This is a genomic window from Methylotenera sp., assembly GCF_029946165.1.
In the GTDB taxonomy this organism is placed as follows: Bacteria; Pseudomonadota; Gammaproteobacteria; order Burkholderiales; family Methylophilaceae; genus Methylotenera.
Map to the genome: position 1 here is coordinate 115,343 of NZ_JAQSDZ010000016.1, position 57,671 is coordinate 173,013.

Annotated in this window: 55 protein-coding genes and 1 pseudogene (2 of these 56 running past the window's edge); 20 read left to right on the forward strand and 36 right to left on the reverse strand. The window is 42.0% G+C overall.

Annotated features, from left to right (window positions below):
* Together PSV17_RS09135 and PSV17_RS09140 are read left to right on the forward strand one after the other, a co-directional pair.
* Window positions 1-138, forward strand: the end of a protein-coding gene (locus PSV17_RS09135; RefSeq protein ID WP_300481790.1) for a hypothetical protein. The gene continues 948 nt to the left of window position 1, outside the view; the window shows 138 of its 1,086 coding nt (coding positions 949-1,086); the start codon falls outside the window, past its left edge; the stop codon is at window positions 136-138.
* Window positions 139-146: 8 nt separating this feature from the next.
* Complete coding sequence (locus PSV17_RS09140; RefSeq protein WP_300481793.1) at window positions 147-3,278, forward strand: efflux RND transporter permease subunit; 3,132 nt, start codon at window positions 147-149, stop codon at window positions 3,276-3,278.
* Between the two features lie 63 nt (window positions 3,279-3,341).
* Here the strand turns inward: PSV17_RS09140 and gor are convergent, their stop codons facing one another.
* Together gor and PSV17_RS09150 are read right to left on the reverse strand one after the other, a co-directional pair.
* Entirely contained in the window at window positions 3,342-4,697 is a 1,356-nt protein-coding gene (gene gor, locus PSV17_RS09145; RefSeq protein WP_300481796.1) for a glutathione-disulfide reductase, read from the reverse strand.
* A gap of 84 nt (window positions 4,698-4,781) precedes the next feature.
* A complete protein-coding gene (locus PSV17_RS09150; RefSeq protein ID WP_300481798.1) occupies window positions 4,782-5,306 on the reverse strand; it encodes a peroxiredoxin in 525 nt (174 codons plus the stop codon).
* A 296-nt stretch (window positions 5,307-5,602) separates the two neighbouring features.
* Between PSV17_RS09150 and PSV17_RS09155 the strand changes: the two genes are divergently transcribed.
* On the forward strand, window positions 5,603-6,148 hold the full coding sequence (locus PSV17_RS09155; protein ID WP_300481800.1) for a hypothetical protein: 546 nt from the start codon (window positions 5,603-5,605) through the stop codon (window positions 6,146-6,148).
* Window positions 6,149-6,295: 147 nt separating this feature from the next.
* On the opposite strand, the gene PSV17_RS09160 is transcribed toward PSV17_RS09155, so the two are convergent.
* From PSV17_RS09160 to PSV17_RS09180, 5 genes are read right to left on the reverse strand one after another with little or no spacing between them, the layout of a single operon-like run.
* A complete protein-coding gene (locus PSV17_RS09160) occupies window positions 6,296-6,667 on the reverse strand; it encodes a 4a-hydroxytetrahydrobiopterin dehydratase (protein WP_300481803.1) in 372 nt (123 codons plus the stop codon).
* 18 nt (window positions 6,668-6,685) lie between these two features.
* Window positions 6,686-7,315 carry a uridylate kinase gene (locus PSV17_RS09165; protein ID WP_300481806.1) on the reverse strand — a complete coding sequence of 210 codons (630 nt, stop codon included), beginning with the start codon at window positions 7,313-7,315 and terminating at the stop codon, window positions 6,686-6,688.
* A 20-nt stretch (window positions 7,316-7,335) separates the two neighbouring features.
* Window positions 7,336-8,742: an aminodeoxychorismate synthase component I gene (gene pabB, locus PSV17_RS09170; RefSeq protein ID WP_300481809.1), complete on the reverse strand. Its 1,407-nt coding sequence runs from the start codon at window positions 8,740-8,742 to the stop codon at window positions 7,336-7,338.
* 8 nt (window positions 8,743-8,750) lie between these two features.
* On the reverse strand, window positions 8,751-9,821 hold the full coding sequence (locus PSV17_RS09175) for a hydantoinase/oxoprolinase family protein (RefSeq protein WP_300481811.1): 1,071 nt from the start codon (window positions 9,819-9,821) through the stop codon (window positions 8,751-8,753).
* Window positions 9,818-10,864, reverse strand: coding sequence for an ATP-grasp domain-containing protein (locus tag PSV17_RS09180; protein ID WP_300481814.1), 1,047 nt, complete (start codon window positions 10,862-10,864; stop codon window positions 9,818-9,820). Before PSV17_RS09180 ends, PSV17_RS09175 begins: the two co-directional genes overlap by 4 nt.
* Between PSV17_RS09180 and PSV17_RS09185 the strand changes: the two genes are divergently transcribed.
* Window positions 10,864-11,571: a HisA/HisF-related TIM barrel protein gene (locus PSV17_RS09185; RefSeq protein ID WP_300481816.1), complete on the forward strand. Its 708-nt coding sequence runs from the start codon at window positions 10,864-10,866 to the stop codon at window positions 11,569-11,571. The genes PSV17_RS09180 and PSV17_RS09185 overlap by 1 nt on opposite strands.
* A 93-nt stretch (window positions 11,572-11,664) precedes the next feature.
* On the opposite strand, the gene hxlB is transcribed toward PSV17_RS09185, so the two are convergent.
* The 9 genes from hxlB to PSV17_RS09230 all read right to left on the reverse strand — a co-directional run bounded on the left by hxlB (window position 11,665) and on the right by PSV17_RS09230 (window position 20,420).
* The gene (hxlB, locus tag PSV17_RS09190) at window positions 11,665-12,204 is read right to left on the reverse strand and encodes a 6-phospho-3-hexuloisomerase (protein WP_300481817.1); all 540 of its coding nucleotides are present in this window, start codon (window positions 12,202-12,204) and stop codon (window positions 11,665-11,667) included.
* A gap of 189 nt (window positions 12,205-12,393) precedes the next feature.
* Window positions 12,394-13,026: a 3-hexulose-6-phosphate synthase gene (gene hxlA, locus PSV17_RS09195; protein WP_013148239.1), complete on the reverse strand. Its 633-nt coding sequence runs from the start codon at window positions 13,024-13,026 to the stop codon at window positions 12,394-12,396.
* Between the two features lie 220 nt (window positions 13,027-13,246).
* Entirely contained in the window at window positions 13,247-14,200 is a 954-nt protein-coding gene (gene tal, locus PSV17_RS09200; protein WP_300481820.1) for a transaldolase, read from the reverse strand.
* Between the two features lie 210 nt (window positions 14,201-14,410).
* Complete coding sequence (locus PSV17_RS09205; RefSeq protein ID WP_300481822.1) at window positions 14,411-15,262, reverse strand: triphosphoribosyl-dephospho-CoA synthase; 852 nt, start codon at window positions 15,260-15,262, stop codon at window positions 14,411-14,413.
* Window positions 15,256-16,155, reverse strand: coding sequence for a RimK family alpha-L-glutamate ligase (locus tag PSV17_RS09210; protein ID WP_300481824.1), 900 nt, complete (start codon window positions 16,153-16,155; stop codon window positions 15,256-15,258). The genes PSV17_RS09205 and PSV17_RS09210 overlap by 7 nt, the downstream gene beginning before the upstream one ends.
* A gap of 167 nt (window positions 16,156-16,322) precedes the next feature.
* Window positions 16,323-17,306, reverse strand: a complete 984-nt coding sequence (gene mch, locus PSV17_RS09215) for a methenyltetrahydromethanopterin cyclohydrolase (protein ID WP_300481826.1) — start codon at window positions 17,304-17,306, stop codon at window positions 16,323-16,325.
* Complete coding sequence (locus PSV17_RS09220) at window positions 17,293-18,402, reverse strand: ATP-grasp domain-containing protein (protein WP_300481828.1); 1,110 nt, start codon at window positions 18,400-18,402, stop codon at window positions 17,293-17,295. Before PSV17_RS09220 ends, mch begins: the two co-directional genes overlap by 14 nt.
* A gap of 38 nt (window positions 18,403-18,440) precedes the next feature.
* Entirely contained in the window at window positions 18,441-19,349 is a 909-nt protein-coding gene (locus tag PSV17_RS09225) for a methylenetetrahydromethanopterin dehydrogenase (RefSeq protein WP_300481830.1), read from the reverse strand.
* Between the two features lie 54 nt (window positions 19,350-19,403).
* On the reverse strand, window positions 19,404-20,420 hold the full coding sequence (locus PSV17_RS09230) for a beta-ribofuranosylaminobenzene 5'-phosphate synthase family protein (protein ID WP_300481833.1): 1,017 nt from the start codon (window positions 20,418-20,420) through the stop codon (window positions 19,404-19,406).
* 239 nt (window positions 20,421-20,659) lie between these two features.
* Between PSV17_RS09230 and ppsA the strand changes: the two genes are divergently transcribed.
* Both ppsA and PSV17_RS09240 read left to right on the forward strand, forming a co-directional pair.
* Window positions 20,660-23,032, forward strand: coding sequence for a phosphoenolpyruvate synthase (gene ppsA, locus PSV17_RS09235; RefSeq protein WP_300481836.1), 2,373 nt, complete (start codon window positions 20,660-20,662; stop codon window positions 23,030-23,032).
* A 27-nt stretch (window positions 23,033-23,059) separates the two neighbouring features.
* Window positions 23,060-23,866: a pyruvate, water dikinase regulatory protein gene (locus PSV17_RS09240; RefSeq protein ID WP_300481837.1), complete on the forward strand. Its 807-nt coding sequence runs from the start codon at window positions 23,060-23,062 to the stop codon at window positions 23,864-23,866.
* 66 nt (window positions 23,867-23,932) lie between these two features.
* On the opposite strand, the gene PSV17_RS09245 is transcribed toward PSV17_RS09240, so the two are convergent.
* Together PSV17_RS09245 and chrA are read right to left on the reverse strand one after the other, a co-directional pair.
* A complete protein-coding gene (locus PSV17_RS09245; RefSeq protein WP_300481838.1) occupies window positions 23,933-24,463 on the reverse strand; it encodes a glutathione peroxidase in 531 nt (176 codons plus the stop codon).
* An 84-nt stretch (window positions 24,464-24,547) separates the two neighbouring features.
* A complete protein-coding gene (gene chrA, locus PSV17_RS09250; protein WP_300481839.1) occupies window positions 24,548-25,921 on the reverse strand; it encodes a chromate efflux transporter in 1,374 nt (457 codons plus the stop codon).
* Window positions 25,922-26,052: 131 nt separating this feature from the next.
* Between chrA and PSV17_RS09255 the strand changes: the two genes are divergently transcribed.
* The 6 genes from PSV17_RS09255 (at window position 26,053) to mltF (ending at window position 30,951) form a co-directional block, all read left to right on the forward strand.
* Window positions 26,053-26,430, forward strand: a complete 378-nt coding sequence (locus PSV17_RS09255) for a hypothetical protein (protein ID WP_300481841.1) — start codon at window positions 26,053-26,055, stop codon at window positions 26,428-26,430.
* Between the two features lie 3 nt (window positions 26,431-26,433).
* Complete coding sequence (gene greB / locus PSV17_RS09260; RefSeq protein ID WP_300481843.1) at window positions 26,434-26,940, forward strand: transcription elongation factor GreB; 507 nt, start codon at window positions 26,434-26,436, stop codon at window positions 26,938-26,940.
* A gap of 11 nt (window positions 26,941-26,951) precedes the next feature.
* Window positions 26,952-28,043 (forward strand): elongation factor P maturation arginine rhamnosyltransferase EarP, encoded by a 1,092-nt coding sequence (earP, locus tag PSV17_RS09265; RefSeq protein ID WP_300481846.1) that lies wholly within the window; start codon window positions 26,952-26,954, stop codon window positions 28,041-28,043.
* 57 nt (window positions 28,044-28,100) lie between these two features.
* Entirely contained in the window at window positions 28,101-28,661 is a 561-nt protein-coding gene (gene efp / locus PSV17_RS09270; RefSeq protein WP_300481849.1) for an elongation factor P, read from the forward strand.
* Window positions 28,662-28,804: 143 nt separating this feature from the next.
* A complete protein-coding gene (gene rpiA, locus PSV17_RS09275; protein ID WP_300481852.1) occupies window positions 28,805-29,482 on the forward strand; it encodes a ribose-5-phosphate isomerase RpiA in 678 nt (225 codons plus the stop codon).
* 8 nt (window positions 29,483-29,490) lie between these two features.
* On the forward strand, window positions 29,491-30,951 hold the full coding sequence (gene mltF, locus PSV17_RS09280; RefSeq protein WP_300481854.1) for a membrane-bound lytic murein transglycosylase MltF: 1,461 nt from the start codon (window positions 29,491-29,493) through the stop codon (window positions 30,949-30,951).
* A 2-nt stretch (window positions 30,952-30,953) separates the two neighbouring features.
* Here the strand turns inward: mltF and serS are convergent, their stop codons facing one another.
* The 4 genes from serS to PSV17_RS09300 form a co-directional block, all read right to left on the reverse strand.
* Entirely contained in the window at window positions 30,954-32,234 is a 1,281-nt protein-coding gene (gene serS / locus PSV17_RS09285; RefSeq protein WP_300481856.1) for a serine--tRNA ligase, read from the reverse strand.
* Between the two features lie 99 nt (window positions 32,235-32,333).
* Complete coding sequence (locus PSV17_RS09290) at window positions 32,334-33,686, reverse strand: replication-associated recombination protein A (protein ID WP_300481859.1); 1,353 nt, start codon at window positions 33,684-33,686, stop codon at window positions 32,334-32,336.
* Between the two features lie 30 nt (window positions 33,687-33,716).
* Window positions 33,717-34,334: an outer membrane lipoprotein chaperone LolA gene (gene lolA / locus PSV17_RS09295; protein ID WP_300481862.1), complete on the reverse strand. Its 618-nt coding sequence runs from the start codon at window positions 34,332-34,334 to the stop codon at window positions 33,717-33,719.
* Window positions 34,335-34,358: 24 nt separating this feature from the next.
* Window positions 34,359-36,674 (reverse strand): DNA translocase FtsK, encoded by a 2,316-nt coding sequence (locus PSV17_RS09300; RefSeq protein WP_300481864.1) that lies wholly within the window; start codon window positions 36,672-36,674, stop codon window positions 34,359-34,361.
* A gap of 129 nt (window positions 36,675-36,803) precedes the next feature.
* Here PSV17_RS09300 and PSV17_RS09305 point away from each other — a divergent pair, with 129 nt between their 5' ends.
* From PSV17_RS09305 to PSV17_RS09325, 5 genes are all read left to right on the forward strand, one after another.
* A complete protein-coding gene (locus PSV17_RS09305) occupies window positions 36,804-37,268 on the forward strand; it encodes a Dps family protein (RefSeq protein WP_300481866.1) in 465 nt (154 codons plus the stop codon).
* A gap of 52 nt (window positions 37,269-37,320) precedes the next feature.
* On the forward strand, window positions 37,321-38,265 hold the full coding sequence (trxB, locus tag PSV17_RS09310) for a thioredoxin-disulfide reductase (RefSeq protein ID WP_300481869.1): 945 nt from the start codon (window positions 37,321-37,323) through the stop codon (window positions 38,263-38,265).
* Complete coding sequence (locus tag PSV17_RS09315) at window positions 38,240-38,887, forward strand: Smr/MutS family protein (protein ID WP_300481871.1); 648 nt, start codon at window positions 38,240-38,242, stop codon at window positions 38,885-38,887. Before trxB ends, PSV17_RS09315 begins: the two co-directional genes overlap by 26 nt.
* Window positions 38,888-38,899: 12 nt before the next feature.
* A complete protein-coding gene (locus PSV17_RS09320; RefSeq protein WP_300481873.1) occupies window positions 38,900-39,103 on the forward strand; it encodes a (2Fe-2S)-binding protein in 204 nt (67 codons plus the stop codon).
* A gap of 177 nt (window positions 39,104-39,280) precedes the next feature.
* Entirely contained in the window at window positions 39,281-40,183 is a 903-nt protein-coding gene (locus tag PSV17_RS09325; RefSeq protein WP_300481876.1) for an HNH endonuclease, read from the forward strand.
* Between the two features lie 65 nt (window positions 40,184-40,248).
* Here the strand turns inward: PSV17_RS09325 and PSV17_RS09330 are convergent, their stop codons facing one another.
* The 8 genes from PSV17_RS09330 to PSV17_RS09365 all read right to left on the reverse strand — a co-directional run bounded on the left by PSV17_RS09330 (window position 40,249) and on the right by PSV17_RS09365 (window position 50,237).
* Window positions 40,249-40,728: a nuclear transport factor 2 family protein gene (locus PSV17_RS09330; protein WP_300481879.1), complete on the reverse strand. Its 480-nt coding sequence runs from the start codon at window positions 40,726-40,728 to the stop codon at window positions 40,249-40,251.
* 181 nt (window positions 40,729-40,909) lie between these two features.
* On the reverse strand, window positions 40,910-42,733 hold the full coding sequence (locus tag PSV17_RS09335; protein ID WP_300481882.1) for an ABC transporter ATP-binding protein: 1,824 nt from the start codon (window positions 42,731-42,733) through the stop codon (window positions 40,910-40,912).
* Window positions 42,734-42,830: 97 nt separating this feature from the next.
* A complete protein-coding gene (ispF, locus tag PSV17_RS09340; RefSeq protein WP_300481884.1) occupies window positions 42,831-43,310 on the reverse strand; it encodes a 2-C-methyl-D-erythritol 2,4-cyclodiphosphate synthase in 480 nt (159 codons plus the stop codon).
* A gap of 19 nt (window positions 43,311-43,329) precedes the next feature.
* Window positions 43,330-44,016, reverse strand: coding sequence for a 2-C-methyl-D-erythritol 4-phosphate cytidylyltransferase (ispD, locus tag PSV17_RS09345; RefSeq protein WP_300481886.1), 687 nt, complete (start codon window positions 44,014-44,016; stop codon window positions 43,330-43,332).
* Window positions 44,017-44,399: 383 nt separating this feature from the next.
* A complete protein-coding gene (locus PSV17_RS09350) occupies window positions 44,400-45,260 on the reverse strand; it encodes an alpha/beta hydrolase (protein ID WP_300481888.1) in 861 nt (286 codons plus the stop codon).
* Between the two features lie 126 nt (window positions 45,261-45,386).
* Window positions 45,387-48,443 (reverse strand): efflux RND transporter permease subunit, encoded by a 3,057-nt coding sequence (locus tag PSV17_RS09355; RefSeq protein ID WP_300481891.1) that lies wholly within the window; start codon window positions 48,441-48,443, stop codon window positions 45,387-45,389.
* Window positions 48,440-49,525, reverse strand: coding sequence for an efflux RND transporter periplasmic adaptor subunit (locus PSV17_RS09360; protein ID WP_300481893.1), 1,086 nt, complete (start codon window positions 49,523-49,525; stop codon window positions 48,440-48,442). Before PSV17_RS09360 ends, PSV17_RS09355 begins: the two co-directional genes overlap by 4 nt.
* 79 nt (window positions 49,526-49,604) lie before the next feature.
* Window positions 49,605-50,237: a TetR/AcrR family transcriptional regulator gene (locus PSV17_RS09365; RefSeq protein WP_300481896.1), complete on the reverse strand. Its 633-nt coding sequence runs from the start codon at window positions 50,235-50,237 to the stop codon at window positions 49,605-49,607.
* 114 nt (window positions 50,238-50,351) lie between these two features.
* Between PSV17_RS09365 and PSV17_RS09370 the strand changes: the two genes are divergently transcribed.
* Both PSV17_RS09370 and PSV17_RS09375 read left to right on the forward strand, forming a co-directional pair.
* Entirely contained in the window at window positions 50,352-51,803 is a 1,452-nt protein-coding gene (locus PSV17_RS09370; RefSeq protein WP_300481898.1) for a TolC family protein, read from the forward strand.
* Window positions 51,804-51,828: 25 nt separating this feature from the next.
* Window positions 51,829-52,227: a hypothetical protein gene (locus PSV17_RS09375; protein WP_300481900.1), complete on the forward strand. Its 399-nt coding sequence runs from the start codon at window positions 51,829-51,831 to the stop codon at window positions 52,225-52,227.
* A gap of 79 nt (window positions 52,228-52,306) precedes the next feature.
* Here the strand turns inward: PSV17_RS09375 and PSV17_RS09380 are convergent.
* The 6 genes and pseudogenes from PSV17_RS09380 to ccoG form a co-directional block, all read right to left on the reverse strand.
* Window positions 52,307-52,651: pseudogene (locus tag PSV17_RS09380) on the reverse strand (DUF202 domain-containing protein); the annotation flags it as partial.
* Between the two features lie 68 nt (window positions 52,652-52,719).
* The gene (gene cydX, locus PSV17_RS09385) at window positions 52,720-52,821 is read right to left on the reverse strand and encodes a cytochrome bd-I oxidase subunit CydX (RefSeq protein WP_300481902.1); all 102 of its coding nucleotides are present in this window, start codon (window positions 52,819-52,821) and stop codon (window positions 52,720-52,722) included.
* Window positions 52,822-52,844: 23 nt separating this feature from the next.
* Complete coding sequence (gene cydB / locus PSV17_RS09390; protein ID WP_300481904.1) at window positions 52,845-53,990, reverse strand: cytochrome d ubiquinol oxidase subunit II; 1,146 nt, start codon at window positions 53,988-53,990, stop codon at window positions 52,845-52,847.
* A gap of 9 nt (window positions 53,991-53,999) precedes the next feature.
* On the reverse strand, window positions 54,000-55,574 hold the full coding sequence (locus tag PSV17_RS09395) for a cytochrome ubiquinol oxidase subunit I (protein WP_300481906.1): 1,575 nt from the start codon (window positions 55,572-55,574) through the stop codon (window positions 54,000-54,002).
* A gap of 12 nt (window positions 55,575-55,586) precedes the next feature.
* A complete protein-coding gene (gene cydP / locus PSV17_RS09400; RefSeq protein ID WP_300481908.1) occupies window positions 55,587-55,787 on the reverse strand; it encodes a cytochrome oxidase putative small subunit CydP in 201 nt (66 codons plus the stop codon).
* Between the two features lie 132 nt (window positions 55,788-55,919).
* Window positions 55,920-57,509, reverse strand: coding sequence for a cytochrome c oxidase accessory protein CcoG (gene ccoG, locus PSV17_RS09405; protein WP_300481910.1), 1,590 nt, complete (start codon window positions 57,507-57,509; stop codon window positions 55,920-55,922).
* 106 nt (window positions 57,510-57,615) lie between these two features.
* Between ccoG and PSV17_RS09410 the strand changes: the two genes are divergently transcribed.
* Window positions 57,616-57,671 carry the 5' end (the start) of a sigma-54-dependent Fis family transcriptional regulator gene (locus PSV17_RS09410; protein ID WP_300481911.1) on the forward strand. It continues 1,237 nt past the right edge of the window, so the window shows 56 of its 1,293 coding nt (coding positions 1-56); it begins with the start codon at window positions 57,616-57,618; its stop codon lies beyond the right edge, outside the window.

Consider the following 57,671-nt stretch of genomic DNA (forward strand, 5'->3'; position numbering starts at 1 on the left):
GAAATTGAAAGTGAAGCGATTAGTGGTTGGTATAACACTTCGGGTTTGGCGGTGAATAATGAGCTAGTCAATAGCGGTGCACAGTTGCTGTTATCTGAAGAGTTGAAATACCAAATTAAAAATGAGAACGAGGACTAAGCTACAGCATGATGTCCGCCCTCGTTCGCTTTTCCATTCGTTTTCATGGTGTCATTATTGGCTTGGCTTGCCTACTCATTGTGTATGGCTTATATGGTCTTAGCCGCACCAATTTAGATGTTTTTCCAGAATTTTCACCCACGCAAGTGGTCATTCAAACAGAGTCTCCAGGTTTATCCTCTAGCCTGGTCGAGCAGTTAGTCACACAGCCTATAGAAACTACGCTGTCGGGCACAGTGGGTATTGAGTCCATGCGCTCTCAATCCATCCCAGGCTTGTCTATAATCACCATTATTTTTGACGAAAACACTGATATCTATCGCAATAGACAAGTGGTCGCTGAACGATTGGCCACACTTAACAATCAATTACCAAAGAACATCGTACCTACTATCACGCCATTAGCTTCGAGCGCCAGCACGGTTTTAGGGATGGGTCTTACCTCCGATAAACGCAGCTTAATGGAGCTGCGAACATTGGTCGATTGGACAATACGCCCACACATTATGGCTGTACCTGGCGTGGCAGATGTGAACGTATTGGGCGGCGATGTAAGACAATTTCAAATTCTGGTGGATCCTAGCAAACTCATACGCTACAACTTATCAATTCAAGAAGTGTTAACGGCAACGGCACGTGTTACAGGCGTGCGCGGAGCTGGTTATATTGAAAATAATAATCAACGTATTTTAATTAATACTGAAGGCCAAGCTAAAAATGTAAGGCAACTTGGACAAATGCCCATTATGCATCGCAATGGGCAAACCGTGCGCCTGAGCGACTTAGGCCAAGTGGTAGAAGGTGCGGCACCAGCAATTAGTGCGGCAGCCATTAACGGTAAGGAAGGTGTGTATTTTTCGGTACAAGGTCAACTTGGGGCGAATACTAAAGCCGTGACCGAAGCGGTTGAAAAAGCCATGCAGGAATTGGCACCCGAACTTAAAGCGCAGAATATCACATTTTATCCTGCATTGTTCCGCCCTGCTAATTTTATTGAAACTGCTATTGATGGCGTTAAAACTGATATTTTAATTGGCTCAACACTGGTCATCGCCGTGTTATTTTTATTTTTGTTTAATGTACGGACCGCGTTTATTTCCGCCACTGCTATCCCACTTTCATTACTCGCAGCCACCATTGTATTGGGCTACTTTGGCACTGGCTTGAATATTATGGTGCTAGGCGGTTTAGCTATTGCATTAGGCGAAGTGGTCGATGACGCGATTATTGATACTGAAAATATTTTTAGGCGCTTACGTGAAAATCGACTGCTTAGCAATCCGCTTCCTGCACATCAAGTCGTATTTAATGCCTCTATGGAAGTGCGCAGTTCAGTTGTATATGCCACGATTATTGTGGTGCTGGTATTTTTACCGCTACTAACTTTATCAGGTGTTGCTGGAAAACTGTTCGCACCATTAGGCTATGCTTATATCAGCGCGATTGTCGCCTCTTTAGTGGTCGCACTCACCTTAACCCCTGCTCTTTGCTACCTATTGTTCTCGCGTGGAAAGCTTGATAGTAATGACCCGCCACTTATCGCGTGGATGAAGAAAGGCTACGTGCGCTTATTGAAACGCATCGAGCGCAACTACGTGATGGTGATAAGCCTAACAACCATCTTTATTGCGCTAGGGCTGGGTATTTTACCGTTATTCAAAAGTCAGTTTATTCCAAATCTACATGAAGGTCATTACATCATGCACATGACTGCCGTGCCTGGGACGTCTGCACGAGAATCTTTACGTATCGGTGAAAAAGTGTCAAAAGTTGTGGGTAACATCAAAGGCGTTACATCCGTAACGCAATGGGTTGGTCGCGCACCTAATGCTGCGGATACATTTGGCACACATTACAGCGAATTTGAAATTGAGTTAGATAACTTGTCAGGACCTGAACAAAACCGCGTACTCAACAATATACGGGAGGAGTTAGCGGGAGAAACTGTAGATGACGACAATGATGGAAAGGCTGAAATTGGTTTTATAGGGGTGACTTTTGCCATCAATACTTTTTTAACCGAACGTATTGAAGAGACCATTTCAGGCTTTACTGCTGCCATGGTGATTAATATTCATGGGCAAGATTTAGATGCTTTAGACCGAGATGCACGCGAAGTAGCCGATTTACTTAGCAACATTTCAGGCGCGTCAGAAGTACAAATTCAATCGCCTCCAGGCACTCCAGAGCTCACCATACGCTTACGCCCAGAGCGACTTGCATTATATGGCTTACAATCGCTAGACGTTCTGGAGAACATACAAGCGGCCTACGAAGGAGTACAAGCGACACAAATCTATCAAGGCAATCAAGTGACCAGCGTGAATGTGATGTTCAGCCGCTCAGTGCGCGATGATTTGCGTGAAATTGGCTCGTTACCGCTTAAAAATCCTGACGGTAAGATTGTGTACCTCAAAGATATAGCAGATATTAGTCAAGAAAATGGTCGCTCAAAAATATTACACGCTGGGGCTAAACGTATCCAAACAGTGACTTGCAATATTCATAACCGTGACATTGCGAGCTTTTCAAGTGAATTGAAAAAGCGCATGAATATTGATGTTAAGCTCTCAAACGGAAACTTTGTGACTTACACAGGCGAAGCTGAAGCGAATGCAAAATCTCGTGAAGATTTAATTGTGCATTCATTGCTTGCAGCCGTGGGTATCTTTCTGATGCTCTATATTGCCTTCGGCAGATTACGCAACCTGTTGCTTACTTTCGCTAACCTACCCTTTGCACTCATTGGTGGTGTAATTGCTGCGATGTTTACTGGCGGCTGGATTTCACTAGGTTCATTGGTGGGCTTTGTCACACTATTTGGCATCACCCTTAGAAACTCAATCATGATGGTGTCGCATTACCAACACCTCGTCGACGAAGAAAATTGCGTTTGGGGATTAGAAACCTGCATACGTGGTGCATCTGAACGGCTACCATCAATATTAATGACAGCTCTGGTCACTGCGCTGGGCTTGCTACCGCTTGCCCTCGGTAGCGGTCAGCCAGGGCGAGAAATCGAAGGCCCAATGGCAACGATTATTGTTGGAGGTTTAGTAACCTCTACGATTCTAAATTTATTAATCTTACCTACTATCATGTTGCACTTTGGGCAATTTAAAAAAGAGACCTTTTCTTAAATATTGCGTATTAGCCTAAATTTTTGCCTTTCATTTCGGAAGTAATTATTTAGACGGCGTAAGTTAGCGGACAGGCTTACGCATCGTCACAAACTCCTCAGCCGCAGTCGGGTGTATGCCGATGGTACTATCGAATATTGCCTTGGTAACGCCTGCACGCATAGCTATTGCCATACCTTGAATAATCTCCCCTGCATCGGTGCCAACCATGTGAATACCCACCACGCAATCAGTACTTTTGACCACAATCATTTTCATGAAGGTGCGCTCGCTACTGCCAGAAATAGTATTTTTCATTGGCTTAAAATTGGCAATATAAATATCAATATCTGCACCATACTTTTGCTTCGCTTGCTTCTCAGTTAAACCAACAGTGGCTATATTCGGCTGACTAAAAACCGCTGTAGGTATGAGGTCATAATCTACTATTGCGCTCTTGTCTGCATATAGTTTATTTACAAGTACTGAACCTTCAGCCGTTGCTAGTGGGGTAAGTTTAACGTGATTGGTAACGTCACCAAGTGCATAAATTGAAGGGATGTTTGTTTGGTAATCTGAATTTACAATAACTGCGCCTACTGGGTCTAACTTAACACCAATTTTTTCTAAGCCGAGACCTTTAGTATTTGGCACACGACCTGTAGCGTACATTACCAAATCCGTGGAAATATAATTGCCGACGTCAGTATGGGCAATTAAGCCATCTTGTACTTTTTCTATATGTTGAATGATGCTATTAAATCTGAAATTAATGCCTTTTTTGGTCATTTCTTCAACCAAGAAATCGCGCACATCTTCATCAAAGCCATTTAGCAATTTTGCATTGCGCTCACATACGGTCACTTCAACTCCAAGACCATGCATAATGCCAGCAAATTCAGCTGAGATATAACCACCGCCTACAATGAGCAAACGCTTAGGCAACTCTTTGAGAAAAAACATTTCGTTAGAGGTAACAATGAATTCTTTACCTGGAACATCAGGGATATAAGGCCAACCGCCAGTTGCTATAAGAATACGCTCAGCGGTATAGGTTCTACCGCCAACACTCACGGTATGAGCATCAATTAAATGTGCGCGGGCTTCAATAATTTCAACACCGCTTTCTTTCAATAATCGCTCATAAACCCCCTGCAATCGCTCGATTTCCTTATTTTTACTCTTTAATAAGGTTGTCCAATCAAAAGAAGATGCTTGTAATTGCCAGCCATATCCCTTAGCAGCCGCAAAATTCTCGCTAAATTGTGAGGCGTATACAAATAGTTTCTTTGGTACACAGCCCACATTTACACAAGTGCCGCCGAAATACTTTTCTTCCGCAATAGCTACACGTACACCCATCCCAGCGGCTGTGCGTGCTGCGCGCACACCGCCTGAACCTGCACCAATGACAAACAAATCAACATCATATTTAAACAATTAACTTTCTCATTTCAATGACTATAAAAAACTGGGCGATACATGATATGCATCGCCCATATTAAATAAATCCCATTTAACCAATTACTTGTTTTTCAAGTAATTCAGCATAGTATCTACATCACTCACTGTAAATGAATCATCGCCACAGTTATCGCATATGCCTGGCTCTTGTAATAGTTTCACAATTTTTTTGTTATCCACAAACATTGAGTAGCGCCAAGAGCGCTCGCCAAATCCTAGGTTTTCTTTTTTCACAAGCATACCCATCATACGAGTAAAGTCAGCATTGCCATCTGGTAGCATTTTTACATGGGTAACACCTAGATTTTTAGCCCATTGAAACATAGTAAAAGCATCATTAACGCTGATGCAGTAAATCTCATCGATACCTAGGCTTTTAAATTCAGAGAATTTAGCATCAAAACCAGGTAAGTGCTTGCTGGAGCAAGTTGGCGTAAAAGCGCCTGGAAGTGCAACAATTACAATTTTTTTTCCAGTAAAAATTTCATCTGTACTTACATCTTGCCAGCGAAATGGATTCTCACTTGCAACACTTTCATCACGAACACGCGTTTTGAAAACTACATTAGGCACAATATCTGTCATGACCATTTCCTTTTACTGATTAAAAAATTTAAATGATTAGTCTAAAACATGAAGGCAATATTAAATGAATTTTAAAGATGTGGTTAAATTATTGATTATATTGGTTTTCAAAAATTAAAATTATAACCAGAGAAGATATTATTGAGCTTATATAACCATAGTTTTTAAACCTCTAGACTCACATTAAACTTTAGACATTTTTTTGTGGAAATATCTTGTATAACCAAACGCCGAGTAGTTTAGAATCAATACTCTTGTGATACCTTGCTAGCAAAGAAATGCTGATCCTATAAATCATGAAAACCAACACTTTATCACCACATCAACTTGAACTGCGTGTTTGTGACTTTGCACAAATGTTTAACTCAATGGATCCAAGCCCCTTTCTCGTCAAAGATCTTGATAAAGAGGCCGAGACATTTATAGAAACTTGGGCGCTGGGACTTTCTCCAAAAAGCAAATTACAAATCATTATTCATATTGAGCATATGCCAACTGATGGCGACCCTAGCTCACTCTTGACGGAAGCAATTCATAATCATTTCAACTTCAAGGCGGAACTAGTACGCCGAGAATTCAAACAGCTCTTAAGACGGGGCCGTACTAGCTTAATAATTGGTATGGTCTTTGTTTCATTATGTTTAGTAGCGGCAGACATTATTGGGCAATTCGGATCCAGCACCGCTTTGACTATTGCGCGCGAAAGCTTAACAATCATTGGCTGGGTTGCCATGTGGCGACCACTACAAATCTTTCTTTATGATTGGTGGCCTTTTGTTCATCGCATTCGTATTTATAAAATGCTTGGTCATGCGCATATTAGAGCCTTGCAAGGTAAGTAAATAGCCTGAAACTGCTTCAGGCTAAACTATTAATTACTTCTAATTTAAGATTGGTGACTTGGGATTAAGTCCAGCATCCGTCCCGTAACTTCAATTTTATGTATTCACCTCGATTATTTTCTCTTTTACACTTAAACTCAGATGAGTTTAATCATACTTAATATACTTAAAACGTGCGTCTTCATTAGGGGTTCCTTTTAACGCACCTCCTTCTAATGCAGGTTGCCAAGCAATCACAGATTCAATTTTTGCTGCCAACTCAAAATCTTTATCGGTGATGCCTTTAGCGTCATGCGTGCATAACTTCACAATGACAAAAGCATATGAAACCGTTAAATCAGGATGATGCCATGCCGCTTCAGCCAAATGCCCTACCGTATTTACCACCATCAATGTTGCTTTCCAGCCGCTAGTTCTATACTTGCGACGTATCCAACCATTTTCTAAGAACCAATGTGGGAGGTCTGCTTTTAATTTATCCTCAACCTCTTGATCTGAATACACTTTACTTGTTGTCATAGCTTCACCTTTAACTGATTATTTATTGAGCTGCAAGCCTTTTTCTTGCAGCTTCTGCACACTAAAACCTTGCTCAAAAATAGTATAGTCTGCCTTATTCAATGCCCATGCTTGAAAACTCTTATCCGTAGAAAAGTGAACAAATTGACTATCAATCAGTTCATCCTCCACTAGATGTTGCAACTTGCTTGGCGCTTCTTTTTGATAGGTAATTAAAGACTTAGACTTGACTAATATCAAATGCTCCGCACCTAATTTATTGGCAAGCCAAGCACTCAAGCTATCGGATGTCACGTCCCAATTTTGCGGAATACTAGAGTCAGCCAAAACCATTTTGCTGGGTAACCAAATAATTCCGCGATGCTGCCAGCCGCGCTCGGCAATCTCTAACTCACTACTAGCAGTCACCAAGTCAGTATTCAAACCAGCAAGTAATAAACCAAATTGATCCATTGCCAAAAGTGCCAACTGATGGGCAACTTCATCGCTAGTATTTGAAATTTGCTGCGCCTCGCGCACAGCGTTTGCGAACAAGCCACCACCGGGCACAATGACTACTTTACCATCGCCAAATTTCACTACCAGCGCTAGCCAGTGTAACAATTCTGGTGCGCCTAATAAACTACCGCCTAACTTGATTATCAACATGTGATTTCCTCAAAGGCTAGCTAATCCGCAGGTGTAAAAAACCGCATAGTCTTCATCATACTTGAAGCTTTATCCAAAGTTTCATCGAACTCTTTTTCCAAAACAGAATCGGCCACAATGCCGCCGCCAGCATAGAAATTGATTTCGCCAGCGCCATTCTCATCTGTTGAATAGACAGCGGTTCGAATCGCAATATTGGTATCCATATTGCCATCAAAACCAATATAACCAATAGCGCCACAATAAACACCACGTCTGTTGGGCTCTAATTCCTCAATAATTTGCATAGATCTTAATTTTGGCGCTCCAGTAATGGAGCCGCCTGGAAAACAACCACGGAGTAAATCAATCACAGATTTACCTGGTTTTAATATGCCTGTGACAATGCTCACCAGATGATGCACATTAGCAAAACTTTGTAGTACAAACAATTTATCAGCTTTTACAGAGCCGATCTCACAATTTTTGCTAATATCGTTGCGCAATAAATCAACAATCATCAAATTTTCAGCACGGTCTTTAATACTTGCTTGCAAATCATCCGCATATTGCTGGTCTTGTTTCGCATCTTCAGAACGCGGCCGAGTGCCTTTAATTGGCCGCGTCTCTACATGATTAGCCACCACTTGCAAAAATCGCTCTGGCGAGCCTGAAAGTACCTGCAAATGACCAAAGTTCATATAAGCCATAAATGGTGCGGGGCTAATCTCTCTCAATTTATTGTAAGCAATCCAAGCATTTCCATGCGCTTTAGCTGAAAAACATTGCGCTAAATTCACTTGATAACAATCGCCTTCAGTAATATAACGTTTAATCGCGGTAAACGCTTTGGCATACTGGTTAAAATCCATATTGCTGGTGACAGCAGTTGTTAATTCAAAAGTGTCTTTATGTTCTTGATTAACAGGCGCATCAAATAAGGCACACAAATCCGCCCAACCATCACGTGTAGACTGCTGAAAACCATTTGAAACCAAGCAAGCTGTTTTCTCACGATGATCAACCACCACTGCCCAATCGTAAATACCCACCATCATGTGCGGAATAGTCGGATTGGGTAAACTCAAGTTGGGCAAAGTTTCAACTTGCCGCGCTAAATCATAAGCGAAATAGCCAACCGCACCACCGCAAAATGGCAAAGCGCCTTGTGCGGCTTTGTAGGGTGCCAACAATCTATTCAGAATCTCAAATGGATCTTCAGTACTCACTTCTACCTGACCTTGCCGATTAATTTCCGTCTTGGTATGAGTGCCAATTTCAGTGGTAGATACAGTGATGAATGGGTCTGCAACAATAATGTCATAGCGCCCATATTGGCTTTGAGGCTGACCGCTATCAAGTAATATCGCCCATGGTTGATGACTTAAGCGTGCAAATAACTGCGCTGTATTCACTTGATATTTTAAATTGTGTTTAAGCAAATTCATGTCCGCTTCTAATTATTATGGAATGCTAAATAAGCTACAGCATAGGCAGGCAAACAAACTGTTGCCCAATGGTTTAACTCACGCTCGTTAAGCGTTTGTGAGTTAATAATAAAATCTGAGACATTTAGATATGGTAAGTTCATATGCTTAGCAATTTCTCGTGCCAAAAAACTCCCAGCACCAGCCCCTACTATACTTAACTTAGCAGCACTGTTAACGCGCAAACTATGTTTAGTTGCGACCTCTTGCAAGCGCGATAGTTGTTGCTGTTTAAATGCTTGCGCTAACGCTATCCATGTATCTAAAGGCTTATCAACAGCATCGTGCCCTATCATACGTGCAATGCGCTGTGCACTTGCTTGGACAGTCTTTTCCTTACCATCTGCAGTGTCAGTCATATCGTCTTCATCTACTAAATCATGAGTCAAACGATACACATCAGCCGTAGTAGAAAAATATTCTGCAGCAACAGAAGTGACGGTGTTCTCAAACTGAATTTTTTGCGTTAGCGCCATCAGCGGCGTGCGTATCACGCCAGTGTAAACCAACTCCTCGGTCTGCATACGCGCCGCATCGGTTAAGCCCAAGCAAACTGGCTGATGCGCTGTCACCAGAACAAAGTCTGAGGTTGTACTGCCAATATCAATCAACAAGGCATGCTCTACTTGCTTCGCGACAAAACCAGCACTTGCTAACCAATTAGCAGAGGCAATGTGTTGCCAATTGGTATTTACTTTATCAATCGTAACAAATCCTGAAAAATCTGAATCATGTGCGCCTGTATAAAACTGCTTACTACCTACAAGTTTGGCGTGCATTACGCGACTAATTTCATTAACGCCAGTTTGACGATTAGCGAATAAATCGACCAGCTCGCCTGTCATGGTAATTGCATGTGTTACATTAGATATTGGAAATTGACTTAACACATCATCGATGGCAGCTTCTAATTCATTTAAACCTCGCCACAATGCACAAGAGACTTGAAGCACCTGCAATAAGTTACCTTCCGCATCAAGCAAAGCCGCTTTAAGATGCGCCCCACCGACATCCCAGCCTATGATAGGTGATTTTTTCATAATGAAATTTCAACCATGTTTCTCTGCAGCACAGGCATCGTAAACTTGGTATCTTTAATACTTTCTAAAATTAATTTGGCGGGATTATGCCCGATTGCTTTGCGCAAGCCGACATAACTAGTAGTGAGTCGTGGATTAATTTCAACCACATAAATTTTGTCGTTTTCAACATCGACAATCACATCGACCCCTATATAACCAGCGGCGTCTGGCAACATTTTAGCAACTTTTCGGGCGAGTGTTTCAAATCGCTGCCAATAAGCCTGCATGCCGTTTAGTGCAACGCCACTTAGGCTAAACGTATCGGCATCAAAACGAATATGTTGTTCATTACAGCTCAATAACCAGCCCTTACCTGCTCGACATATCATTGATAAGCTCGCAGCAATACCTTGCTGATATGGCTGAACGATGTAGTTTAAATATCGATCATCTTGTTTTAACCAAGCCATTAACTTTTGTAGATTATCAAATATTTTAATGCCATCGCAGCCTGCGCCATCTTCAGGCTTGGCAACCCATCGATTGTGGCTAGATGTTGCTAGAGATTGAACCGCCAAGAAAGCCTCATCTTGTACAAAGTCATCACCAGTTACAGTTGGTATTGTAAATATTTTAGCTTCTTGTAAAGCCTCGTAAGCTAGAGATTTACTGGTGCCAATCAAAGTGGAATCAAACTCACAGCCTAAAAAAACCACATCGGCTTGATAACACAGCTCACTTAATTTTAATAAAGTACCATTAGACTCTGGTGCAATCAGCCAAACCAAATCAACCTGAGTGAGTATATTCTTGAAGTAGTCTTCAAAATTGCTGTCAATTGGCAAGCTGCTTTTGACTAAGGGCGAAAAAGTTAATCTAGCGTCATGTGTAGTTACAATCTCATAACCTTCAAGCTCAATTAAGTCAGCCAGCAAAGCATCACGCATCAATGTACCCTCTTTCACCAGCGAGGCTGGTAAGGCCTCTGCACATAAACCGCCACCAGTGATAAACTCGCATACAAACAGTTTTAACAGCGGCTCTATTTTAGGCGGTTCCATTGAAAGTTATTCCAGTAATCGATGTATTAAACGGTGTAGTAGTTCATGCAAAAAGAGGTGAACGAGCGACATATCAAGCGATACAATCAAAGCTCACTCACTCTTCGAAGCCATTAGATATTGTAGCGGCTTTATTAGATATTTATCCGTTTCAACAGCTGTATATTGCAGACTTAAATGCTATTCAGAAGTTAGATGCTAACTGTGAAAATAATTATAACGTGATCGCTTCAATTAAAGAACGCTACCCGGCGCTTGAGTTGTGGGTTGATGCTGGCATTAGTAACCAAGCCGAACTTATCTTTTGGCAAAAGCTAGATATTCGCTTAATCATCGGCAGTGAAAATTTTAACCAGATAAGCCATTTCACTTCGCTAATCACTCCAGAAAAAAACTATATTTTATCGTTAGACTTTATGCCGCTTGGTTACCAAGGGCCAATTGAGCTTCTTACCAATACACAAAACTGGCCGCAGGATGTCATTGTGATGTCGTTAAGTAACGTAGGCTCGAATAATGGCGTAAATATTGAGTTAATGCGTAATACAATTGCGCGTGCAAAAGGCTTTAATCTAATTGCTGCAGGTGGCATTAGAGATGCCGATGATTTAAATTTGTTAAAAGAAATGGGTGTATGCGCCGCACTACTTGCCACTGCGCTACATCAGAAACAAATTTCAACAGAGCATCTTGAAAGCATCAACTAATAGAGTTTAAACAAAAAGCCCGACAAGTCGGGCTCTTAACAAACAAAAATAATTATTCCAAGTAAATTACAAAGAATAATTAGTCTATGACAATTACTCTAAGTTTGCGTGGATTGCGCGCATACCTTCTTCAGTTAAACCTTTAGCTTCAATTAAATCAGCAATAGTGGCTTCTAAGAATACCAAAGTTGAAAGCTCAAATTGTGAGCCCATTGGCATACCTTTGGTTAGTGGGAAGCTATTATCATTACCAATTTGGATTACTAGATCTGCAACATCAGCCATTGCAGATGATTTCTTCATTGAAACAACGACTAATTTAGCGCCAACAGATTTTGCTTTCTTAACGAATGGCAATAATGTTTCAGTACCGCCTGAACCTGAAACTAATAGCAATAAATCGCCAGCTTTAATTGCTGGAGTGACCACTTCACCAATCATGCTAACGTTGTAGCCTGCGTGTACTAAACGCATCGCAAAGAAACGTGAAACTAATAGTGAGCGACCTGCACCACCGATAAATGTGCGGCCAGCACCTTCAACTAACTTTAAAAGCTCAGCTGCTTTAGTGTTGTCTGTTTCAGACAGAATGCTAGTTAATTTGTCTAAAATTAATTTTTGACTGCTACTCATGATTTTTTCCTCAATTATTCAATGGCTGAAATTTAGCCAGATCTAGTGATTAAGCTAGGCAGTTTTAATAAACTGCCTAGTTAATTACTTTATTAAAAAAAATCCCGACTCGGTAAAGAGTCGGGATTTTTTAATTACTCATTTCAATAATTACTTATTGAGTTTGGTTAATTAAAACCAAGCTTAAACTTAAGCGTGAGCAATAGCTGTGATTTCAGCAGCAGAAGCAGCAGGATCAGCAGCACCGTAGATAGCAGCACCAGCAACAATGATAGTTGCGCCAGCGTCACGTACTTGTGCAGTTGTAGCAGCTTTAACGCCACCAGCAACTGAGATTTCAACGCCTAGGTTCAAAGCAGCAACCAAAGCTAAGTCAGTGAATGGTGTTTGACCAGCAGCTTGTTGATCTAAACCAGTGTGAACGCCAATGATGTGCGCGCCAGCAGCAGCAACTTCTTTAGTTTTAGCAGCTTTATCAGCAACGTTGATCAAGTCAACTTGAGCTTTTTTGCCGTATTTGTTAGCAACATCGATTACGCCTTTGATTGTACCGATATCAGCACAACCTAGAACTGTACAGATGTCAGCGCCAGCTTTGTAGAATGGCTCAGCTTCGTAGAAACCAGCATCCATTGTTTTTAAGTCAACTAAGATTTTGTTGTTTGGGAATTTAGCGCGTAAAACTTCAAGCAATTTAACACCGTTGTGTTTAATGCAAGGTGTACCAATTTCAAGAATATCAACGTGTGGTGCAACTAATGTTGCTAATGCCACTGTACCGTCAAAATCTAATGAATCTAAAGCCATTTGTGTTAATGCCATGGTGTTTCTCCGTTTAATAATTTTTTAAAATCTTACTAATTTATTGCTATTTTAGAAAAAAACTACATTTCTCCCTTGTTTAAGGCTGAAATGCCATTTAAAACTATAATTTTTTTACTACACTAAAAACTGGACACTTATAGTAAATGTCTAGCAAATATAAGTCAATTCTAAACTTGCAACATTACAGTCAAATTACAAAATTTAGAATTTGACTAAATTACAATTTTGCGCTTAAAGCAGCCTCAAGTTTGTTTTGATCCGCTACAAAGCCACGAATACCTTCTGACAATTTCTCAATTGCCATTGCATCTTGGTTTAATTCAAAACGGAATTCAGCTTCAGTCATTTTTGCTGGGGCTGCTTTAGTCGCGCCAGTGTCTTTCAACATTTGTACTAAAGTACCTTCTGTTGCTGCCAAATCTTGCAATAAGTTTGGTGAAACAGTTAAACGATCACAACCAGCCAAAGCAATCAACTCACCAGTGTTACGGAATGAAGCACCCATTACCACTGTTTTGTAGCCATGCTCTTTGTAGTATGCGTAGATTGCGCGCACTGAAACCACACCTGGATCTGTTTCTTGTGTGTATTCTGTTGTTGGGTTTTTAGCTTTGTACCAGTCTAAGATACGACCAACGAATGGTGAAATCAAGAATACGCCAGCTTCAGCACATGCGCGCGCTTGGCCGAAACCGAATAATAACGTTAGGTTACATTGGATACCTTCTTTTTCAAGAATCTCACCAGCTTTAATGCCTTCCCATGTTGATGCTAATTTAATCAACACGCGGTCTTTGCTGATGCCTGACTCTTCGTAAAGTTTGATCAATTTACGGCCTTTAGCCACCATTGCATCTAAATTGAAAGACAAACGTGCATCAACTTCAGTTGAGATACGACCTGGTACTTCTTTAGAAATCTCAGCACCAATCAACACCGCCAATTTATCAGCTGCACTGTCAATTTGTTCTGCTTTAGTACCGCCTTGTGCTTTTGCATAAGCAATCGCGTTTTCAATTAAAGGTGCGTATTGTGGCAATTGGCTTGCTTTTAAAACTAAAGATGGGTTAGTTGTTGCATCCACTGGTTTAACTGCTTTAATCGCTTCTACATCGCCTGTATCGGCCACGATAGTTGTGATTGCTTTGAGTTGGTCTAATAAATTTGCCATTGATTGCCTCCTGAAAATTATTTGAAAGTATTCTTGCTTTTCAAACCAGTTAATTAGGCAAGCTAATTAAATATTTGAAAGTCCTGAAGTCATGCATAAAATCTAGTGCAAGATTATATCTTAAAATCTTAGCGCTGTCGTTATAAGCGCTGTTTGAATTAAGTCATTATCGATAACAATTTTGGTTTAATTGCTTGAGAGCCCTATATCTTACTCGATATTACTCGTCATTATGCAAGCGACTGTTAAATCTGCGCTAGTTCCAGGATTTATACTGCGAGCCTTTAAAGAAGCATCCCAAGCCAAAAGATGCTTTTGTACCAACTTGGGATTTTCAGTTTCCCAATAAAGAGTTTGTATGTCTATAGCTTCTTGCATCACTACGTTAGCTAATGCTTCACCGTATTTACGAACAACATGACTATCTAATTGCCTTGCTAAGTAACCTAAATACAAAGCTGTAGTGGCCCATGCTTGATTATTCCACTTCTGCATCGCCTTATTGTAATGAGGCAAACCAAACTCAAATATATCGGAGAAAGCATGGGCATATTGCCATGCAATGCGGTCTTTATGCTGCGCAGAAGCCATCATCTCAAGTAGGCTAACACTTGAGGCTTCATGAACATCATTCGCGTTCGACTTGCCCAAACCTGCGGGATTTGCCAGCACTATCGCTTGCGCAGTTAAGTTAGCATCTTCTATTGTTAGTTGATTTAAAATGAAACCTAGACGCTGCTGTAAACTTAGATTTTCATCTTCGATGTTCTGATTAACATATAAAGCCGCATGAATCAAAGGCGCACACAATAAAATAATACCTAAATTGGTGTTCATCCCTACGGCCATTTGCGTGGCTTCTACTGATTGAAATATCCTTTCACCCAAACTTAAGTTCGATTGAGCTATTATTGTCGCTGAGGCATCAGCGCTCTTGATAAAATCATGTATCGTCATTCCATGACCGTCTGCAAAAACATGCACATTGCCTGGCTTTAATGCTTCTAGCTCAGTCAAGCAGGCGTTTCGATAAGCTTGCGCTAATTTTGCTGAAGTCAGCATAATTGAGCCTTTAACTTACACATAAAATCATCTACTAACAATTGTGCAATATCAACCTTAGACACACTCTGCAATCCTTTCCATGCGGGCACACTATTAACTTCCAATACATAATACTCACCCGAGATTGACTGAATAATGTCAACACCACAATAATCAATATCAAGCGCTAAAGCGGCTTGTATGGCTAGCGCAGTCATCTCGTGACTATCGTCTAGCTCAACCCCTTCACAGCGACCGCCTGCCGCAACGTTGTTAACCCAAGTACTGCCTACGCGCTTCATGGCGGCAACTACTTTGCCATGAATGACAAATACACGGTAATCATGAGGTGCATCGCCTGTTTCAATAAACTGCTGGAGATAATAGACGCCATCCACAAATTGCTGCATGGGTACAGGCAAGGTTTCGCTGTCCAATAGCTGACGAACTCCCAAGCCTTGTGAACCAAACAAAGGTTTTAATACCAACGTTTGATTATTTTGTTTGGCCGTTTGACGAAAGCTTTCAACTTGCGCTTTGTATTCACTCACCCAAGTTGCGGGTGTAGCAACACCATTTTTATGTAATAAAAAGCTTGTCATCGCTTTATCTACGGTGCGCTCTATTGCTTTTACATCGTTATAGATATTGACGTTGAGCATAGACAACATGTGTAAAACATTTAAACGTGTAATCACTTGCTGCATGGTACCGCCTGATACACCACGGACAAAAACCGCGGCAGGCAGTGTATCAAAATGGGGAATTTCGATGCTAGGCTGAGCGCCATTTAAATTGATGACACAGTCTTGCAAAGAGACGTAAATAGCTTCTACATTATGTTTAGCAAAAGCTTCTTTTAAACGCGCGCCATGCCAGCCTGGGTCATCAGTAAAGATTGGGATTTTCAAAATAAGGGCACTTCTATAAATACATTCTTTGGGAGGATTACGTCGTTGCACGGTACTCGCAACCTCGCTGTAAAACACATACTATCTTGGCTTCTGCGTTCCGTGCGCCTAGTACTGCATCCCAAATAATACATTTACAGAAGCAGCCTAAACTCACACCATAAAAATTAATCTCCGAATGATAGCGCAATTAACTCTGCGTTTAATTGACCTCCCTCAAAAACTTTGCCTGTTTGTAGATTCGCGACAGTCACTTTAGCTGGGCTAAATAACATGGCATCAATTTGATAAAAATCCATATTGTAAAACTTAAAAACTTGCGCGAAAGTTTTGCCATAATCTTTAGATGAGCTACTTGGTAAATTCAAAGCTAGCTCTGCAGCAGCAGCGTCATCACAACGCACCTGCAAACTTACTTCACCACCAAATAGAATCGCATCATTGGTGCGCCCCATCGCAGTCATAAAGTCTTTAGAGACTGGCGGCAATACAGCTACAGCTGAACCACTGATAATATTTTCTAAAGGAAAATGAATAGTATGTGCTTTGTGAAGCGCTACTTCTAAAACACGACCCACGATTTGTACAACGCCAGCAATACTGGTGGTTGGCGTGAGAATAATAGTAAGATTTTCAGCTGAAACTTGTGTATCACGAACAATTTTGTCTATGACTTCCAGAGGCGGAATCTTGTCAGTTTCCAGCACAATGCAAGTACTATCTGCAGCATCTTTATAGGCTAACTCTTTAAATAAATCTTCACGCTGCGCTAACGCTCTTGCAGGGCCAGAACCTAATGAGAAGAATTTTTCATGGCTCAACGCCCAACCTGCATATTGACTTGCTAAACAAGCTAATACTGGTTGATTTGACGCCACTGCAATCGCCTCAGTGAAACCAGCAAAACGATTGTCTGCTTGCAAGCTGACTTCACCTAAGCCGCCCATACAAATTTCAGCAATCAAGCGCCCTGCTTCTGCACAGCCAGCATGCTGAATCCCTGCATCGACAATCGTACAGCCAGAGTCATGAATAGATACCCCTAGTTTCAATACATCGGCCTGCGCCAGCAATTGCGTCACAATAAGGTTAGCACGTTGATTAACGCTAATTGGATTAACACTTAGATTCGTCGTATCACTTTGAGTCATGAAGCAGTTCCCTCTTTAATATTTTAGTTTTTTGTAATACTAATTGCTGTGCAACTAAAGCATCTTGCGCTTCCGCAAACACAGTACAAATAGGTTCATTCTTAGCAATGTTAATGCTCTTGTTTTCAAAATTCGGTATATCTGCAACCCATTTTGGCCAGCTAAAGTCCACTGGGATATTTAGCGCCTGTTCCGCATATACAATCAATTCTGCTTTAGATGTACTCTTTTTAGCTAGGTGGAACTCGTTCGCTAGCTCTTCAAAATCGCCAGCACTTGCTTGCATATGCACTTGTAGCAAATTTGGATAAAGATGAAAAGTCGCACTTAGACGCGGGTTCAATTCTAATATCCATAATTGATCGCCATCAAGCACAGCATCCAGGCTATTAATACCCTTTAAACCCAATGCAGCCGTTAATTTTTCAGCAACCTCAATAAATTGCTGCTGCACCTGTCGAGGCAAATCAACATTGCTAACGGCACCAGCAAAACGATAAGGCAACTCAGCTATAGGCGCACTAAACTGTTGATTAAAACCTATCGCTTTCGCAACTTTTCCATCTGCAACAAACAACAACGAAACAGCCACGCCTTCAATTTTTCGCTGAAAATAATCATTTATTTTGTACATTGAAGCTGGCTTTACATGCATTCCACCAGTACTAAATAAACTTTTCGCCAGCCAATTCTCAACATCATCTGGCGCGTTTAAACGCACCTCAGGATGCACAATATTCAAATCATCTAATAATCTAAAGAAGTCAAAGCCTCTTACTAACTGCAATGTTTCAGCTGAGTTACCTATCACCTTTACCTGTTCAGCAACCCATTCTAACAATGCAGAATTTGTATCAAACAGGCTGCCGTAAATAAAGTAACAATTACTGTCTATCTCTATTTGCGAGAACTGATGCTTAAAATCCGCTTCATCAACACCCTTTTCGTCAAACTTAATCTTAAAACATTGTTCTGCAAACGCTTGTGTATCAGCGTCAGCAAAAGCATCTAATGTAACCACACGGTAAGTATGCTCATGTGCTGCTTGCGCATACCCACGTGCCGAAATCGCCGCAATAATAAGCTTTTCTTTCACGCTATAAAATTTAGGCAGTTAACTATTAATGTAGCTAGTTAACTTAAACTACGCGCCATTTCAAATGCCGCCATAAATTCTAAATAGCAGGGCTTGTCAGCTGCGAGCATTTGTTTAAGCAGATTATGCTGGGTTGTGTATTTCAAATTACCAATCGCTAATGCGCCAATTCCAACAACTTGGGTGCCTTCAACTGAAGTACCTTCAATCATCACGCCATCTGCCATCACATCTACGCCCTCTGCACCTGTCGGAGCTACAGCATTCACATCTGCAATCACTTTTAAGGTTTTAGACTCTGCAATTTGTTGAATGGTGACCACGCGAATTCCAGCTGCAGCCGCACACAACACAACATCGGCAGTGTTTACGATGGCTTGTTTTGCATTTTCATTAGTACCATCGGCAAAGCCGATTCGAGTACCATAACGCTGATTGTAACCATCGGCTTTTTCACGCACTTCTTCCACTGTTTTGTGCCCAACCAGAATAGCCTCTGCACCTAAATTCGCCGTAATAACCGCTACACAACCACCAACAGGGCCAGTTGCGCCAAATATGGCAACTCTCTTACCTGCTAAATCTGTGTGAAAATGTTTTTTTAGTTGCAATTCCACCTTAGCGACCATTGCTGCTGCGGTAGTAAAAGCGCCTGATGGATCGGCCAATACGGAAATTTCGAAAGGTGAAAACATGGATTTTTCTGCTGCGCGTAGCATATCCATGGCTAAATCAATATCGCGCCCACCTATGAATATCGATTCACGCTTAATGCCAGAAGGACTTCGTGAAAAAATCGCATCTTGCGTTAAACCAACCACCTCATTAAGTGCAACGTTTGTGTAAGGAATCACTTGGTCAAAACCGGCATCTATAGCCATGTTCACATCAAACGGGCTGGCATTTTTTGCCGCAGTGATTAAATGTAAAATACTATCTTTTTCCATGATCTCAGTTTCTCTAAAAAATTTTGGTGCGTTTATTTAATCTGTGAGTACTCTTTAAGCTGTGAGTACTTTAGAGCCGTTATTGTTGGCACTACATATTTGCCATATTAAGTTAGGTTCAGTAAATTTCATTTTAAGTTGTAACATGTATTTCTGTGCCAATTCTTCACTTTCAAATACAGCGAATCCAGTGGGTCCCCAGGAACTTTGCCCATAGCATGCCACACCCAAAGCTTCCAAATGCTGCAAAACTGCACCTACATACTTGCTAGCATAACGCCCACCTTGGGCCGGTGCAAAATAATCTCCAACATGCATTTGTAGCTCTCTAATACTATAGCCAAATGCGGTCAAATCTTTCTCCACCATTGCTGGCATTGCCTGCATCAAAACGCTGCGACATAAATGTGCCGCTATGTTTTCCGGGAAAATAGGCAATGTTTTAAATGCTGCTAACTCTTCTTCACCATGAATACCTGGCTGATGATTATCCAGTATTAACAATATTCGCCAATCTTCTGGAAAATCATAACGCGCGATTAATGGCGGAGCCTTTAGAGCGGTCATATTAACTGAATTTAACTGCATCTTACTTGCAAGTGAACTAGGCACAGGAGAAACTCGGCCACCATCAATTAACAACCCTCCGCAATCAAACGCAGCAATACCGATGCCTGAGCGACCACCACGGCCGGTTAACTCAGCTATTTGTGCCGTATTTAAATTCAAACCATATAATCGGCTAATTGCAGTACCTATCGTTAATGCAAACTGCGTACCAGAGCCCATGCCAGCATGTTCGGGGATCGTTTGTTTAATATCAAGATTCACTGCACTAGTAAGATTAAGCTTAGAAATCAATTGGCGCGCAATCTTTTCAGCACGAAGACTTGCAAAACCGCTAACGCTTAGCTTTTCAGAACGCATCGCAGATAACTCAATACCAGGCGTAGCTAAGCTTAAGCCTATGCTCCCAAATTTACGTCCCAAACCGCCATGCAAGTCAAAAAAACCCATATGTAATCGAGCAGTGCTCTTAACAGTAATTTCGGTAAAGTTAACTAGTGACATAACTTTTTCATCAGTTCATTTTTCTTGTTCATTCAGGTGTTAGTGTAAACTTCATGCATCATCAATGCGCGTACATTTTAGCTGACAGTCATGAATTTTGGTGTATAAAGGCTAGTATCAAAGAAACTTTTTAGCTGCAAGCGCTTATTTTCAGGTGACAGCGCTGCGTTATTTAGGCAAAATGACACCTAAATATTAAACCAAACTAATCCTCCCGTTCGAACATCTAAGGAACTATCATGTCAGTCCACGTTATTCCATTTGAAAATCTCAGAAATATAGACGTACCTTCAGTTGGCGGTAAAAACGCTTCATTAGGCGAGATGATTTCGCAACTATCAGCCAAAGGCGTGCGAGTGCCAACTGGTTTTGCAACTACAGCAGACGCATATCGTGAGTTTTTAGCACAAAATGGTTTAGACGTTAAAATCAACGCAGCACTTGATGCTTTAAATGTGGATGATACACAAGCACTCGCCATCTGCGGCAAACAAGTACGTGACTGGATTATGGCAGCACCCTTCCCAGCAGCACTGGATAAGGCAATTGCTGAAAACTATGAGTTGCTTACTGCAAAATCTGGCAATGGCGCAACTTTCGCGGTACGCTCATCTGCCACAGCAGAAGATTTACCAGACGCTTCATTTGCAGGTCAGCAAGAGTCTTTCTTAAACATCCAAGGTTTAGATAATATCTTGCACGCAATTAAAGAAGTGTTTGCTTCTTTATACAATGACCGCGCGATTTCATACCGCGTTCATAAAGGCTTTATTCATGCAGACGTAGCCTTATCCGCTGGTGTGCAACAAATGGTGCGTAGTGATATTGGCTGTGCAGGCGTGATGTTCACGATTGATACAGAATCTGGTTTTAAGGATGTTGTGTTTATTACTTCATCATATGGTTTAGGCGAAACAGTGGTACAAGGTGCGGTAAACCCTGATGAGTTCTACGTACACAAACCAACCCTGGCATTAGGCAAACCTTCAATTGTTCGCCGTACTATGGGTTCTAAACTTATTAAAATGGTATTCTCTGACGCAACTCGCGCAGGGAAAAGTACTAACACCATTGACGTAGATCCTATTGATAGCGATCGCTATTCATTATCCAATGAAGATGTACTTGAATTAGCTCGTTACGCCATGACGATTGAAGCCCACTATGGCTGCCCAATGGATATCGAATGGGGTAAAAATGGCGTTGATAACAAGCTTTATATCTTGCAAGCGCGCCCAGAGACTGTGAAATCACAAGAGTCACTCAATAATGTGACTGAAACTTTCAAATTAAACAAACACAGCGAAAAACCATTAGTGGTTGGTCGCGCTGTTACGCAAAAAGTGGGTGTTGGCCCTGTGCGTATTGTGTTAGATCCAGCAGATATGCACTTAGTGCAACCTGGCGATGTTCTAGTGGCCGACATGACTGACCCTAACTGGGAACCTGTGATGAAACGCGCTAGCGCGTTAGTCACTAACCGTGGCGGTCGCACCTGTCATGCAGCGATTATCGCTCGCGAGCTAGGTATTCCTGCAATTGTTGGTTCTGTTAACGCAACAGATGTATTACGTGAAGGCGAAATTGTTACGGTTTCTTGTGCTGAAGGTGAGTCTGGCTTTGTCTATCACGGTGCGATTGATTTTGATGTTAGCACACAAGCAACCGCGACGCTTCCACCAGCACCTTGCAAAATCATGATGAACGTTGGCAACCCAGACATGGCGTTTGGTTTTGCAAAAACACCTAATGACGGTGTAGGTTTAGCGCGTTTAGAGTTCGTGATTAACAACATGGTTGGTATACATCCGAAAGCTATCCTTAACGTTGATGCAATGCCACAACATATACAAAAAACCATCAGAAATCGCGCTCGCGGTTATGCTTCACCTAAACAATTTTACATTGATAAAGTTGCTGAAGGCGTAGCAACCATTGCTGCGGCATTCTATCCAAAACCAGTGATTGTGCGTACGTCAGATTTCAAATCAAACGAGTACAAAAAGCTAGTGGGCGGCGAGATTTACGAGCCAGATGAAGAAAACCCAATGATTGGTTTCCGTGGCGCAGCGCGTTACATGGCAGAAGACTTTCAAGAATGCTTCGCTATGGAATGTACAGCCATGAAAAAAGTACGCGATGAAATGGGCTTAACCAACGTAGAGTTGATGATTCCATTTGTGCGTACGTTAGCAGAAGCCAAAGCTGTGACTGAAATCATGGCGGCTAATGGCCTTGAACGTGGTCAAAATGGTTTGCGCTTGATTATGATGTGCGAAATCCCATCAAATGCCATATTAGCCGAGCAATTCCTTGAATACTTTGATGGCTTCTCGATTGGCTCTAACGACCTTACACAACTTACATTAGGTATGGATCGTGACTCAGGTATTCTCGCTGACGGCTTTGATGAGCGTAACGAGGCGGTAAAAGAGTTGATTAGAATGGCAATTCATACATGCAATCGCTTAGACAAGTACGTAGGTATTTGTGGTCAAGGCCCATCAGACCATCCTGACTTTGCAGAATGGTTAGTGGCTGAAGGCATACAATCAATGTCATTGAATCCTGATACAGTGGTCAGCACTTGGCAAAGACTAGCAAAGAAATAACAGGCTAAAATAATAAAGGTTGCTGTAATGCTAAAACGCACTGTATTTTTCGTTTCAGATGGTACTGGCATTACAGCGGGCGCCTTAGGGAAGTTGTTGGAACATTTTCCCGGCACCCACTTCACGCCAGTGCGCCTGCCTTTCACTGATACTCTAGATAAAATCAAACAAGCGCAAGAGGACATACTCAAGGCGGCTGAAGAAGATGGTGGTCGCCCAGTAGTGATTATGTCTTTAGGTAACATGGAGTTACGTAACACACTTAAGCAATCTAACGCATACTTCATTGACTTATTTAATACATTTATTGATCCACTAGGCTTAGAGTTAGATCAGCAACCTCTCACAGGCGCGGGTATTGCCCATAGCGTGATGGGTACGAAATACAATGACCGTATGGAAGCCATTAATTTCACGCTGAATCATGATGATGGCATGACTAATTCTGGTTTAGAAGAAGCACAAGTTATTCTCATTGGTGTTTCTCGTTGTGGAAAAACTCCAACTAGCGTTTATCTGGCGATGCAGTTTGGCATTAAAGCTGCTAACTACCCGCTGATTCCAGAAGACTTTGAACGTGGTACTTTACCAGCTGTGCTGAATAAACATATGGATAAAATATTCGGCCTCACCATTAAGCCTGAACGCTTGCATGCGGTACGCAATGAACGCAGATCTGGTAGTTTCTATGCCTCACTAGATAATTGTCGTAAAGAGATTGCCACAGCAGAAACTTTAATGCGGAATGCTGGCATTACATGGGCTGATTCAACCAGTCGCTCAGTGGAAGAACTCTCTGCAATCATTATGGAAAAAACACGTAAGCACGTTTAAAAAATATTAAATGACCAACAAAAAAGGTGCTATATGCACCTTTTTTGTTGGTCATTTAGACAATCATTATTTCAAACTTGGTTTTATCTTAGCTAAAATTTCCGAAGACTGGGGCGTCACCTCACTGCTATACGCGTAAACATTTTTTCCACCTGGTTGAATCACATATTTATAAAAATTCCATTGCGGTTCTTGGCCTGTTTTAGCAATTAACTGCTTATAAAATGGATTGGCTTTCGTACCAGTGACCGAGCTTTTAGTCATCATCGGAAACTTAACCGCATAAGTTAATTTGCAGAAGTCGCCGATTTGCTTATCATTACCTGGCTCTTGCTTAAAATCATTGGATGGAAATCCTATCACCAACAAGCCTTTGCTTTTATATTGGCTATACAAACCCTCAAGCGCTTCAAACTGCGGCGTGAAGCCACATTTACTCGCCGTGTTCACCACTAAAATAGGCTTATCTTGATAATCACATAGATTGATTTTCTCACCTTGCAAAGTTGTAAACTGATGATTATAAAGATCTAAGCAAGCAGCGTTAGCCATATGTGATGTTCCAAATAGTAGAACTGAAAGTAAAGTTTTTTTCATGTGAAATTGCCTATTTATTTTATATCAACATTATGTTTTTAATTTAACAACTGCATTTCAGACTAGGCAACGCTAATTTCGTTCTTAAATCAGATAACTTAATGCCAAACCAATCAATGCATATGCCAGTATCAGTTTAATAATACTGATTTTAAGTTTATATAAAGCCATAAAACCAACGATGGCTAAAACTACTGCTAACCAATCAATATGCATTGTCGATTGCGGAATAGTTAATTGATTCGGCATAAAAACATGCATAGCAAAGAATAACGCCAGACTCAAAATCACCCCTACCACGGCCGCTGTAATGGCGGTAAGGGGTGCAGTAAATTTTAGATTATTTTGCGTACTTTCAATGAATGGTGCACCTAAGAATATAAACAAAAATGAGGGCAGAAACGTAAAAAAAGTCACAACGCTAGCCGCTACCACGCCCGATAGCAATAAGTTATCAATACCGAATACATGTTGCGTCCAACCTCCCATAAAACCTACAAATGCCACCACCATAATGAGTGGACCTGGTGTGGTTTCCCCCAAGGCTAAACCATCTATCATTTGAGTAGCACTTAACCAATGATAATGGTCCACAGCGCCTTGATACACATAAGGCAAAACCGCATATGCTCCGCCAAAGGTTAGTAGCGCAGCTTTGGTAAAGAACCAGCCCATTTGTGTAAGCGTCGCTTGCCAACCATAGACCGCCATTAACACAGCCATGGCGAGTATCCATATTGTTATGCCCACCACGAAAACCTTTACTAAATGTCGCAAGTTAAATTTTGCATGTTTAGGCGCAGGAGTATTATCATCAATCACAGCTTTACCAAAGCTTTTGTCAGAAGCTTGATGGCCACCACCCGCACTAAATGTAGCGGGTGAATATTTACTCCCTATATAGCCAATTAAAGCGGCAAACAGGACAATTAATGGGAAAGGCAGCCTGAGTAAAGTAATCGCCACAAAAGCGGCTAGAGAAATCAGCCACAGCCATTTATTTTTTAAAGCACGACTACCAATTCTATAAGCTGCGAATAGTACAATCGCCACCACAGCAGGTTTAATGCCATACAATACGCCAGCAACCAAGGGCTGATTACCGAAGCGCAAGTAGATGAAAGTAAGAGCCATGAGAATAAAGAATGATGGCAATACAAATAAACAGCCTGCAATTAAGCCACCCCAAGTTCGATGCATGAGCCAACCGATATAAGTGGCCAATTGTTGCGCTTCAGGACCTGGCAAGACCATGCAATAGTTTAACGCGTGTAGAAAGCGCTTTTCAGAAATCCACCGCTTTTTCTCCACCAAATCGTGATGCATGATAGAAATTTGCCCTGCAGGTCCACCAAAGCTAATAAAACCAAGTTTTAGCCAATACCAAAAAGCTTCCTTAAGCGTTGGTGTGGCAGGCGCCTCTTCATTTGGTGTTTGAATATTATGATGAAGACTCACGCATGACCTCGGCTATAGTATATTTGTGTTGAGAAATACCCGTTTCAGATTAATGTCTGAACAGGTATTATCTGATTTTATCTTGGTTACACGAATTAATCACATGTGCTCACAAAATTTTAAGGTCGCGTATGTTCAGTAATTTAAAAAGCTTATTAAAGTATGCTGTTCTGATAGTGGTTATTCCAATTACCCTTTTTGGACTTTACACATGGGCAAGCGTTAACTGGGTTTACTCTTCAGGCGAACGCGCAGGCTATGTACAAAAATTCTCCTTAAAGGGTTATATATGTAAAACATGGGAAGGTGAGATTGTTCTAGTTTCCATGCCAGGCACTCAAGCTGAGAAATTTTTGTTTACCGTTAAGGACGACGCCATCGCAAAAATGGTGAACGACTCCTTAGGAAAGCGCGTAAAAATCAGCTACGAAGAGCACAAAGGCATTCCAAGTGCATGCTTTGGTGAAACACCATATTTTGTTAATAACATCAGCGTTTTAGAGAAATAGCTTTTGCAAAAAAAACCAGTATCAGACGAAAAGAACTACATCACGCCTGAAGGCCACGCGGCGATTGAGGCTGAGTTTACCGAGCTACTTAAAGTGGAGAGACCTGCGCTAGTGAAAGTGGTTTCATGGGCGGCAGGCAATGGCGACAGAAGTGAAAACGGCGATTATATCTATGGCAAAAGACGCTTGCGCCAAATTGACAGCCGTTTACGCTTTTTAATGCAACGCATGGATTTAGCGGTCATTGTAGACCCCGCCGCGCAGCAAGGCTTAGAGAAAGTGTTCTTCGGCGCATGGGTGACCTTATTCTCACTTAAAGACGACACTGAGCATACTTACCGCATCGTTGGTAAAGATGAATTACAGCCGTCACGTGGCTACATTAGTTGGATTTCCCCACTGGCGCGCGCCCTACTCGGCAAACAAATTGGCGACACAGTCAAAGTCAGCGTACCCGCTGGTGAAGAAGAGTACGAAATCATCGACGTTCAGTACAATCCACCTAGTTAAACCATCGCTATATGAGTCATCACAAAGCCAATCGCTGGGATGTTTTTTGCCGTATTGTCGATAATTTTGGCGACATTGGTGTTTGCTGGCGCCTTAGCCAGCAATTAGCGTGTGAGTACCATTTGCAAGTCAGGCTCTTCATTGATGATTTAGCCGCTGCAATTAAGATTATTCCCGCATTAAATTGCGAACTTAATTCTCAGATAATCAATCATGTAGAAATCCTAACTTGGCAAAGCGCCATTACCATTCAACCGGCTGACGTTGCGCTAGAAACATTCAGTTGCGAACTACCCGCTGATTATTTAGCTGCAATGCAAGGCAATACGGTATGGGTGAATTTAGAATATTTATCTGCCGAGTCTTGGGTAGCAGATTTTCATGCTAGGAGCTCGAACAATACCAAGCCTGCACGGCATTTTTTCTTTCCAGGATTCACAGAAGCCACTGGCGGCTTAATTCGTGAAGCTGATATTTTTCAAAATAATCAGTTAACTGCAAAGAATAAAGAAGTAGAAACTGGTGTTTTAAAAGTATCTCTTTTTTGCTATCCACATGCACCTGTATCTTACTTGTTGAATGCCATGGCTGAATCAAATCAACCTGTTGATTGTTACGTACCGAACAGTAGTATTTTGCCTGCCATTGCTGATTTTTTTAATTTAAATACCGTTGAAACAGGTTCTAAGCTAAGCACAAAAAACCTAACTTTACATGTTTTGCCTTTTTTAAGCCAAGCTGATTACGACAAACTCCTTGTGAGCTGTGACATTAATTTTGTGCGCGGTGAAGACAGTTGGATACGCGCCATTTGGGCAGGCAAACCCTTTATTTGGCAACCCTATTTACAAACAGAAAATACACACATTACTAAACTAAATGCGTTCTTAGATCTGTTTTACGCTGAATATAAGACCGATGCCAAAGCCGCTATCTACAATGCCCATTCAGCTTGGTCCACAGATGATATAACTACCGAAATCTGGCAAAGTTACTTACAGGCACTCCCAGTAACGAAGCCATATACGCTCAATAAAGCAAGTGAGCTAGCGACACAAACAGACCTAGCCTCTAAGCTGGTGATTTTTTTGCAAAAATTGTGAGTTAAGGTATAATTCGCGGCTTTATTATTTAACCTAATTCAATCAGTAAGGCATCTCATGAAAACAGCTCAAGAACTCCGCGCCGGTAACGTTATTATGGTCGGCAATGACCCATTAGTAGTGATTAAAGCCGAATATACAAAATCTGGCCGCAGCACGGCTGTGGTAAAAATGAAATTTAAAAACTTGTTAACTGACACCCCTAGCGAAACTATCTACGGTGCTGGTGACAAATTTGAAGTTGTTATCCTTGAGAAAAAAGAAGCCACTTACTCTTACTTTGCTGACCCTAGCTATGTATTCATGGATGCAGAATACAACCAATATGATGTAGATGCAGAGTTTATGGCAGATGCGCTTCCTTACCTTGAAGATGGAATGGCAGTTGATATTCGCTTTTACAATGAGAAACCAATCTCAGTAGAGTTACCAACAACAGTGGTGCGTGAAATCACTTACACTGAACCAGCAGTTAAAGGTGATACATCAGGCAAAGTAATGAAACCAGCTAAAATTGCATCGGGCTTTGAATTTCCAGTACCGTTATTTTGCGCACAAGGCGATAAAATTGAAATCGATACTCGCACTGGCGAATACAGAAACCGCGTATTGAAATAAAGCACTAGTAATTTTTTCCTACTGGAAATATATAATCAGGGAGCAAACCAGCTCCCTTTTTTTATGCCCAAAAATGCATATTCACGTTAATATACCTAGACACATAAAAAATAAATATAATAAAAAAAGAATTGGAGAATGTAATGAACGACAAACAATTGGTCGCTTTACAGGCCGCAAAGTACGTTAAAAGCGGTATGCTTATTGGTTTAGGCACAGGCTCTACAGCGAATTATTTTATAGAAGAACTCGCCCGACTACAGCGTGAAGAAGGTCTAAAAGTCACTACGGTAGCCAGCTCAACCATCAGTGCCATCACCGCACAATCACTTAATTTACCTATTGTCGCTTTAGAGCATATCAGCAGTATCGACTTATATGTAGATGGCGCCGATGAAATCACACCTGACATGACTTTGCTAAAAGGCCGAGGTAGTGACTTAGTTAAAGAAAAATTACTGGCTAAAGCTGCCGCAAAATTCATTGTGGTGGCTGATGAAAGCAAGCTAGTAAGTCAGATTGGACAAAATTTTGTAATTCCGATTGAAGTCATTCCGTTTGCTTGGCAACTCACAAAGAAAAGCCTGGAACTAGCAGGCGCACATGGTAACTTAAGACCGAATGCTGCAAAAGATGGTTTTTGGGTGACCTCTCACGGCAGTTATGTGCTCGACATGACATTTGAGAAATCACTAGATGCCAAAACTCTGAATGATTTAATCAGCAATACTCCTGGCGTGGTTGAGCACGGCATTTTTTATGGCTTAACTGATGCAGTATTTATTGCAGCAAATGGCCTTGTAAGTGAGCGTTGGATTTAATTTACGCGATGCGTATATATAATAAAACATACGCTAGTCAATTTAGCCATTTGATGCGCTTGTCTTTTTTTGTGATTGTTGGTGTGTTCGTGGCGGCTTGTGATACATCCAATGATCAATCAAAACAATCAGTTAAGCAACACAAACAGCCCGCATTAAACAGTAATGAATTGGTATTTGTCACTCATAATGGTCCTGCCACTTATTATCTAAATGGTGATAATGAATATGCTGGCATTGAATATGACTTAGCGACGTTGTTTGTAAAAAAGTACGCTCCCGAGTATCAAATCAGATTTCTATTGGTTAATAGCATTAGTGAAGTTATTCCTACCTTACTTAAAGGTCAGGCAAATATTGCCGCCGCAAATCTTTCTGTGACACATCTGAGGAAGGAGCTTGTCCAATTTGCTAAGCCCTATCAAGAAACGCAGCAGCAGCTCATTTACAATAATGAAAATAATACCAAGCCGCGCAATTTAGCTACCATTGTCGACAAAAGCATCGCTGTACCCATAGGAACAAGTTTTGCTGAACGCCTGAGCGAGATTCAAAAAGATCAACCTCAATTAAAATGGCAAGCTTTACACCAAACCAACTCTGAACTACTGTTAGACCAAGTGGCTAATGGCGTTTTAGATTTTACAATCGCGGATAGTCATTTGGTTGCCATGATGCAAAACTATTACCCAAACTTATCAGTGGGCATGTCTTTAGGCAAACCAGAGAAAATAGCTTGGGCCTTACCAAAAAACTCTGACCCAAAACTAGTTAAAAAGGTAAATAAATTCTTCGATAAAATTCGTCAAGACGGCACATTACGCAACTTGTTAGACCGTTATTACGGCAACAGCAAAAGGTTAAATACTCAAGACATTACAGCGTTTCTTAAGCTATCAAATAGCCTGTTGCCTAAATATGAACACCTATTTAAACAAGCGCAAGAAACCACAGGAATTGATTGGCGCTTACTAGCGGCGGTGAGCTATCGTGAGTCGCACTGGGATACATTTAGCACCTCTCCTACTGGCGTACGTGGATTAATGATGCTCACGGAAAGTACCGCTGACTTAATGGGCGTGACAGATAGACTAGATCCTAAACAAAGTGTGCCTGCAGGCGCTAAATATATTGTGAAGATGATAGATACCGTACCAGAGCGTATTCCAGAACCAGACCGCACCTATATGGCGCTGGCAGCCTACAACATTGGTTATGCCCATGTTGAAGATGCTAGAGTATTAGCAAATCGGTTGAATTTAAATCCAGACAGTTGGGCTGATGTTAAAAAAACTTTGGTTATGCTTAATGACCCTGAATATTACACCACATTAAAATACGGCTACGCCAGTGGCGGCGCACCCGTAATTTTTGTGGAGTCTATCCGTAGTTATCAGCGTATTTTAGAGCGCTATCAACCAAGTCACCCGTCCACCAACAATTCGTTTAAAATTGCGCAGACTGATTAACTTTATTTAGAAATACTCAGTTTTTCCAAACCGTTCATGTATGGTCTTAATACTTCAGGCACTGTTACACTGCCATCTGCATTTTGATAGTTTTCTAGCACAGCTACCAAAGTGCGTCCGACTGCCAAGCCAGAGCCATTAAGCGTATGCACTAATTCAGGTTTACCGCTTTCATTTCTAAAACGCGCTTGTAAACGACGTGCTTGAAATGCCTCGCAGTTTGAAACTGATGAAATTTCACGATAAGTATTTTGCGCAGGCAACCATACTTCCAAATCATAAGTTTTAGTTGCACCAAAGCCCATATCACCCGTACACAGTGAAACCACGCGATACGGTAAAGCTAAAGCTTTTAAGATATTTTCAGCGTGCCCTACCATCTCTTCAAGCGCGGCATAGCTGGTATCTGGATGAACTATTTGAACCATCTCAACTTTATCAAATTGGTGTTGACGTATCATGCCTTTGGTATCGCGGCCATAAGACCCCGCTTCAGAACGGAAGCAAGGCGTATGCGCAGTGAGTTTAATAGGCAATGATTCTAAAGGCACGATTTCGTCACGCACGGTGTTTGTGAGTGTGACTTCAGAAGTTGGGATTAAATAAAGCTTACTGTCGTTATGCTGTAAGCTAAATAAATCTTCTTCAAATTTTGGTAACTGACCAGTCCCCGTCAGCGTTTCCGCATTGACCAAATATGGCGTATAGCACTCTTCATAACCATGTTGATTAGTTTGCGTATCCAACATAAACTGCGCCAATGCACGATGCATTTTCGCAATCTGACCACGCATTAAGGTAAAGCGTGAACCTGAAAGCTTAGTGCCAGTATCAAAATCTAAACCTAATGGCGTGCCAACATCGGCATGGTCTTGCACTTCAAAATCAAATGTGCGCGGTGTTCCAATTTTACGCACTTCTACGTTATCTGCTTCTGACTTACCTTGTGGAACACTTGAGTGAGGTAAATTTGGTACGTTTAATAGTAAATTTTGTAAGTTAGTTTGCAACTCAATCAAACGCGCTTCATCCGCTTTTAATTGGTCGCCTAAGCCTGCTACTTCAGCCATAATTGCGCTTACATCTTCACCTTTAGACTTTGCGATGCCGATTTGCTTAGACGTGTTATTGCGTTTAGCCTGTAATTCTTGCGTGCGGGTTTGTACGGTTTTACGTTCGTTTTCTAAAGTTGTAAAACTTGCTGAGTCAAACTCAAAACCACGCGCTTTCAATTGGCTAACAACGCCGTCCAAATCAGTTCTTAACGCTTGTATATCTAACATCTATTTTCCTAAGGTTCTGTCATTCCGTGCTTGACATGGAATCCAGCGTCTTTAAAGCAGCTAGATTCCGACTTTCGTCGGAATGACATATTAAATATATTATTTCTTCGTTTTATTACTTAATTCCGCTTTTTTAGCTAATGCTTGCTTATCGAGCTCTTTTAAGTGTTTCAATTTTTCCGTAATTTTACCTTCTAAGCCGCGTGGTGTGGGTATATAAAATTGGGGTACAGTATTTTTATCGTGCAAATCATCAGGAAAATAATCCACGCCTGCCGCGTAAGCCTCTGGCTCATGATGGGCGTAGCGATATTCTTTGCCGTAATCTAAAGCCTTCATAAGCTTGGTTGGCGCATTTCTTAAGTGCAGTGGCACTGGGCGTGACTTGTCTTGCGCGACGAAGGCTTTAGCCTGATTGTAGGCGTTATAAGATGCGTTACTTTTTGGCGCAACGGCTAAATAAATGACCGCATTAGACAATGCCAATTCGCCTTCTGGCGAGCCAAGTCGCTCAAAAATTTGGCAGGCCTCAATCGCCATTCCTTGCGCGCGCGGGTCAGCTAAACCAATATCTTCAATCGCCATACGTACTATTCGGCGACCTAAATATAAAGGATCTGCGCCGCCATCAATCATGCGTAAAAACCAATACAAAGCCGCGTCTGGATTAGAGCCACGTACCGATTTATGTAAGGCTGAGATTTGGTCGTAAAATGCTTCGCCGCCTTTATCGAATCTACGTAATTTGCTCGCCATTGTGGTTTGCAAAAAAGCTTCATCAATCTCGGTGACCCCTGCGCCCTCAGCCGCATTAAACAAGCCTTCAACAAAGTTTAATAAGCGCCTTGCATCGCCATCTGCATAGGCTAATACTTGTTCGCGAACGTCATCTACGAGTTTGACATTTTCAGCAACCAATTGCTGAGCGCGGTCTAACAATAACGATAATTCAGCCTCAGATAAGGCATTAAGAACAAACACCTGCGCACGGCTTAATAAAGCACTGTTCACTTCAAACGAAGGGTTTTCGGTAGTCGCACCAATAAAAGTGATTAAGCCGCTTTCAACAAACGGCAAAAATGCATCTTGCTGACCTTTATTGAAACGGTGTACTTCATCAACAAACAATATCGTTTTACGACCATGCTGCTGCAAGGTAAGCTCAGCGCGCTCTACCGCCTCACGAATATCTTTAATGCCAGATAGCACGGCAGAAATAGGGATGAAATTAGCCTCTGCGGTATTGGCAATTAGTCGAGCTAGAGTAGTTTTACCAACACCAGGCGGCCCCCACAAAATCATGGAGGGCAACTTTCCCGACTGAAAGGCTAATCTAAGGGGCTTATTGGCGGCTAGTAAATGTGACTGCCCAACCACTTCATCTAAAGTTTTGGGGCGCAAACGCTCGGCTAGCGGCGCATCTGGCTGGTTTGGGGTAAATAAGTTACTCAAAATACTTTCATTCAATAGTTAAAGCGCTTATCACTCACCAACAACATCAACGCCTTGTGGCGCTTTGAATAGAAAAGTTTTAGGATCAATTACTGGATTATGCACAACGTTGCTAAACAAGATTTTGGTTTGATGGCCGAAGCTGTCTATCATGTCCATTTCCTGCAAAACATCATTTTTAAAAGCTAATAATATTTGATTAAAACCCGTGTCAGAATCTTTAGGATTGGTGCTCACCCAATCAAGACCGTCTTTTCTGAATGCATTCACTAAATTAAAGTTTTTATCTAGGCTATCACCACCCGCTAAAAGTGCCGCAGGACTTGAACCTAAGGCTTTACTTAACTCGCGTACAGAAACCTGAGCTAACTCAGTATCGTAAAGCCATACTTGCTTACCATCACTGATAATTTGCTGTTCATACGGTTTATGATAATTCCATTTGAATTTATTTGGGCGCTTTAACTGCATCTCACCAAAAACTTCTTGAATTTTTTGCCCCTGTTTATCCGTAACAATTTGGTGAAAATCCGCTTTAACCGCATGCGTATTCTCATAAAACTTTTTAAGGCTAGATACGCCATCAGCTTGTGCAGCGAATGGCAACATTAACAAACAGCTCAATACTGCAGCTTTTAATTGACTCATTTAATTCCTTTAGTTTTTTGGATATCAGGAGTCGTGATGCGGTACTAGCACTTCACGGTTACCGTTGCTTTGCATAGCTGAAACCAAGCCCGCGCGTTCCATGTCTTCTATCAAGCGTGCTGCGCGGTTATAGCCAATACGTAATTGACGCTGAACACCTGAAATGCTGGCGCGGCGGGTTTTGAGTACGATACCAACGGCTTCATCATAGAGTGGGTCAACTTCTGAACCAGCACTTGAACTAGAAACGCTGTCAGCGAAGTCTGCTCCGCCTTCTTCAGCCTCATTACTTAAGATGCCTTCAATATAGTTTGGTTCACCTTGTGCTTTGAGGTAATTCACCACTTTGTGCACTTCTTGGTCAGATACAAATGCACCATGAATACGCACAGGATAACCAGTACCTGGTGGCATATACAACATGTCGCCCTGCCCCAATAAGGCTTCCGCACCCATTTGATCCAAAATGGTACGCGAGTCAATTTTACTGGAAACTTGGAAAGATATACGTGTAGGCACGTTGGCCTTAATCAAACCTGTAATCACATCTACTGATGGGCGCTGCGTAGCAAGTACCAAATGAATACCTGATGCACGCGCTTTTTGCGCTAAACGGGCAATCAATTCCTCTACTTTTTTACCGACTACCATCATTAAGTCGGCCAATTCGTCAATCACTACAACGATTAATGGCATTTCCATCAATGGTTCAGGATCATCTGGCGTTAAGCTAAATGGGTGAGGTATTTTCTCACCCGCTTTTTCTGCATCTCTAATTTTTTGGTTGTAACCCGCAAGATTACGCACACCCAAACTAGACATCAATTTATAACGACGCTCCATCTCTGCTACACACCAATTAAGCGCGTTTGCCGCTTGACGCATATCCGTTACAACAGGTGCTAATAAGTGCGGAATACCTTCATAAACTGAAAGCTCAAGCATTTTTGGGTCGATTAAAATCATGCGCACTTGGCTAGCATCGGCCTTATACAACCAGCTTAAAATCAACGCATTAATCGCCACAGATTTACCTGAACCAGTTGTACCCGCAACCAATACGTGCGGCATTTTTGCCAAATCAGCAACAACAGGTTTACCTGAAATATCTTTACCCAGTGAAATTGCCAACGGGGATTTAACCTCTGCATACGCTTGGCTACCCATAATCTCGGATAAATAGACAATTTGGCGTTTGGGATTTGGAATCTCTAAACCCATGCAGGTTTTGCCCGGAATAGTTTCGACCAATCGCACACTCACCACAGAAAGTGCGCGCGCCAAATCTTTAATTAAGTTGGTAACTTGGCTACCTTTTACACCAGCCGCTGGTTCCAACTCAAAACGAGTAATCACGGGGCCTGGCTGAGCGGTAAGCACTTTTACTTCAATACCAAAATCCATTAACTTGCGTTCAATTAAACGTGATGTAAAGTCTAATGTTTCTGCGGATGGCAGCTCAACCATGCCAGATGGATCATCCAGCAAATGCAAAGGTGGCAAGGCTGAGTCTGGCATCGATTCAAATAATGGCGCTTGTTTTTCTTTTTGTACACGCTCACTTTTTTCGACTTCTAATATTGGTGTTTCAATAAATACAGGCTCGCGGGCTTCCACACGTTTGCGCTCTGTTTTTACAAATTCAGTACGTTCCTGTTCAACCACTTTGCCCGCTTGTCTATCTTGTCTGTCTTGCCATTTGAATTTCAGATATTCATAGCTTGAAATAATCGCTCCGCCTAACTTTTCGGTCATCATGATCCATGACCAGCCCGTAAATAAGCTGAAACCCACGACAAACATCACCAGTAACAACATACTGGAGCCAGTGTAACCAAACAGGTTTCTTAAACCAGCATCTAAGCTCGTGCCCAGCATGCCACCACGCGCATCTGGCAACATGGCTGGCAGGCTAACAATATGCCCTGCCTCCAAGGCACATGAAGCTACAAAAAGTAAAGTAAAGCCAATAAAGTTGAATAGCAAAAATGGTTTTTCACTGCTGGCCACGACTTCTAATTTTAAGTAAACCAACCACATGGCGTAAAACGCCAAAACTGCCCACCACCATGCTGAAAATCCAAATAAATACAACATCATGTCAGAAAGCCATGCACCAGCGCTACCACCTGCATTATGAATTGGTGCGTTGTCTGCCGCCATGTGCGACCAAGATTGATCTTCGCGATGATAAGTAAACAGAATCACCGTAATGAAAAGCCCTGCTAACACTAAAATTAACCACCAAGCCTCTTTAATAAGCGTAGCGCCTATCATATGTGAAGGGCTCACTTCTGCCTCTCGGCGAGCATTAACAGGAGTTGATTTTTTGAAAAACAAGATAGTCGAACCTTACAAATTTTTAGTATCAAATTTAATTATATCAGTATCAAAGTCGCTTGGTAGCTAATACAATACTAATCTAACTCTAAACCACTCTGCACCTACATTTCTCTTAAGGAAACTATCATGGATATCGGCATTAAAGAACAAGACAGAAAAGCCATTGCACAAGGTTTATCACACCTTTTAGCTGATACCTACACGCTTTACTTGAAGACACATTATTTCCACTGGAATGTCACTGGCCCAATGTTTAACACCCTTCACTTGATGTTTGAAGCGCAATATACCGAATTAGCCTTAGCTGTGGATTTAGTGGCTGAGCGCATCCGCGCATTGGACGTTTACGCACCTGGCACTTACCGTGACTTTGCAAAATTATCTTCTATTAAAGAGTCTGAATCTGTGCCTAGAGCGCAAGATATGATTGCAGAACTAGTTGCAGGTCATGAAGCGGTTTGTCGCACGGCGCGTAGCGTATTTCCAGCGGCTGATACTGCGGCTGACGAAGCCACTAAAGATTTGTTAACGCAACGCCTGCAATTGCATGAAAAAACCGGTTGGATGCTGCGCAGCATGCTTGAAAAATAAGTCAAATGACCCCAATTAAATTAAACAATACTTAACAAAGAAAGCAATACAAATGGCAACACGTCACGTCAAATTACTCATTTTAGGTTCTGGCCCAGCTGGCTATTCAGCCGCCGTTTACGCTGCGCGAGCAAACCTTAAACCTGTACTCATCACGGGTATTGCACAAGGCGGTCAATTGATGACTACAACAGAGGTCGATAACTGGCCTGCTGATGCTGATGGCGTGCAAGGCCCTGAGTTAATGGAGCGCTTTCAAAAGCATGCAGAGCGCTTTAACACTGAAATGATTTTTGACCATATTCACACCACACATTTGACTGAAAAGCCAATTCGTTTAGTAGGCGATAGCGGCGAATATACTTGCGATGCTTTGATTATCGCGACAGGCGCATCAGCGAAATATTTGGGTTTACCTAGTGAAGAGGCATTCTCAGGCAAAGGCGTTTCAGCTTGTGCCACTTGCGACGGTTTCTTTTACCGCAATCAAGAAGTTGCTGTGATTGGTGGCGGCAACACTGCTGTTGAAGAAGCATTGTATTTAGCCAATATTGCAAGCAAAGTGACATTGGTACATCGCCGCGATAAATTTAAAGCGGAAGCCATTTTGGTTGATAAGTTAATGGCGCGTGTAGCTGAAGGCAAAATCGTGCTTGAAACATTCAATACACTAGATGAAGTGCTAGGCGACAATACTGGCGTAACTGGCATGCGCATCAAAAACGTGACTGATGGCAGCACTAAAGACATCGCACTTCAAGGCGTATTTATTGCCATTGGTCATAAACCAAATACCGACATTTTCGAAGGTCAACTCAACATGGAAGGCGGTTATATCGTCACGCAAATGGGTCGTGGCGGCAACGCTACGGCAACCAGCGTTCCTGGTGTGTTTGCCGCAGGTGATGTGCAAGACCATATTTATCGCCAAGCGGTGACTAGCGCTGGTACAGGTTGCATGGCTGCGCTAGATGCTGAACGATACCTCGACAAATAAGCTATTAAGCGCAAAAAAGCGTTTAAAGCAGGCTGAGGCAGCAAAAAAGTTAGCTGAACAAAATGCCGCCAAAAAAATCAGTGAGCTTTCTAATCGAGAATCCACTGATGAAGCCTCACTTTTTCGTGCTGCGGTAAAAGACGTCAAACCTTTTACCGCACCACCAAAAGATGAATACAAGCTAAAACCAAAACCCATCCCATTACAATTTATTCGCGATGAACAACAAGCGCTTGTTGATTCATTGTCGGATCACTACATTCCAGCCCATGAAATTGAAACAGGTGAAGAGTTACTTTACCTTCGCGATGGGCACTCACCCGACATTCTAAGCAAACTACGCCGCGGACACTGGGTGATTCAAGCCAAAATTGACCTGCACGGTTTGATTAGCGATGAAGCTAGAGCCTACGTTTCAAGTTTTATTAGCGATTGCAAAAAACGCGGCATTCGCTGCGTTCGCATCGTACATGGCAAAGGCTTAGGCTCCCGCAACCGTGAACCCGTACTCAAAAATAAACTTCGCGGCTGGCTCATGCAAAAAGATGAAGTCATTGCCTATGCCGAAGCTAAACAACAAGATGGCGGCAGTGGCGCGGTGATTGTGCTACTAAAGGCTTAGCAGTCCTCGATAATGACAACCAAAAACGACAATTTAGACGACGAAATCATATGCACATGCAGCGGCACCACGCGCGCCAAAATCAAAAAACTGTTTAATGAAGGCATGGATATGGAAGCTATTTCAAATTGGTCTGGCGCACTTTCAGGCTGTGGTGGCTGTGAATGGGATGTTGAGCAGTATTTAAATGAATTAGCTGAACAACAAAAACAATAAAATCACGCAGTTTGAAATGCATTGCGTCTGTCATTACTATTGATTATAGTAATGACAGACCAACACTTAACCATCAGATTTAAAAAGAAAAATAATATGTCAAAATCAATATTCACTATATTCTTATACGGACAGATGCGTCCGTATAATAACTGTAGGGCATCATAGGATTCCGCCATGCGGTGCATCTTCTGTAAACAGGACTCATCCTCGTCTCGCAGCGTTGAGCACATCATGCCAGAGTCGATTGGCAGCAAAAGACGAGTGCTACCTTGTGGCGTAGTCTGCGACAAATGTAATAACTACTTCGCCCGAGAAGTCGAAGGCCCGGTGCTCAGCCATCCATCAATGAGAAACATCCGGGCGTGGCATCAAGTTCCAAACAAGCGGGGGAAAGCGCCGTCATTGCGAGGCTATATCGGCGGCACCGAAGTTGCCGTTGGTTTTCGTCGAGGCCGCGATGGAAAACTCGAAATTGAACCAGAGAGACAACGAGACCAAGAACACGTGGCTGCTGAATGGAAGGCGGGTCTTCCGAACGGATTTATATTCACGGTCGACATGGATCCGCCAAAACGAGAAATGTCCCGCTTCTTATGCAAAATGGCTCTGGAAACCGTTGCAGAGCTATTTACGCACAATGAGGGTGGCACGGAAACGATGGTTGATCAGTCCTACTTTGACAACATTCGAACCTATACCCGCTACGGAAATAGCTTCACGGAATGGCCGTTTTCACAACGGCGCATATACCCAGAAACGACGTTAATGCGCCATCCCGAGACAAACAAATGGGTTCCTGTTGGCTTCGGCTGCACCGTATTTGCAACGAAGCGCCTAGAAACGCTATTCGTGTTCTGCCTCTATGGCTTCGAGTTCGTTCTCAACGTCGGCGGTCCCTCAATTCGGGGTTACGAAGAATGGTTGGAAGACCACGGACACATCAGCCCAATGGTTGAACGTCTTGGCTGCCGCCTCGTAACAGAGGGTGAAGGCAAGTCACAGCGGCATTATCTTGATGGCGACTTCAATGTGCGCAACGGTCTTGCGTTTGACCAACGTCACGGATACCGCCCATGATGCCCAACCCTGCGGTGCAGGGGACGCTGCGCGATAAAGCCGCGCAGCGCCTCTGACCTTGAACGTTATAACCCCAACTCACTCAAACTCACATACTCATCAGGTCTGCGACCTAATGGCCAGTGAAATTTACGGTCAGTTTCGTTAATGGCTAAGTCATTAATGCTGGCGTAGCGTAACTCCATCAAGCCATTTGCATCAAACTGCCAATTCTCGTTACCGTATGAGCGAAACCAATTGCCAGCATCATCGTGCCATTCATAAGCAAAGCGCACAGCGATGCGGTTGCCGTCGAACGCCCATAGCTCTTTGATTAATCGGTAATCATGCTCTTTTGCCCATTTTTTAGTTAGAAATTCGACTATTTCAGCGCGTCCTTTTGGAAACTCAGCACGATTACGCCATTGCGAATCTACGGTATAGACCAATGAAACACGTTGTGGATCGCGGCTATTCCAGCCATCTTCGGCCATACGGACTTTTTGAATTGCAGTTTCACGCGTGAACGGTGGAACTGGAGGGCGAACTTCTGCTTCAATATTCACAAAATTAACTCCTTACATTAATAAAACGTTGCCTTAAAACTACTCGTCATTGCGTGCTTTGGCGTATGAATAATGTGCTTTAGCACATATATTCTGCGGACAAGTCCTTTACGGTCTGACACGCAATCCAGTGACTTTTGACGACACTGGATGCCGACTTTCGTCGGCATGACGGCTAACCTTACTCACCTAAAAAGCCACCGCTCTGATGCGCCCAAAGACTAGCATAGAGGCCACCTTGTTTGAGCAACTCTTGGTGATTACCCTCTTCTACTATTTTGCCTTCGTCTAATACAATTAACCTATCCATCGCCGCGATGGTGGATAAGCGATGTGCAATGGCAACTACGGTTTTACCTTGCATTAAATTATAAAGGCTGGCTTGTATGGCTTGCTCAACCTCTGAATCCAATGCACTGGTTGCTTCATCTAATAAGAGAATCGGTGCGTCTTTTAACATGACACGGGCGATGGCAATACGTTGCCGCTGCCCGCCAGAGAGCTTCACTCCGCGCTCGCCAACATGCGCATCGTATGCGGTGCGCCCTTTTGCATCTTGTAGCGATAAAATAAAATCATGCGCTTCAGCACGTTTAGCGGCGTTAATCATCTCGGCTTCTGTGGCGTCTGGGCGGCCGTATAGAATATTATCGCGCACACTTCTATGTAAAAGTGAGGTATCTTGCGTGACCATGCCGATATTCTCGCGCAGACTGTTTTGTGTGACAGAGTTTACATTTTGATCGTCAATCAAAATACCGCCTTGCTCCACCTCATAAAAGCGTAATAGCAAATTAACAATGGTAGATTTACCCGCACCAGAACGACCGACCAGCCCTACTTTTTCACCTGGTTTGATGTTTAAGTTAAGGTCTTTAAGCACTATTTTGCTACCACCATAACTAAAATCGACTGCATCAAATTTAATGCCTCCTTGTTTAACTTGTAGTGGTTTTGCATCTGGCGCGTCGCTAATATTATTGTGCATGGTTAGCGTATTCATGCCATCCTGTACCGTGCCGATTTGCTCATATAAAGTAGTCATTTCCCACATGACCCAGTGTGAAATACCATTTAAGCGCAAAGACATAGCAGTTGCTGCGGCTACGCCACCCACTGAAACTTGACCTTTGCTCCATAAATACAAGGCAGTTAAACCCGTTGCAATAATCAACAACATATTCAACGCGTGATTGATGATTTCTACCATACTTACCAATTGCATTTGCGCATGCACCGTGCCGATAAATTCTTGCATAGCATCTTTTGCATAGCCGCTTTCACGACCCGCGTGGCTAAACAATTTAACTGTACTTATGTTGGTATAGGCATCGGTAATGCGCCCAGTCATTAGGCTGCGAGCATCTGCTTGCATCCGAGATGTTTTGCTTAAACGTGGCACAAAATAACTTAAAGAGGCAATATAAGTAGTTAACCAAACTAAAAATGGAATGGCAATCAGTGAGTTAAAGTACGCCACGATACCAACCATGCTGCCAAAGTACACGACGACATACACCATGATATCGGCCACAACAAACCACACATCGCGCACCGCTAGCGCGGTTTGCATAACTTTTGCAGAAACACGACCAGCAAATTCCTCTTGATAAAAACTCATGCTTTGATTCAACATTAAACGGTGAAAATTCCAGCGCATACGCATAGGAAAATTTGCCGCCAATGTTTGGTGCTTAAACATAGTCTGCAAAATAATAAAGAAAGTACTCAAGATTAGAATTAAGGCTAACGCGCTTAAATAGCTTGTGTATTGTTGCCATAATAATTCTTTTGGCACACTGCTTAACCAATCGACAATTTTGCCCATCATGGCAAATAAAGCAGCTTCAAATGCAGCAATTAAGCCCGTAAAAATCGTCATGCCCAATAGATATGGGCGTAAACCTTGCGTGCAGGCCCATGCAAATGTCCAAAAGTTTTTGGACGGTGTGGTGATAAGAGTTTCGGGGAAAGGCGAAGCTAGGTTTTGGAACCATTTAAACATGTGCGTTCAATTCAAGTAATTTGTTTCAAGTAAGGTGTTAATTAATCAAAATATCCAATAGATATTACCTATCAAATTTGAAGAGATTTAAGTTGATTTAACTTTTAACAATCGTGCAAACTGCCTCAGCCGCGATACCTTCGCCACGACCAGTAAATCCTAGCTTCTCTGTAGTGGTGGCTTTAACATTAATTTGTGTTATTTCAACAGCGCAATCGGCGGCAATGTTGGTACACATTTGCGCCGTATGTGCTGATAATTTAGGCGCTTCACAAATAACTGTCGCATCAATATTATTGACCACAAAGCTTTTAACTTTTAATAAGGCAACAACATGGCGTAATAATTCACGAGAATCTATCCCTTTAAATTTATTATCACTTGGTGGAAAGTGCTTACCGATATCACCCAAGCCAGCAGCGCCAAGTAAGGCATCGCATATTGCATGCAGCAATACATCAGCATCAGAGTGACCATCCAAGCCTTTTTCAAATGGAATCTCAATCCCGCCAATAATGCACTTTCTGCCAACCACTAATTGGTGCACATCAAACCCATGCCCGATACGTATGTTCATGCTCTCATCATTTCATTTATTAAGGTTGACTATCTAAGAGTGCAGACAATACCGCTAAATCTTGCGGATAAGTCACTTTTAGATTCCGCAACTCACCTGTTACCAACTTGGGTTTTAAACCCAAAGCTTCAATCGCTTCAGCCTCATCAGTTGGCGTGCCATTAAATTCTGTAAGCGCTTTTCTTAACGTGACGTAACGAAACATTTGCGGTGTTTGCGCCTGCCATAAATTATTGCGTGGAATAGTGGCAGAAACACGTTGCTCATCATCTGCACGCTTCAATGTATCTGCTAAAGGCATTGCTAGTAAACCACCTACCGCATCATTCTCTAACGTATTCAATAATTGATTAAGCAGAACATTGCTTAAACCTGGCCGAGCCGCATCATGTACCAAAATCCAGTCATCGTCTTCAACTTGGCTCTTAATGACCTCTAAACCATTTAACACCGTACCAGCGCGTGTATCTGCGCCGCAGTAATGCACTTGCAGTTTGCTACTAGAATGTAAATAAGCACTACGCCAATGCTCATCTTCTTGATTAATGAGAATATGGATTGAGCTGATCCTAATCGACTGATCAAATACTTTGATGACATGCTCAATTAATGTTTTGCCATGCAAGTTTAAATACTGTTTAGGTGCATCCGCCCCCATGCGACTGCCAGTTCCAGCTGCAGGAATAATCACATGAAAACGCGCCATATTTAAAGCTCAAAGATTGTAATTGTCATACTAAATTTTAACATGGTGAGGTGGAGATGAAGGAACAAATACTAGCGTTTGTATAAACAAGCATTAAATTCTGAAGAGCATTTTTAAAAATACATAATGCTTGGGTGTGGTTAATAGATAATTCTGAAATTAATGGCTCAAAGACTACCCGCAATGTAGGAAAATTGTAGTTTCTTACTAATTAGATGATCTAAAACAGACATGATATTTATCTCAAAACACTATATTTTGAGATAAATATCAAATGAGCAAGGCTTTAATCTTACTGACTTAAAGCCTTATGCGGACATTATTAATGGGCAATATTAGTTTTCACTAAATCACTCAACTATTGATTTACTGGTGTAAGTATCCTATGCATTCAATACAACTTCCAATAGTTTGGCAGGATTATCTACAAAGCCAAAATGTCCAGAATTCTCGATGGTAATTATTTTTGCATTTCCCAGTTCGCTAGCTGTGCGCTGTCTTTCCTGCAAGGTTGACCAATCATGGTCACCATACACTAAGGTAACAGGTGCTTTAACCCCAGAATAGAGCGCTCTTGCTTTACCCCACGATCTCCAGTTAGCGAATACATTTCGTTCTACATAGCGAAATCCTTTTCGATAACCTGCGCGATTTATTTTAGATAACAATTCATTTGGCAGCCAACTTCTATTTTTTAACCCACCACTCAACACCATACCTAAAAACAACCAATTTTCTAAGGCTGCGAATATAGCGCCATGGATTGGAATTGCGTAATTTGCAAGGACAAGGTTTGAAAACATACTGCCACGACGGACTCCATCTGCATATCGCGTTTCGTAATCGTAAGTGTTGGAAGACACTACTTTAATAATGCGCTCTGGCATTGTGCTAGCCACAGTTAGCGCTAATACAGCACCGATTGATTCACCAACCAACGTTACATTATTCAAATCTAGTTTTTTGATAAAGGCAATTACAGCTTGTCTCATATATGGCTCATCGTAATTAGCCTGTTTGTCTATGCTTGATTTTCCATGACCTGGTAAATCCAATGCATACACTGTGTAGCGTTTAGCCAGTTCAGGGATTACCTCTTTAAAATAATCCAACTGCGTGCGTATGGTATGCATCAAGATAATTGGCTCACCTGCACCAGTTTTAAGCACTCTTATTTTCTGATCATTGCTTATATTTACAAATAGTTCGGTTTCACTCAATGTAAGGTCATTAGGTTGATTCATTTGTTACCCCTTTATGATTTCAATTGTTTCATTGATTTAAAAAAGTTATAGCTTTATAACTGATACAACATCAAATACTAATACTATGGTCAAGCTCTTAGAAGTTGTTGACCACAGCTCAAACGGCTATTGAACGGGCTTCTTCACTTTGAACCATATTGCATAAAGCGTTGGTAAGAATAATAAAGTAAGTACCGTGCCGACCGCAGTTCCGCCAATCAAGGTGTAAGCCATGGAGCCAAAAAACACGGAGGATGTTAGTGGGGTGAAGGCTAATACCGCCGCGAGTGCAGTCAGAATCACCGGTCTGGCCCGCTGCACTGTAGCTTCAATCACAGCTTCGTATGTGGGCAAGCCTTCTTTCTCGTTGGTGTTAATTTGACCAATCAAAATCAGCGTGTTTCGCATCAAAATCCCTGACAAACCAATTAATCCCAAAATGGCATTAAAGCCAAATGGCTGATGAAAGATGAGCAAGATAGGCACTGCTCCCACCAGACCAAGTGGCGCAGTTAAGAACACCATGAACATGCCTGAAAACGAGCGTACTTGAATCATAATCACCACCAATGTCAGGATGAGCATAATCGGGAAGATAGGCAGCAAGGCATCATTGGCTCGGGCGGCTTCCTCAATTGAACCATCCAACTCAATTCTATAGCCGGAAGGCAGTTTTTCAATAATTGGTGTCAAGGATTTCCAAATTTCCATAGACACTTGAGGCGGCTGTAAACTTTCATCAATATCGCCACGAACAGTAATTGTAGGTAATCGATCGCGTCTGATAAGTTTCGGTGATTCATTACGCACTTCAACTTCTCCCACTTGACTCAATGGTATTAGCTGACCCGAACGTGTCGTGAGGCTAAAGTCCTGAATTCGTGAAGGATTGAAACGCTCACTGCCTGCGCTTCTGGCAACAATGTCCACCGTACGGATATTTTCACGCACTTGTGTGATGGGTACGCCCGTCAGTAAGAACTGTAATTGCTCGGCGGCTTCATTGGGCGATAAGCCAATGAGCTTTAAACGCTCCTGATCAAGTTTAAAATGCAATGTGGCTTGTAACGCACCCCAGTCTTGGTTCACTTGGCGCATATTTTTATTTTCACGCACCACCGTACTTACTTGATTGGCTAAGGCTTTTACCTTGTCAACATCAGGCCCCATAATACGGAACGCCACTGGAAAAGGTGAATATGGTCCAAACACTAATTGAGAGGCACGAATTTTACCTTCTGGGGCTAGACCTTCGGACACCACTTTACGAAAGCGAAGTTTTAGTTCGTCGCGAGCGGCTTCGTTTTTCGTTAACACAATAATTTTAGCGAAGGATGGATCAGGCAGTTCTGGATTGTATGCCATGAAAAACCGCGGTGCCCCGCGGCCAATATACGTGGTCACTATTTCTGACTCTGGTTGTTGTTTTAACCAAGCTTCAACTTTAATCGCGGTTTTACTGGTCGCCTCAATGCTTGTGCCTTCAGGCATTTGTACTTCTACCAATACCTCGGGACGGTCGGATTGAGGGAAAAATTGTTGTTTCAACGCCCCCACTCCAAGTCCAGAAAGCAGAAGTAAGCCAATCACAATACTGGCTACAGTGAACTTATGATCTACTGCCCAAGTGATTAATTTACGTAGTTTTTTGTACCTTGGTGTTGAATAAATGGCTTCGTGCCCACCCTCCACTGGCTTGATATTTGGCAAGAGTTTGTAGCCAAGATACGGCGTAAAATAAACGGCTACAATCCAAGAAATAATCAAAGCAAAGCCTACAATCCAGAAGATATTTCCTGCATATTCCCCTGCCGTGGATTTAGCGAAACCAACGGGCGTGAACCCGATAATCGTAATCAAGGTGCCAGATAACATAGGGGCTGCGGTATGGCTCCAAGCATAGGCCGCGGCTTTAGAACGCTCATAACCTTCTTCCATTTTCACTACCATAATTTCAATGGCGATAATCGCATCATCCACCAACAGTCCGAGTGAAATTATTAATGCACCTAGTGTGATACGATCAAACACGCGGTCTGTCATCATCATAATAATGAATACACAAGCTAAGGTTAGTGGCACAGCGGCAGCAATCACCAATCCGCCACGCCATCCCATACTCACTAAACCCACAATCATCACCACAGCAAGTGCCACAAAGAATTTCAACATAAATTCATCAACAGATGCTTTGATATTGACAGCTTGATCGCTGACTTTAGTTAGTGATAGTCCCAAAGGAAGGCTCGCTGTAATTTTTTGGGATTCGCTCTCTAATGCTTTGCCGAGATCAAGACCGTTCCAACCCTCCTTCATGATGACACCTAGCAACAGACTAGGCTCACCATTATGTCGAATCAAAAAGGTCGCAGGATCTTCATAGCCACGTTTAACTTCCGCAATGTCGGATAGTTTGATGCTTTTTGACCCAGAAGTAATAGGTGTATTTCTGATGATATCTAAATCGTCATAGCGACCTTCAAGACGCACAAATACTTGCGGACCTTTCGTCTCAACAGAACCAGCGGGCGTGATTAAATTTTGGCGAATCAACGCATCAAAAACATCTCTGGCATTGATGCCCAAAGTAGCCAGTTTTTGATAGGAAAACTCAACAAATATGCGCTCTGGTCTTTCCCCAATTAAATCTATTTTCTTAACGCCATTCACACGTAAAAGCTGTTGTTTGATGGCTTCCGCGTGTCGCGTAAGCATACGCGGTGCCATGCCATGCGCTTCAACGCCATAGATTGCAAACGTCACATCGGAATATTCATCATTAATAAATGGGCCGAATGCCCCGTTCGGCAGGTTTCGTGCCTCATCTCCCAGTTTCTTGCGTGCTTGATAAAACTGCTCGGGCACCACTGCTGGCGGCGCTGTATCTAGCAATTTTAAAGTTAATAAAGCGATACCAGGTCTCGTGATCGTTTCCACCCGGTCATACCAACGAAGCTCCTGCAGGCGCTTTTCAAGCGGCTCAGCTACAAGGTCTTGCATTTCCTGCGCGGTAGCCCCTGGCCAAACGGCAGAAATAGTCATCACTTTGACTGTAAAAGAAGGGTCTTCTGCCCGTCCTAATTTTAAAAATGCATAAAAACCTGCGGCACTTAACGCGATGATGAGGAATAAGGTGATGGCGCGTTCGCGGACCGCCAATGCAGATAAATTGAAGTTGCTCATAGTGCACCCAAAGTATCTTCAAGGACACGTACCACTTCATTCTCATGTAACAGATGTGCACCTAAGGCAATAACTTCATCACCGGGATGTACACCATTCGTAATGATTGCCTGATCATCTGTGAGGCTCGCCACCTTTACTTTATTGAAGTGCACATTAGAGGTTGGACGATTGAACACCCAAACGCCTGGGCCTTGTCCTTGGCCAGGGTCATATAATGCGCCAAGAGGTACTACAACTGAGGTGTTAGCTTTATGCGAAAAACTAATGCTAATGGTGGATCCTAAAGGCGCGTCCGCTGCAGAGCCTTGTAAGATATATTTAGCCGAAAATGTTCTTGTGGCTGGGTCTGCAGAGTCTGAAAGTTCACGCAGCTTTGCTGGGCTTGATTTGCCATTATCACCGTACAAAATGGCTTGCCCTATTGAACCAATAGAGGGACGTATGGTTTCAGGTAAGTTAATGGCAGCTTCTCTTGGCCCGTTTTTAGCCAGCTTTATAACCACTTGGCCTGCTTGCACCACTTGTCCCGGTTCTGCCATTGTTGTCACCACAACACCATCGGTATCTGCAATAAGTAATGCATATCGCTCAGCATTTGATGTCATGCTCTCAGCGGCTTCTGCTTCAGTTAACTTAGCTCTTGCAGTGGCCGCTGCCGCTTTGGCTAAATCATACCTCTGCGCTGATATTGCACCTTGTTCGACCAAACCTTCTAGTCTTGATAAATCAGCGTCCGCTTGCACTTGAATGGCCTTGGCCGCGGCGACAGAGGCCTTTAGACCAGTAGTAGATAAATTAAGATCGGTCGGATCCAATTTCAGTAGTGGCTGACCTTTTTTTACGGCTTGCCCAATATCCACAAAGCGCTCAGTTACTTTTCCGCCTATACGAAAACCTAAATCGCTTTGCACTCTAGCGGTCACAATACCCGTAAACACATTTTTGCCTGCATCCCCAGCCATTACTTTTGCGATTATGACAGGCTGAGGATCTGTACGAACATCATGCGCGGGTGATTTTGAACATGCTGCAACAGCTAATAGCAGGGTAAAACTAGCGCCTTTTAATAAACTACTCATGATAGCTCCTTAGATAATTTAGAGTAATCATAGTTACAAGTTACAGTTATGTCAACTTGTAACCTAAAATATTTTAAATTTATGGCGCAAGACTTCTCAGCACTAAGTTTGAAACAGCAACAGCCCGTATTTTTAAAATTTCCGGCTCATTTTGTTGCAATAAAATAGGGTGTGCAAATGGCTGTAGTGTTTCCAAAATAGCCACGCATACTTCATCGATAGGCGTTTTTCGTTCAAACTCGCCCATGTCTCTTCCATCAGCAATAATTTTATGGATGACATCGAGTTTTGCTTGCTTGTAGTCTCGGACTGTACTCCAACCTTCCTCGACAGCACATATCGCTATATCATGCAGCTTCTTTTCATTAAAGAAAAGATTAAGCCCTTGTTCTACTATCACTTTATATAGATTTCTAATGCGATTTGTAGCACTTGTTTTATCGTTCGAAACTTGCTGAATAGCATCTACAATCCGACCTAGCGTCATTGCGCAGATAGCCTCACCTATTGCCTGTTTTGATTCAAAAAAACGATAAATATAAGCATTAGAAACCCCAATTGCCTTACCTAAATCGGATACGCTAGTTTTCCTATAGCCATATATACGAAAATGCTCGTCAGCTGATTGAATGATTTGATCTCTGCGCTCATGTTCTGCGGGTCCACGCTGTCCTGCAGTAGTCGCCTGATCAGTATTTTTACTTTTACGCATTTCTACTCCTTCACTTTAAGCTTTAAATTCTTGGTTACAATATATTAAAAGTGTTGACATATAGTAACAGTTTAATATAATTGTAACTCATTTTACTCATATATGAGATACCTCATGTCTTTAAAAGTCAATATTATTAACGTTGGTACCTTAGCAGCGTTAACCCTGCTTAACGGTTGCATGATAGGTCCGAATTATCAAAAGCCAGATATGCTATTACCTTCAACGTTTCACAATGCTGTTGAAGTTCAGCATCGCCTAGCGTCTGAAAAGTCAGATTTATCTACTTGGTGGATGAGCTTCAATGACCCCCTTTTGAATCGTTATATTGAAACAGCTTTAACGAACAATCTTGATTTAGAGCAAGCTACAGCAAGAGTAAGCCAAGTAAGAGCAGAGGTACAAGGTGCTAAAGCGGCGCTTTTACCATCAGGGCAATTAAATGGCCAAGCAACATCAAATCGCCAATCATTAGAAGATCCACTAGGTAGATTATTAAATGCCACACCTAATTATGATCGCAATGGTGAGTTATATGACATCAATGCCTCTGCAAGCTGGGATTTGGACATCTTTGGCGGTTTGCGCAAAAATCAGGAATCAGCAAAGGCTGAATACGCAGCTGCTGATGCTTATAAATCTGCAGTGCAATTAGCTATAGCTGCTGAAACTGCAGATACTTATGTACTGATCAGGACATTTCAAACTCGTATTACATTAACCAAAAAAAGAATTGAAACCCAACAAAAACTCGTTAACTTGGTGAAACTACAATTTTCGAGAGGTCTTATTCCGGAACTACAATTAAACCAAGCGCAAGGTGCATTATTTGAGATATCCGCGGCTATACCTGTTTTAGAAAATGGGCTCGAAGTATCTATGAATGCTTTAGATATTCTACTCGCGTCTCCACCAGGCACACACTCAGCAGAACTAAGCCAAGAAATAGCAATCCCTAATGCGCCAGCCATAACCTCAGCTGATGGTCCCGCAGAACTTTTGAGAAGGCGTCCAGACATTATTGTTGCTGAAAATAAATTGATAGCTGCCAATGCAAGAATTGGTGTGGAAATGGCGGAGTATTATCCAAAATTTTCCCTATTTGGTCTTATTGGCACGTCTACAACTCAATCAAGCAATATTTTTAGTAATGCGGCCGAACGAGCCATGGGAGTCATTGGTTTGCGTTGGCGACTATTTGATTTTGGCAGAGTTGATGCCGCCGTTGCTGCTGCTAAAGGGAGAAATAACGAAGCGATTGCTAGTTACCGTCTATCAGTGTTAAGGGCAACAGCAGATGTGGAAAATGCGTTTTCAACTCTGGTTAAACGCGAGGCACAAGAGACGAATTTAGCGCAAGGCGAAGCTGCCTATGAAAAAGCAAGAGGCTCCGCATTTACAGCATACAAGAATGGTGCTTTAAGTCTTATCGAAGTATTAGATGCAGATGAACGCCTTTTACGTACGCAAGACGCAAGAGTTCAAGCTAAGTCAGACGCAACAAGAGCGGCTATTTCATCATTTAAGGCACTGGGTGGCGGCTGGAGCGCCGACAAATCAAGTTAAAAGTAAGGATTATTAGCAAACTATAATGGAGATAAAAGATATGAAGTTTACTTTTAAAAATGTTGCGACTATCAATGCACTATTACTATTTTCGTTAGCGGTTATTTGGATGTTCGCTCCCAATATATTTCTATCAATGTGGGGCATTGATTATACATATGATCTGGGTTTGCTTAGTAGACGTGGCGCTGCAGCCTATGCTGGGGTAAGTGCTATGCTTTTCTTTGCAAGAAGTGCGCAACCCTCGCCTATTCGGTCAGCTTTAGTTACAGGATTTATCGTCACATGTTTTATTCTATCAATACTAGGCATAATCGAGTTTGCAACAGGTCATGCTCGCGCTGAAATATTGATATCAGTGTTTATTGAAATTGCAATTGGAATGTCACTTTGGTTTGCTAATAAACATAAGACAGCGGGTTAATACGCTTGAAGTATCTGTATTGATACGAAGCTTTTATAAAAAACTAAATGGGGTGTTGCTAATTTTAGCCCCAATTTTTTTAAGCAATAAAAAGATAACCTGCTAGTAGCAAGCCCACTATTGCAATCGAAAAGCTCAATAATGAAGCCAACCAATGAATTGCTAATTTGGGTACATCTTCAGGTGGAACCGTTTTAACATAAAGATGATGGTTTAATTGCGCTCCTACTGAAATGATAACTCCAATCATTACCAACGAAATGCCAAAGATATCTGCAAGACCATTACTCGGGTGCAATGTGTTGTTAGTTTGATTTGATAATGACAATATCGATAAAAATAAGCCAAATTTAGCTACAACAAACCCAAGCGCCATGATTGCCATACTCGACCTTAGCCACGCTAATAAAGTACGTTCTGCAGCAAAAAAGACTCTTGGTCAGAAGCAATTTTTATCCTTAATCATTAATGTGCAAATAAATCTTATTAAAACTATTGACCATCGTCAGGTTGCTCCGCTTCTAACCACATGACGTTAATAATGCCAAAGGCTAGTGCTAGTCCAACGCCTAAAATCCAAGTGAAATACCACATTTTAATCTCCTAAATTGTAAAGTTTAATACGCTGTATGCGTATTGTCTTTAATCGATTGAATAGTCACCTTGCCTCTCAGAACGCGGAATACCCAAGCGGTGTAAATTAAAATCAGTGGCAAGAAAATAATCGTCACTACAAACATAATACCTAACGTTTTTTTACTTGAAACGGCATCCCAAATTGTCAAACTGCTGGTGGGGTCTGTGCTGGAAGGCATGATAAAAGGAAACATGGAGAACCCTGCTGTTAGAATAATTCCCGCTATGGTAATGCTGCTAAAGAAAAATGCAGTTCGCTCATTTTTAAATCTTGCATTTATTAGAGCTAATGCAATACCTATAAAGCCTGCAACAGGTGCCAAAATCATCCATGGGTATGTGTGATAATTAGTCAGCCAGCCACCAGCAGATATTTCTACGGACTTGGTTAATGGATTAAGTGCAATATTTACATCTTGCAAAGATGTAATGGCGTAGCCATCTAGCCCGTAGGCAACCCAAACACCCGCAAGTGCAAATGTAATCGCACAAACAATGCCAGAGAAAAGTGCGGCTTGTTGTGCGCGCTTTTGCACAATGCCATCGCTACGTAATTGTAAGTAAACAGCTCCATGCATCATGAGCATGGATAGGCTTACTACCCCACATAAAAGTGCAAACGGATTAAGTAGTTGCCAAAAGCTACCTGTGTAGAATGAACGTAAAGTATTGTCATAATGAAATGGCAAGCCTAGTAATAAGTTGCCAAAGGCAACGCCAAAAACTAAGGCTGGAATTGCGCCGCCTGCAAATAGCGCCCAGTCCCAGCCGTTACGCCAATTCTGATTGGCTAGTTTGCTGCGATAATCAAAACCTACAGGTCTAAAAAATAATGCGAACAGAACTAGCAGCAATGCTACATAAAGCCCTGAAAATGCCGCCGCATATACCAGAGGCCATGCCGCAAAGACTGCCCCGCCAGCAGTAATTAGCCAAGTTTGATTGCCTTCCCAAACGGGGCCAATCGTATTAATAATGACCCTACGCTCATCATCTGTCTTACCTAAAAATGGTAGCCAAGCCGCAACCCCCATATCGAAACCATCCATTACTGCAAAACCAATCAGCAAAACTCCAATAAATAGCCACCAGATGAGTTTTAGAGTTTCATAATCAAAAAATGTCATGATATTTCCTTAGGCTTGAGTAATGATTGGCTGACTTTTTTCGAAAAAGTAACGTCCTGTATGCAAGCTTGATGGCCCCAGCCTTGCATATTTAAACATCAGAAACATCTCAACTATCAACAGTAGCGTATAGAAGCCAATAAACCCAGCTAAGCTAAAATATAAATTACCAACCGTTAATGATGACGTGGAGAGATGCGTTGGCAATATGCCAGAAATCGTCCATGGCTGACGTCCCATCTCTGCGACTACCCAACCCATTTCAGCAGCAATCCATGGCGCTGGAATTGCATACAGTGCTAATCGCAATAACCAAGTTTGCTTTTCCATGCTACGTTTGATGGTGAAATAAAATGACGCTGCGAATATAAAGAACATCAGGAAAGCCATGGCCACCATCACGCGAAAAGACCAGAATAAGGCGAACACATTGGGAATGGTGTCTGAAGCAGCTAGTTTTATTTGCGCCTCTGTTGCGTCTGTAACATTAGGTGTATATTTTTTGAGCAGTAGACCAAAGCCTAAGTCCTGCTTAGTTTTATCAAATGCAGCCATTGAAGATTCGGACTTATCACCCTCTTTTAAGCGTTGTAAATCTGCATAAGACTGCATGCCATTGCGAATACGTATTTCATTTTGGTTTTTAATATCAACTAAGCCAGTTACCTCTTCATCAAGTGAGCGAGTGGCGATTAATCCTAATAAATACGGGACTTTAATCGCGTAATCAGTACGCTCCTCTGCTTGATTAGGAATCCCAAAGACTGTAAATGCGGCTGGCGCTGGTTCGGTATGCCACTCGGATTCAATGGCAGCCAGTTTCACTTTTTGCACCTCTCCCGTGGCATAGCCTGACTCATCACCCAAGATAATCACAGACAGGATGGACGCCAAACCAAAACCAGATGCAACAGCTATAGAGCGAAGCGCAAAGCCAGTGTCGCGCTTTTTAAGTAGGTACCATGAAGAAATGCCTAACACGAACATGGAAGCAGTTGTATAGCCTGCCGCAACGGTATGAACAAACTTTACCTGGGCCACTGGATTGAAAATGAGTGCGGAAAAGCTAGTCATTTCCATTCGCATTGTTTCAAAATTGAATTCAGCGCCCACAGGATTTTGCATCCAGCCATTTGCGATTAATATCCATAATGCTGATAAGTTGGAACCTAACGCAACTAGAAAAGTAACCATCAAATGTTTTTCTTTTGATAATTTATCCCAGCCGAAAAAGAATAAGCCAACAAAAGTTGACTCTAAAAAGAACGCCATGAGCCCTTCAATGGCAAGTGGTGCGCCAAATATATCGCCTACGTAATGTGAGTAATAAGCCCAGTTGGTTCCAAATTGAAACTCCATGGTGATGCCTGTGGTGACCCCCATGGCAAAGTTAATGCCGAATAACTTTCCCCAAAACTTGGTCATGTCTTTATAGACTTGCTTGCCAGTCATCACGTATACGGATTCCATGATGACCAAAATCCATGATAATCCTAGCGTAAGTGGTACGAACAAAAAGTGGTACAACGCTGTAGCACCAAATTGTAAGCGGGAGAGATCAACAACTTCGGCGGAGGGTAGCATTGGCAAACCTAACTAATTAGAGTGATTTAATATGATGCGAGTAACGGCCAATTGCCTGGCGTCTTTAGCGATTGGGTGAGAAAAACAAAGTGCCCATAACAGCCATAAAAGGAAAATTTTAATGGCTAGAATAAGGCTAATTTCAATAGCCAAGCGACCAGGTTTTTTGGACTCTTTAAGATGTTTAAGGTGATCAAAATACTGAGTAATCATGGGTGTACCTTAAGTGATTAAGCCGCTGTAGTCGCATTCTCTAAAACAGCTCTCAGTCTAAGTGAAATCGTTTCTAAAAGGAATGCGACAAGATGTCGCATTCCTCAACTTTAAATGATCACATGATCTATCTTATGACCTTGGCACTAGAAAGATTGATTTTTCCTCTATGGATTGATTGCTCTCAATGGCTTTAATATGAAAGTTAATCTTATGAGAGCCTGGTTGTATAGTGCCATCAGGCACTTTTAAATCAACAATTACCCAGCGAGCCTCTGCTGGTTTAACCATAACGGACTCACTATTTTCTTTGTTTTTTGAACTATGGTCACTATCAGCCATTTCTATTTTAAGTCCTTCAAGGCCGCTGACACTCATTTGATAGTGTTGAGTAATCTCGGTGCCATTCATAATTTGTAAGCGGTATACGTTTTCTAGCATACCATCATCAGAGAGCCGCGACATGACACCACGGTCGCGGACAACATCCACACGGAAAGGGGTTCTTAACCATAGGCTTGTGAGTAGGCTGCCCACTAATATGCTTAAAACAGCAGCGTAAATAATGACACGCGGTCTAAGTATTCGTTGCAACATTTCTTTCTTGGTCCAGTTATTATTCATGGCATTTTGCGTTGAATACTTAACCAATCCACGTTCATAACCTACTTTATCCATTACCGTATCACAAACATCCGCACAGGCACCACAACCTATGCATTCGTATTGCAATCCTTTACGAATATCTATGCCTGTCGGACAAACTTGAACGCATAGTCCGCAATCAATACAAGAGCCTAATTCTTTAGATTTTGCATCATCTTTACGTGAACGTGCGCCACGTGGTTCTCCGCGAGCTTCATCGTAAGTCACAATCAAGGTGTCATCATCAAACATTGCACTTTGAAAGCGCGCATAAGGGCACATGTATTTGCAAACTTGCTCACGCATAAAACCTGCATTGCCATAGGTAGCAAAGCCATAAAAACAAATCCAGAAAGTTTCCCATGGGCCAAGACTCAGGTTAATCACTGAATGAGCCAAATCACGAATGGGTGTGAAATAACCTACAAAAGAGAAGCCAGTCCATAACGCAAAAGTAATCCACACAAAATGTTTAGCACTTTTTTTAATCAGTTTATTAGAGGACATTCCAGCGGAATCAAGCTTCATCCGAGCCCCACGTTCACCTTCTATTTTATGCTCTATCCACATAAAAATTTCTGTATACACCGTTTGTGGGCAGGTGTAACCACACCACAAGCGACCTGCGATTGCAGTAAATAAGAACAGTGAAAGTGCGGAAATGATGAGAATTGCCGTGAGATAGATTAAGTCCTGTGGATACAAAACTAAATTAAAAATGTAAAAGCGTCTTGTGCCCAAATCAAACAACAAGGCTTGGCGGTGACCCCACTCAAGCCAAGGTATGCCATAAAATACAATTTGAGTAATCCATATCATTGCCCAACGCCATTTTGTAAAAAAACCAAATGTGCTGCGTTGGTAGATTTTCTCTTGCGAGGCGTATAGTGAAATCACAACTTCATTTGCTACGTCTGGTACTTCTGTTTTGTTACTAGCTAACGTTTCTTTCACACATCCAACTTTCTTTGATTTACTGGTTTGTACTGAAATAACAGCATTAAACGTGCCATGCTTCAATTGAATGAATTTAACTAATTGTTTTAATGGATAAATAATGTCTATATTGGCTTCCATATAATAATTAATATGAAATATATAAATATATTTGCCAAATATGGCGGTATATTTTCATAAAAATGGCATAAACTGCCAAATATGGCAGTTTTATGGAGTTGTTGAGATGAATGAAGAACAAATTTCGGAGCTATTATCTTATCTAGATAGTCAGCCTCAACC

Excerpts from the sequence above, each read along its gene's own strand:
- PSV17_RS09140 (WP_300481793.1), top strand. The coding sequence starts at position 147 with ATGATGTCCGCCCTCGTTCGCTTTTCCATTCGTTTTCATGGTGTCATT.
- PSV17_RS09150 (WP_300481798.1), bottom strand. The coding sequence starts at position 5,306 with ATGACAGATATTGTGCCTAATGTAGTTTTCAAAACGCGTGTTCGTGAT.
- PSV17_RS09155 (WP_300481800.1), top strand. The coding sequence starts at position 5,603 with ATGAAAACCAACACTTTATCACCACATCAACTTGAACTGCGTGTTTGT.
- PSV17_RS09160 (WP_300481803.1), bottom strand. The coding sequence starts at position 6,667 with ATGACAACAAGTAAAGTGTATTCAGATCAAGAGGTTGAGGATAAATTA.
- PSV17_RS09165 (WP_300481806.1), bottom strand. The coding sequence starts at position 7,315 with ATGTTGATAATCAAGTTAGGCGGTAGTTTATTAGGCGCACCAGAATTG.
- pabB (WP_300481809.1), bottom strand. The coding sequence starts at position 8,742 with ATGAATTTGCTTAAACACAATTTAAAATATCAAGTGAATACAGCGCAG.
- PSV17_RS09175 (WP_300481811.1), bottom strand. The coding sequence starts at position 9,821 with ATGAAAAAATCACCTATCATAGGCTGGGATGTCGGTGGGGCGCATCTT.
- PSV17_RS09180 (WP_300481814.1), bottom strand. The coding sequence starts at position 10,864 with ATGGAACCGCCTAAAATAGAGCCGCTGTTAAAACTGTTTGTATGCGAG.
- hxlB (WP_300481817.1), bottom strand. The coding sequence starts at position 12,204 with ATGAGTAGCAGTCAAAAATTAATTTTAGACAAATTAACTAGCATTCTG.
- hxlA (WP_013148239.1), bottom strand. The coding sequence starts at position 13,026 with ATGGCATTAACACAAATGGCTTTAGATTCATTAGATTTTGACGGTACA.
- tal (WP_300481820.1), bottom strand. The coding sequence starts at position 14,200 with ATGGCAAATTTATTAGACCAACTCAAAGCAATCACAACTATCGTGGCC.
- PSV17_RS09205 (WP_300481822.1), bottom strand. The coding sequence starts at position 15,262 with ATGCTGACTTCAGCAAAATTAGCGCAAGCTTATCGAAACGCCTGCTTG.
- mch (WP_300481826.1), bottom strand. The coding sequence starts at position 17,306 with ATGACTCAAAGTGATACGACGAATCTAAGTGTTAATCCAATTAGCGTT.
- PSV17_RS09225 (WP_300481830.1), bottom strand. The coding sequence starts at position 19,349 with ATGGAAAAAGATAGTATTTTACATTTAATCACTGCGGCAAAAAATGCC.
- PSV17_RS09230 (WP_300481833.1), bottom strand. The coding sequence starts at position 20,420 with ATGTCACTAGTTAACTTTACCGAAATTACTGTTAAGAGCACTGCTCGA.
- ppsA (WP_300481836.1), top strand. The coding sequence starts at position 20,660 with ATGTCAGTCCACGTTATTCCATTTGAAAATCTCAGAAATATAGACGTA.
- PSV17_RS09240 (WP_300481837.1), top strand. The coding sequence starts at position 23,060 with ATGCTAAAACGCACTGTATTTTTCGTTTCAGATGGTACTGGCATTACA.
- PSV17_RS09245 (WP_300481838.1), bottom strand. The coding sequence starts at position 24,463 with ATGAAAAAAACTTTACTTTCAGTTCTACTATTTGGAACATCACATATG.
- PSV17_RS09255 (WP_300481841.1), top strand. The coding sequence starts at position 26,053 with ATGTTCAGTAATTTAAAAAGCTTATTAAAGTATGCTGTTCTGATAGTG.
- earP (WP_300481846.1), top strand. The coding sequence starts at position 26,952 with ATGAGTCATCACAAAGCCAATCGCTGGGATGTTTTTTGCCGTATTGTC.
- efp (WP_300481849.1), top strand. The coding sequence starts at position 28,101 with ATGAAAACAGCTCAAGAACTCCGCGCCGGTAACGTTATTATGGTCGGC.
- rpiA (WP_300481852.1), top strand. The coding sequence starts at position 28,805 with ATGAACGACAAACAATTGGTCGCTTTACAGGCCGCAAAGTACGTTAAA.
- mltF (WP_300481854.1), top strand. The coding sequence starts at position 29,491 with ATGCGTATATATAATAAAACATACGCTAGTCAATTTAGCCATTTGATG.
- serS (WP_300481856.1), bottom strand. The coding sequence starts at position 32,234 with ATGTTAGATATACAAGCGTTAAGAACTGATTTGGACGGCGTTGTTAGC.
- lolA (WP_300481862.1), bottom strand. The coding sequence starts at position 34,334 with ATGAGTCAATTAAAAGCTGCAGTATTGAGCTGTTTGTTAATGTTGCCA.
- PSV17_RS09305 (WP_300481866.1), top strand. The coding sequence starts at position 36,804 with ATGGATATCGGCATTAAAGAACAAGACAGAAAAGCCATTGCACAAGGT.
- trxB (WP_300481869.1), top strand. The coding sequence starts at position 37,321 with ATGGCAACACGTCACGTCAAATTACTCATTTTAGGTTCTGGCCCAGCT.
- PSV17_RS09315 (WP_300481871.1), top strand. The coding sequence starts at position 38,240 with ATGCTGAACGATACCTCGACAAATAAGCTATTAAGCGCAAAAAAGCGT.
- PSV17_RS09320 (WP_300481873.1), top strand. The coding sequence starts at position 38,900 with ATGACAACCAAAAACGACAATTTAGACGACGAAATCATATGCACATGC.
- PSV17_RS09325 (WP_300481876.1), top strand. The coding sequence starts at position 39,281 with ATGCGGTGCATCTTCTGTAAACAGGACTCATCCTCGTCTCGCAGCGTT.
- PSV17_RS09335 (WP_300481882.1), bottom strand. The coding sequence starts at position 42,733 with ATGTTTAAATGGTTCCAAAACCTAGCTTCGCCTTTCCCCGAAACTCTT.
- ispF (WP_300481884.1), bottom strand. The coding sequence starts at position 43,310 with ATGAACATACGTATCGGGCATGGGTTTGATGTGCACCAATTAGTGGTT.
- ispD (WP_300481886.1), bottom strand. The coding sequence starts at position 44,016 with ATGGCGCGTTTTCATGTGATTATTCCTGCAGCTGGAACTGGCAGTCGC.
- PSV17_RS09350 (WP_300481888.1), bottom strand. The coding sequence starts at position 45,260 with ATGAATCAACCTAATGACCTTACATTGAGTGAAACCGAACTATTTGTA.
- PSV17_RS09355 (WP_300481891.1), bottom strand. The coding sequence starts at position 48,443 with ATGAGCAACTTCAATTTATCTGCATTGGCGGTCCGCGAACGCGCCATC.
- PSV17_RS09360 (WP_300481893.1), bottom strand. The coding sequence starts at position 49,525 with ATGAGTAGTTTATTAAAAGGCGCTAGTTTTACCCTGCTATTAGCTGTT.
- PSV17_RS09365 (WP_300481896.1), bottom strand. The coding sequence starts at position 50,237 with ATGCGTAAAAGTAAAAATACTGATCAGGCGACTACTGCAGGACAGCGT.
- PSV17_RS09370 (WP_300481898.1), top strand. The coding sequence starts at position 50,352 with ATGTCTTTAAAAGTCAATATTATTAACGTTGGTACCTTAGCAGCGTTA.
- PSV17_RS09375 (WP_300481900.1), top strand. The coding sequence starts at position 51,829 with ATGGAGATAAAAGATATGAAGTTTACTTTTAAAAATGTTGCGACTATC.
- cydX (WP_300481902.1), bottom strand. The coding sequence starts at position 52,821 with ATGTGGTATTTCACTTGGATTTTAGGCGTTGGACTAGCACTAGCCTTT.
- cydB (WP_300481904.1), bottom strand. The coding sequence starts at position 53,990 with ATGACATTTTTTGATTATGAAACTCTAAAACTCATCTGGTGGCTATTT.
- PSV17_RS09395 (WP_300481906.1), bottom strand. The coding sequence starts at position 55,574 with ATGCTACCCTCCGCCGAAGTTGTTGATCTCTCCCGCTTACAATTTGGT.
- cydP (WP_300481908.1), bottom strand. The coding sequence starts at position 55,787 with ATGATTACTCAGTATTTTGATCACCTTAAACATCTTAAAGAGTCCAAA.
- ccoG (WP_300481910.1), bottom strand. The coding sequence starts at position 57,509 with ATGGAAGCCAATATAGACATTATTTATCCATTAAAACAATTAGTTAAA.